This is a genomic window from Parafannyhessea umbonata, assembly GCF_012844235.1.
GTDB lineage: Bacteria > Actinomycetota > Coriobacteriia > Coriobacteriales > Atopobiaceae > Parafannyhessea.
The window spans coordinates 1-57,671 of the sequence record NZ_JABAGR010000002.1 but is presented as its reverse complement, the minus strand read 5'-3'; the positions used below and the strand labels follow the sequence as shown (position 1 = coordinate 57,671).

Genomic DNA, 57,671 nt, shown 5'->3' with positions numbered 1-57,671 from the left:
CGCCGCCGCGAGCGTGGGATAGTCCAGGTACTGCGGATAGCTCACGCTGAAGTCGCCATGCCCCTGGTCCTTGAGCATCTGCTGGATCTGGTTCATCGTGTCCGCGCCCTCGCCCACGCCGACGATGCGCCCGTCGAGATCGGCCACGGACTTGATGCCGGAGCTCCTCAGCACGAGCATGCCGATGGAATCCGTGTAGTACGCAGGCGAGAAGTTCCAGGACTTCTTGCGCTCTGGCGTGATCGTGTACGTGGCGCACACGAGGTCCACCTGGCCGGAGTCCACGAGGGGGCCGCGGGTCTTCGCCGTGACGCCCGTGAAGCTGGCAAGGCCGCGGCGCCGTGCCTCGGACGTCGACACGCCGAACACCTTCGCCGCGATGGCGTAGCAGATGTCGATCTCCATGCCCTGGAACTTGCCGGTGGCCGTGTCCTGGTAGCCGTAGCCTATGACGTCGGTCTTGACGCCGCAGTTGAGGTGCCCTCTGCTACGGATCGCGTCGACGCTCGCGGCAGAGGGCGCGTCTGAAGACGAGCAGCCGGCAAGCCCCACGACGGACGCCCCGGCAACGCCGATCATTGCGGCGCCGGCAAGCGAGACGAAGCCCCGACGTGTCAGCTGGGGACGGGCCGACTGCCAGGAATCGTACGTTCTTCTCATTGTGCCTCCTAGAGAATCTTGTCCAGGAAGGCCTGGCAGCGCGGGTTGTCGGGGTGCGTGAAGAAGTGCTCGGGCGTGCCCTCCTCCAGGATCTGGCCGTCCTCCATGAAGACGATGCGGTCGGCCACCTGGCGCGCAAAGCCCATCTCGTGCGTGACGCAGATCATGGTGATGTTCTCCTGCGCGAGCTCGACCATTACGTTCAGGACCTCGTTCACCATCTCTGGGTCGAGGGCGGAGGTGGGCTCGTCCAGCAGCATGATGGGCTGCTTGGTGCAGAGCGCACGCGCGATGGCGACGCGCTGCTGCTGGCCGCCCGAGAGGTTTTGCGGGTACTCGTCAGCCTTGTGCGCGAGGCCAACCCTCTTCAGGCTGCGCATGGCCTCCGCCTCGGCCTCCTCGCGGGTCTTCTTCTGCAGCTTTATGGGGGCCAGCGTCAGGTTGCCCATGACCGTCATGTTGGGATAGAGGTTGAACTGCTGGAACACCATGGACGTGTACTTGCGCGTGATCTCGAGGTGGTTCTTCTTGGTCATGAGCTCGCCGTTGATGCGCACCTCGCCGCTCGAGGGCTCCTCGAGCCAGTTGATCGATCGGATGAGCGTGGACTTGCCGGAGCCGGACGGCCCGATGAGCACGACCTTCTCGCCCTCGCGCACGGAGAGGCTCACGTCCTTGAGTACGTGCAGGTCGCCGAAGTACTTGTTCAAGTGAACGATGTCGATCATGTTGTTGGGCATGTGCGGACTCCTCTCACCGCGCTTCGCGGCATGTGTCATGCGGCGACGCGCGGCCGTCGCGGACCTTGCGATGAGGCTCCCGTGCGCTCGCGTCACGGGGCCGCTGCGATTGAGCTGCGTTTGATGAACGTGGCAACGCTGGATGTAGGCACATGCGCAGGTACGAGCCACGAAATCGTATGTAATTCTGAACGAACGATGACAAGTTCGGTAAAAACTCTACAAGTACGACACCTGCCTGACACGCAGGCGCGGCACATGTTCCTAGACGCCGCCCTCCAGGTGCGACAACACGGTACGATAGCCGCCCACCTCGCCGTTGAGGCATTTCGAGACGCGACTCACGGTCGTTGAGGACGCGCCGGTCTTGCGTGACACGTCCACGTAAGAGCAGCCGTCCGAGAGCAGCGTGGCCACCTGAAGCCTCTGGGCCAGGTCCTCGATCTCCTTCGGACTGCACACGTCCAACAGGAAGGCACGCGCCTCGTTCGCATCGCGTAGCGACCCGAACGCTGCGAACAGCCTGTCCTCCTCCTCGCGCAGCCTCTGCGTCTGTTCCTCTGTCATGTGCGCTCCTCGCGACAGTCGTTGCGTGGAGAATACTTTATCGCAATAAAGCATGCCGTGTGTTACGGCAACGTTTATTCAGCATGCGACTGGCGGCGCGGAAGCGACACCGCAAGGCCGCTCGCCGCATTGCGCGCGCTCTGGACGACCCCCTCGTACGCCCTGCGGACGACGTCTGACGTTCTTTCCGCCTGCTTTGCCACCACGCACTCCACGAGCTTCCATACCAGGCGCTTCGTCTGGTCGCTTGCGCCGTTTGCCGCGGTCATCACCTTCGGCAGCCCCTCGCGAGACGTCACGTCGGTAAGCTCCGGGCCACCGGCGGACAGGATGTCGAAGAACTCGTTCGTGAATCGCTCGCGCTCGCCCATGTCCACGGGCCCCATCCACTCGTCGAGGGCGGCATCGAACGCAGCGGCGTCTGGGTCGAGCCCGCCGGTAAGCACAAATCCAGAGGGAAGAACCCTCCACGTGAGCGGATCGTGTTGGAGCATGCCCGAGCCCGTACTTGCGACATACGTCCTTGGCTCGTCTGCCCGGTCGAACAATTGCCCTATGACGCTATACGCGGGCTGGTAGCGCACGAACCTGTCGCCGATGGCATCGCGCGCGTCGCGCTCGACAACGCGCCCATCAAGCCCGGGCCCATCGAAGCTGTAGCACCGAAGCAGGTGGTCCGCAAGCGTCTTCGGCATAGCCGCGACCGCATACGAGACCAGGTTTCCGCCCTTGGAGTGCCCGCCCGCCATAAGCGGCTCCCCCGCTGTCGCAGAGGCCTCCAAGGCCCTGCTCAGGTAGTTCGCCGCAAGCCTCTGGGCACCGGTCACCTCGAAGCTCAGCATGAAGTCCTCTCGCCAGCCGGCAAGCGTTAGGTCCGTGCCGCGAAACGACACGTAGCGAACGCCTCCCTCGCAACCCATCACGGACCCAGGCGGCAACAGTACCTCGACCGCGGCAAACTGGACGGCTCGATCGTGGTCCATCACGTCCACGTACCGTCCGATTCTCAGACGCCCGAAGCGACGACTTTCCGCAACCGCCTTGAGGTATCCCGCATCGATCGTTGCAAGTGACCGCACGTACGGCGTGACGTCGCCCCCTGAGCGCTCCAGGAGCTCGCCCAGGGCAGCGCCTACCCCGACCGTCCCGCCAGCCGCCTCGTTCGGGACGATGCCGACGAGGTCGATGTAGCTCAACGTCGCTAGCACCAGGGCGTCCACGTCGTTGAAGGGTCGCTCGGCAAAGTCAAGGTCGCCGCGCCACCTTGCGTAGTCAATCAGATTATCGGCCACGGTCACCTCCCACGCGTTGCATCGTCCTGCCGTCGGGTCGATCGAGAAAAGCCGCGTCGCTCCTCGAGAGGAGCATCGGGGCGGCGCCCGCATGGGCACCGCCCCGTAAAGTCCTCTTCTCGACAGTCTACGCCATGATCTGGCGGAACATGTCCTTCACCTGTTCGGGGGTCGCCTCACGCGGATTGCCGGGGTAGCAGGCATCGGCAAGAGCGTCTGCCGCCAGCTGGTCGAGATCCTCTTCGACGAGGCCCTTGCACGTCTTGGGAATGCCGACATCCTCGCCCAGCTTGCGAACGGCGGCGATTGCGGCATCCGCAGCCTGCTCGTCCGTCATGCCCTCCTCGTACACGCCCATGGCGCGTGCGACGCCAGCCTGCTTGTGCGCGGCGACCGGCTTGTTGAACTCCATCGAGATGGGCAGCAGCATGGCGCAGGCGACGCCGTGCGGCGTGTCATAGTGCGCAGACAGCGTGTGCGCCATGGAGTGGTCGATGCCCAGGCCGACGTTCGAGAAGCCCATGCCCGCGATGTACTGGCCAAGCGCCATCTGCTCGCGACCGTGGCCAGGCTTCTTGTCCTTGGCCTCCTGGACGGCGTCGCGCAGGTTGTGGCTGATGATCTCGATGGCCTTGTAGTGGAACATGTCGGACATCTCCCACGCGCCCTTCGTGGTGTAGCCCTCGATGGCGTGCGTGAGCGCATCCATGCCCGTGGATGCGGTAAGCCCAACCGGCATGGATGCCATCATGTCGGGGTCGACAACCGCCACGTCGGGGATGTCGTTGGTGTCTACGCAGACAAACTTGCGCTCCTTCTCCGGGTCGGTGATCACGTAGTTGATGGTGACCTCGGCGGCCGTGCCGGCCGTCGTCGGGACCGCAATGGTGAAGACGGCGTGCTTCTTCGTGTCGGCAACGCCCTCGAGGCTCTTGACGTCCGCAAACTCGGGATTGTTGGCGATGATGCCGATGGCCTTCGCCGTGTCCATCGCGGAGCCGCCACCAATGGTCACGATCGCGCTCGCGCCGCTCTTCTTGAACGCCTCGACGCCATCCTGAACGTTCTTGATCGTGGGATTGGGCTTCACCTCGTCGTAGAGGTCCCACTTGATGCCCGCCTCGTCCAGCAAGTCCGTCACCTTGGACGTCACGCCAAACTTCACGAGGTCAGGATCAGAGCTCACGAAGACGTGGTCGTAGCCGCGACGCTTGAGCTCGCCCGGAATCTCCTTGATGGCCCCTGAACCGTGATAAGAGATGCCATTGAGAACGAACCTGTTCGCCATGTTTCCTCCTCGGACGTTGAGATTTTGTCATCACGCTCTGTTGCGGATGGTTTCAGCTATACCCCAACGCCCGGTATGCGAACACATGTCCGTATCGCCATCCGCGAATGGTAGGTTGTCGCCCGCGAACGCAATTCTACACGCGTAGGAAAAAGGGCACGCCCCTTGGACGCGCCCTTCTCAAACAAGTTTTTCTAATGCCGACCCACAGCCTACACGGGCGAGCCGCACCTGGAGAAGCTGCTCACGCTGCCGTAGCCGATGCCCTGGCTGGGCGAGAACGCCTCAATCGTGGCACCTCCACCAATGTAGATGCCCACGTGGCCGGGACGCCAGACGACGTCGCCAGGCACCGCCTGGGAGATCGGCTTCGTGCAGAACGAGGACTGCGACGCGGAGCTGTGGCTGATGCCGATGCCCGCGACGCCGTACGCATAGCTCGTAAGTCCCGAGCAGTCGAACGTCTTGGAACCGGGGTCAGAGGCACCCCAGACGTAGGTGCCGCCGACCATGCGCGTCGCCGCCGCGATGACGGTGTTGCGCCATGCGCCGGAGACGCTGGAGCTGCCCTTGTTCGAGCTGCCTCCCGCATTGGAGCTCGAGCCACCGTTGCCCTTGTTCGAGCTGGCGCCCGCGTTGCCGTTGCCCTTGTTCGAGCTGGCGCCCGCGTTGGAGCCCGAGCCACCGTTGCCCTTGTTCGAGTTCGTGCCGGAATTGGTGTTCCCCTTGCTCGAGTTCGAACCGGAGTTGTTGCTCTTGCCGGAATCGGAGTTGCCCTTGTTGGAGTTTGCGTTGCCTTGGGTGCTCGCGTTGTTATCGGGCGTGTAGTACGCGCCGCCGTTGGCCTGGGCCTTCGCGGCAGCCTCCTCGGCAGCCTTCTTCGCCGCGGCCTCACGCGCCGCCTGCTCCTCGGCAAGCGCCTTCTGCACCTCGGAGCTCAGGCTGTTCACGTAGTCCTGCGCCTTCTGGGACTGCGCGTTCAAGGCCTCGCTCTGGGCCTTCTTGTCGGCCACGAGCTTCTCCTGGGAGGCCTTCTGCTCCTCGAGCTCGGACTTCTGGGACGACAGCTGGCTCTCGAGCGTCTTGACGTCGTTGATGGCGTTGGAGTCCTTCTCGCTCACCTTGTTCGCGTACACGATGTTGCTCGTAAGCGTGTCGAACGAGTCGGAGCCAAGCAGGATGCTCAGCAGGTCGGTGTCGCCATACTTGTAGTTCGCGGCAACGCGCTTGCTCAGGACGGCCTGCTTCTCCTTCAGCTCCGCCTGCGTCTTCTCGATGTCGGAGTTAAGGGAGTTGATCTTGGAGTTCGTCTGGTCGAGCTCTACCTTCGTCTGGTTCAGGTCCTCGGAGGCCTGCTCCGCCTTAGCGTATAGGCTGTTCAGCTTCGCCTGGGCGTCACTCAGCTGTGACTTCAGCTCGGAGCTGGAGGGAGTTGCGAGCGCAGGAACGGCTGCGCCGGAGAAGACTAGCGTCGCGGAGAGTGCGGCAGCTATAGCTTTTTGGGCCTTATTTCGCTTCAAAACCCGCCTCTTTCGTATTGCATCGTCGTTTGTAAGGTCCCGAAGATTCTATCATTTTGAGGACGTCGCTTCCCAAAATCCGCCGCGCGCACGTCGTCATGACCCTGGCTCACCCGTTTTGGACCGCATGTCCCTCGAATGCGAGAAGGGAGCCTTTTACCAGATGGCACGCAGGTTTTTAGGTATCCCCAAGCCGTCCCGAAGCAGGCGTTAAGCGTCGTGGGGGCTTCGTGAATGTGCAGACAATTTGGAGCAGTTATGAACAAACGCCCAGCTAAACCCTCAAGCCACCCTCAAGCGTCCTCGCATGGGGCACGCGGGGCTGTCGCCGTGCGCCCTGCGCGAGCCTCCACGCTCGAAGGCTCCGAGCGCCGCTGGCGACCTGTGGTCTACGCCGTTTGCGCGGCCTCGCTTGCGCTTGGCGTCGCGTTTCTCGCGATGGCGCTTCCCGCCGGGGCGCCGCGCCCGAGCACGTTCCTTTGGGTTGCCTGCGCGCTCGCCTTCGCGGCTTCGTGCGCCTCGAACGCAGCCTACCTCGCACGGCATCCCGGCCGTCCCACCATCGGCATGGCGCCCGTCGCCGTCGCGTCCGCCGGCGCGGCGGCAGCTCCCCTCGCGACGTCCGCGACGGTCACGTCCCCGCCGCTGCGCGTGCTTGCGGTTGCGGCGCTTGCGCTGGGCATCGCCTGCACCGCCGTGTTTGGGTACGTGTTCGCCAGGATGCGCGCAGCGTACGCAAACGCGCCCGCGCCGGGCGAGAAGAGCGTGCTCATAGTGCTTGGCGCCGCCGTGCGCGACGGCAGGCCCTGCCAGACGCTGGCCCGAAGGCTCGACGTGGCCGCGAGCCTTCTGCTTGGACATCCCGGCCGCGTGGCCGTGCTTTCGGGCGGTGTCTCGGCCACACGGCCCGGCGAGCCGACTGAGGCGGAGGCCATGGCCCGCTACCTGCGGGATCGAGGCGTGCCGGCAACACAGCTCCTGTTGGAGCCACGTGCCGCGAACACCAGGCAGAACGTGTCCTTCTCGCTCGAGGCGCTACGCGACGCAGGGCTTGCGGGGCGGCAGCTGTGCGTGGTGTCGAACGACTACCACCTGTGGCGCGCGCTTCGGTGCGCGCGGCGCCAGGGCGTGACGCTTGTGCCCGTGGCCGCGCGCACGCCGCGCGCGAGCGCCCCCCAGCAGTGGTGCCGGGAGGCGCTCACGATCCTTGCGGGACGCTAGGTGGCCGCTGCGATGGTCCCCTCGTCGATCACGCCTCGAGCCGCGCGGTTAGCAGCTTGTTGAACAGCTTGGGGTTGCCGGTGCCATGGCTCGCCTTCATGCACTGCCCCACCAGGTAGCCCACGACCTTCTTGTTGCCGTCATGGTACTGCTGGACCTGGTCGGTGCAGCGTGCGAGAACCTCGTCCACGATGGGCTCGAGCGCCGCCGTGTCCGTCACCTGGCGCATGCCGCGCTCGTCCACCACGCGCTCCGGGTCCTCGTCGGTGCCGTTGACCGCCTCGAGCACCTCGCGCGCCTGGGCGAAGGTGATGGCGTCCTCGGCGAGAAGCCCGGCGACCCCCCTCACCTGCGCGGGAGTCAGTGCATCGAAGCTCGGCGCCAGGTTCACCATCACGTTGGCGATGGTTGCCACGACCTTCGCCGGCGCGCCCTCGAGCGCCTCCTCGAAAAAGGACGCGACGGCGGGGTCGCCGGCGATCTGGCGGGCGTCGGCGCGCTTCAGTCCCAGCTCCGCCACGTAGCGGGCCGCCTTGGCGTCCGGAAGCTCCGGGATGCGAGCGCGGGCCTCCTCGATGAAGTCGTCCGTCAGGTCGAACGGCGCGAGGTCGGGGTCCGGGAACAGGCGGTAATCGTCCGCGGTCTCCTTGACGCGCATGACGACGGTGCGGCGGCGACTGGGTTCCCAGTGGCGGGTCTCCTGGTAGATGATGCCACCTTCCTCCAGCACCTCCGCCTGGCGGCAGATTTCATACTCGAGCGCGTCGTGCAGGCTCTTGAACGAGTTGATGTTCTTCATCTCGGCCTTGGTGCCAAGGCGGGTCTCGCCGCGGCGGCGCAGGCTGATGTTGCCGTCGCAGCGCATGGAGCCGTTCTCGAGCGAGCAGTCGCTGATGCCGAGCGTCTTGAACGTCTGCTGCAGCTTCTCCATGAACAGGCGCGCCTCCTCCGGCGTGCGGAGGTCGGGCTCCGTCACGAGCTCGATGAGTGGCGTGCCGCAGCGGTTGTAGTCGATGAACGACTCGGACGCGCCGGTGATGCGGCCCTCCTCGCCACCGGAGTGGACCATCTTCGCGGCGTCCTCCTCCATGTGGATGCGCAGGATGCGGATGGGCACCGTGTACGAGCCGTCTTCCGCGCGCGCGATGGGGGTCTCGCCGTCCGCGGCGACGTCCTCCCACAGGGGGCGCTCCGCGGCGCCGGCGCCCTCGACCTCGAGGTCCAGGTGACCGTGCATGCAGAACGCGACCGGGCCCTGCGTGGTCTGGAAGTTCTTAGCCATGTCCGGATAGAAGTAGTGCTTGCGATAGAACATGGAATGCTTCATGATCTGGCAGTTGGTGGCAAGGCCGGCCATCACGATGGACTGGATGGCCTTGCGGTTTGGCACCGGCAGCGCGCCGGGCATGCCCAGGCAGACGGGGCACACGTTCGTGTTGGGCGGGTCGTCGTGCGAAAGCCGGCAGTTGCAGAACATCTTAGTGTCGAGCGCGGTGAGCTCCGTGTGCACCTCGAGGCCGATCACGGCCTCCCAGTCCTTGAGGACGTCCTCGAGCTTCCTCATCACAGGTCACCTCCCCTTCCGGCGAACGCGGGCGCGACGGGGGCGCCGCCCCCCAGGCCTAGGCCCTGGTCAACCCCGCGCTCGATCGCACGGGCGAACCGGAGCAGTCTGCGGTCGCTGAACGCGGGGCCCTGCAGCTGCGCCGAGACGGGCATGTGCGTCTGGGCGGAAAGACCCAGCGGAACCGAGACGCCGCCGTTGCCGCAGATGTTGTTGGAGATCGTGAACATGTCGGACGCGTACATCTGCGTGGGGTCGCTCACGTCGCCGAAGCGCCACGCCGTCGTGGGGGCGCTTGGCAGCAGGATGACGTCGCAGCTTTGGTACGCGCGGGCGTAGTCCTGCGTGATGAGGGTGCGGACCTGCTGCGCGGGATAGTAGTACTTCTCGTACACGCCACTGGAGAGCAGGTACGCGCCGAGCATCTGGCGGCGCTTCGCCTCCTCGCCGAAGCCGTGGGCGCGCGAGAGCGACGTCTGCTGCGCGAGCGTGGCGCAGTCGGGCTCCTGGTAGCCATAGCGCACGCCGTCGAAGCGCGCGAGGTTGCTGAACGCCTCGCACGGGGCGATGACGTAGTACGCGGCGATGGCGGACGCGATGTTGGGGAGGTCGACCTCCACGACGCGGGCGCCCTGGTCCCGCAGGGAGTCGAGCGCGGCCGCGAGTGCGTCGCGCACCTCCTGCGAGAGGCCCTTCGCCTCCATGAGCTGCGGCACCACGCCGACCGAAAGGCCCTCGACCGGATCGTCGAGGTGCTCGAGGAAGTCGACGGCGCAGTCCTGGCTGGTGGAGTCCAGCGGGTCGCGGCCGGGCGCGGTGAGCGCGTTCATGGCGAGGGCGACGTCCTCCACGCGACGGCCGAACGGGCCCACCTGGTCGAGCGAGGAGCCAAACGCGACGACGCCGTAGCGGCTGACGGCGCCGTACGTGGGCTTCATGCCCACGACGCCGCAGAAGCTGGCCGGCTGGCGGATGGAGCCGCCCGTATCGGAGCCAAGCGCGAGCGTGGCCTCGCCCGCGGCGACGGCCGCGGCAGATCCGCCCGACGACCCGCCCGGCACGCGCGAGGTGTCCCACGGGTTGTTGGTGCGGTGGAACGCGGATGACTCCGTGGTGCTTCCGAACGCGAACTCGTCCATGTTGGCCTTGCCGACGGGCGTGGCGCCCGCGTCGAGCATGCGCCGCACGCACGTGGCCGTGAACACGGACTCGTAGTTCTCGAGCATCCTGGACGCGCAGGTGGTGCGCGTCCCGACCAGGTGCATGTTGTCCTTGAAGGCCACGGGCACGCCGGCAAGGGGGCCGATCTTCTCGCCCGCGGCGCGACGCGCATCCGTCTGCGCGGCAGCCTTCAGCGCGAGGTCCGCGGAGACCTGCAGAAACGCCTGGACGTCCTTCTCGCGGCCGTCTATGGCGTCCAGCGCGGCCTGTGCCACCTCCGTGGCCGTGAAGTCTCCGTTGCGGACGCCAGCCGCGATCTGCGCGGCGGAAAGTGAGTCGAGGCTCGCCATCAGAAGTCCTCCTCTGAGTCGCCCAGGATGGAGGGCACGCGGAAGTAGCGGCCGTGCGCGGACGGCGCGTTCTCGAGCGCCCGGTCGATGGGCAGCGCGCGGACGGAATCGTCCACAACGTCTGCCCCCATGACGTTGGAGAGGTCCCCGATTGGGTGAAACGTTGGCTCGACGCCCTCGAGGTCGTACTCGCGAATGGGCTCGAGCAGCTCGACGGCCTCGTTCATGTACGTGGTCATCTGCTCGAGCTCGTCCGGCGTGAGCGCGATGCGCGCGTAGTCCGCGATGCCCGCCACGTCGTCTTGGGACAGTGCCATGTCTGCCCTCCTTGCAGGTTGGGTCTGCGGCACGGCGTGCCGCACGTGTGTCACGACCATGATACGCAAAGCCGGCCGGGCGGGCGCCGCGCCGGCGCGGGGCGCAACCGCACCGTTACGTTGCAGTCACGCCGGCGACGCGGCCGGCGCAAGACGCTAGCCCAGGAGCTCGCGGCGCGAGCGGGTGCGCGCCACGAACAGCGCCGCCACGGCAGCGACCATGGCCGACGCCGCGAACAGCGTGGCCTGCACGCCAAGGGCGTCCGCCACGAACGGTGCCACCAGCAGCGGCAGCACGCCCGCGCTGTTCATGCCGACGCGCATGACGGACGTGACGCGCCCGACGTGGGCGACGTCGCAGCGCGCCTGCGCGAGCGTGGTGCGCGTTGGCCCCATGGCGCCAAAGCCCAGCCCGCTGACCAGCTGGCCCACGCACGCCCACGCGACGGACGCCGTGCCGACGTATAGCATGGACCCCACCCCCGTGACGAGGAGCATCGCGGACAGCGCCGTCATGTCGAGCCTGCGCGAGGGGATCCGCAGGACCGCAAGCGAGCCCAGCGTGCCGCCGACGCCCGCTATCGCGGAGAGCCATCCCATCCACTGCGCGCCGGCGCGCAGCACGTCGCGGTAGAACAGCGACTCGAGCGAGTCGAACGCGCCGTACGCGAAGAACCCCAGGAACCCGATGAGGAAGAGCGTGCGCAGGCCCTCGCTCTGCCAGGTGATGCGCACGCCCTCGGCAAGGTCGCCGAGAAACCCGCGCGCGCCGGTCGCGGGGCGCGCCTTAAGGTCGGGGTCGCCGTCGCCCGTGCCCGCGGTGCCGGCCTCCCCGGACGCCGGCCGCTGCCGAGAGGGCGCGATCTTCTCGACCGTTGCCCAGACGAGCGCGAGCGCCGGAAGCGACGCGAACGCCATGATCGCGAAGTCGCACTTTGTGGGAAGCGCGCTCACGATGAGGCCGCCGAGCGCTGGCCCCGCGATGACGGCCACGCTGGTGGCGGTGTAGACGAGGCTGTTGACCCTCTGCAGGTAGCGCGGGTCGTCAGACACGAAGCGCGGATAGGCGTCCATGGAGGTGCTCCCGACGCCGAACGCCGCGCCCTGCACGGCGGCAAGGGCGTAGAGAAGCGCGTAGCTCAGCGGCAGGAGCCAGCCGGCGAGACCCGCCACCGCCATGACGGAAAGCGTGGCCGCGAGCGTGCGCCTGGGACCCACGGCGTCGACCAGGGGGCCTGCCACGAAGCTCATGACCACGAGCATGACGTTGAGCACCAGAACGAGCGAGGAGACGACGAGCGCATCGGCACCCAGGTCGTAGGTGGCGCATCCGATGATGCCCACGAAGTATATGGCCTGAAGTCCCAGCTGCATGAGGAAGTTTGACGCCACGGTGCGGGCTTCCGGCTTTGAGAGGAGGTTGGACGAGAAGATCTTGGATGCGAAATCTTGCAAACGCATGCGTGCGGCCTTTCTGCATGGGGTGGAGGGACGAGGTGGGGACCGCCGTGCCGACGGAGAGGAGCGGCGCACGGGCCGCTCCGGAAGGTGAGGCCGGCCGGGGGTCGAGAAGGCCGTCAGTGCGCCGCCGGTGCTGTTGGCGCGGACGTTGCGTCGCCAGGGGCGGGCGCATCGGGCCGGACGCCGAGGACCCTGCCCATGACCTTGCCGTACGTTGCGGCAAGCACCTGCTGGAACAGTGTGCCCGCCACGACGGGGAACATGACCGCCGGCGGGAAGAACTGCGCCGCGATGACCGCGCCGCACGAGATGTTGCGCATGCCGCACTGGAAGACCATGGACACCGTGCCGGGGACGTCCTGCCCGGCAACGCGCGCGAGGGCGAGCCCCGCGAGATAGCCCGTGGACGCGAACAGCAGGATGAAGACCAGGACGCCCACGAGACGGGACGTGAGGTTGGTGAGGTACGGAGCCGCGGACGTTGCGTTGGAGGCGATGACCAGGACGATGGCGACCCGCGCCGCCGGCATGAGGTCCGGCGAGAGACGCCGGGCGGCCCATCCGCGCGTGGCGTCGTTCAGGACCATGCCGAGGACGGCGGGGAGCGCGACGGTGAGCACGACGTTGAGCACCATGGGTAAGGCGTCGACGCGCACGGCATGGCCGAGAAGGACCTGCAGCGTGGCGGGTATGGTCACCGGGGCGATGACGGACGAGACCATGAGCGTTGCCAGACCCCGCGCGACGTTGCCCCCGTACATCGATATCCACATGGTGGAGATTGCCGCGACGGGAACGCTGTATTCGAGCACGATGCCGGTAACCAGGTGCACGCTGCTGCCAAACAGGGCCCTGGCCAGCAGAAACGCGACGACCGGCATCACGCCGGACGCGAAGGCGATCGTGATCAGCATGGGGGCCGGCCGCCTTGCGGCCTCTGCCAGATTGCGAAGGCCGTTGGTGAGTGCACCCTGAAAGGACACGAGCGCGAAGAGCCACGGGACGGCGGGCGCGAGGTGGGACAGCTGCGCGGGAAACGCGCACGCCGCCACGACGCACGCGATGGCGATGGGCGCCATGTGGGCGCCGATGAACTTTCCGAACGAGTGCCAAGCGTCCAAGATGGCCTTCTCCCCCGCCGTGGCCGCGTTGGCCCCGAGCCGACGCCCCCGACACGAGAAATACTAGCAGACACGACGGCGGCAGGACGCGACCGGCAGGGGACGCGCCGCGGACGCCAGAGCGCTCGGGCGGCGGCAGGGTACGACCGGCAGGGGACGCGCCGCGGACGCATGCCTACGGGGCGCATCGTGTTGTTCCCATGGAGGACGGGCGGCTGGCAGTGGGCACAGAGGGTCGAGCGCGGATGGACGTTCTTCTCGCCCAGGGCGTTTACCTGCGAAAACGAAAGGTACGAGACGAAAGGCGCCAACGGGTGCAGCTAGCGGGAAGTCTGGCGCGAACCATCTGCGAGCGCCGCGTGCCATCATGCCCGCATGAGCATCTGCATCTCACATACGACGGCGCTGTGGCTTATGTGCAGCCCCAGCATTTGGCCGCTCGTCGCGGGCGGACGTGACGAGGCTGACCTTCAGCCAGATTTCGAGGCCAACCGCACCAACGTCATCAGAGAGACAGAGGCCATACTCCCAACGGTATGTGCACTCGCCGAATGGGACCAGGAGAGCGTCAAGCCCATAGACATTCTTGTTCCAAGGGGGGCCAGCCGGAGAAGGAACGGCATCTGCATACGACATTCTTGGGGACGCGCACTGCCAGCAAATGCCATCGTCAGGCTTGATGAGGGAATCTACCTGTCGACTCCGGAGTTCGCTTTCCTGCAGATGGCGAACAGCCTTGATGAAATAGAGCTCGCACTCCTGGGTTGCAGCTTATGCGGCAGGTACTACCCCTGCGAGTGCGAGGCTGGGTTCGTGAAAAGACCACGCCTGACGACGATTAGAAGGCTTGACAGCTTTCTCTCCCAGTTCAAGAACGTGAAGAACGCGGCGAAAGCGCGCAGAGCCTTGCGGTGGGTGTTCGAGGAATCCAGATCGCCCATGGAAACCTCCACTGCCATACTGCTGTCTGCAAGCAGGAGGATGGGAGGGTATGGGCTTCCGAAGCCCATGCTCAACCAGACGGTTGAGCTCTCGGCACAATCATCCGCAGTCGCAGGAACCCCCTACTATGTGGTCGACCTCTATTACCCAAAACCCAATGTGGCGATCGAATACCTCGGAAAGCCCTACCACGAAGACGTCAATCGAGACGTTACGAGGGAGTATGTCCTTAAGAGCGAAGGTTGCACCCTATTCAACGTAACCATTACGCAAGTGATAACCAGCTCGCTCAGAAACCGCCTCGTGATGGACATCGCGCAGGCAATTGGATACCGTCTGCGAAAGAGCACCCCGGCAATAAGTGGGAAGAGGAACGCCCTCTTAAACAGGATTCTTCCCCACCCGTCCCAAGTCTTAAAGTCGGGAGAGGTCGTGTGGAAAAGCGCCTCATGGGCGTTGCCTCTGAGACTGCCGCGCTAAGCGCTTCCAACGCAAGCGAGGCACCACATAACGCCATCCGAAATCACTTCTCAATCTGCCGCGGCACCCATTCGAGGATTCCTCACGCCCGCAGTTGATCTTGATGCACGGGTCTTTTCGCATACGAAACAAGTTGTTGCACCCAGTCGACCACCGACGGCGAGGCGGCAGGCCATCGCTACCGAGTTCAGGTACATGCCCACATCCAAAAAGTCTCTGCACGCACCGCGGCTAATCTTACAGGGTTTCGCAAACTCGCAGCCGGTGCGTACCCGTTGGCTTCACGCCACTGCACACACCCGGGTCGACCTTGCAGAGTCGTGCGAACTCGGCGCGGGTGCGTGCCCGGGACCTCGGTCGCGCCGCACACACCCGACCCGACATTGCGGAATCGTGCGAACTCGGGCCGGGTGCGTTGCGCCCCTGGGGCCGCCGTGGCAGGAACCCCGTGGTGTGTGACCCCGTGATGGTTAAGCGTTTTATGGCTCGGGCAACCTACCTGCGATCATGCGGAATCGAACCAAGCGCGGGCGTAGCACACCCGTGGGATTCTTGCATTTCGCGAAGCACACCCGCGACTTCGTGGCACGGGGTCCCTCTTTGCGCAACGCACCGGGGTCGAGATTGCGGGGTCGCGCAAACTGGGGCCGGGTGTGTGCGGCGGCAGGTACGCACCCGCCACGACATTGCAGGATCCCGCGAACTGGGGCCGGGTGCGTGCCCGAGGCGCCGGCGCCCACACTCAAATTCCCACCTCTGCACCATGAATTAGCTGTGACCAAAGAAAAACATGCCCCAAACGATTGAAAACACCGCGCACGTCGGGGTAAAATCCCCCTTCGTAAGTAGGATTTACGCCGAGACCGCCACGACAGACACGCGACCGCCCCGGCACAGACAATTCGGAACTTCCCGAAGCAGAGAGAGGCGTCATGTCACAGCTACTCACCATCTCAGGGCTTTCCGCAGGTACGGACGAGAAGCCCATCCTCCATGGCATCGACCTTTCCGTGGGCGCGGGCGAGACCCACGTCCTCATGGGGCCAAACGGCGCAGGCAAGTCCACGCTCGGCCACGTGATCATGGGCGACCCCGTCTACAAGGTGACCGGCGGCACCATCTCCTTCGACGGCGAGGACATCACGGACAAGACCCCCGACAAGCGCTCGCTCGCCGGCATCTTCCTCAGCTACCAAGCTCCCGTCGAGGTCCCCGGCGTCCCCCTGTACAGCTTCCTGCGCACCATCACTCAGATGCGCCCGGAGCTCAAGACCACCGCGCGCAAGTTCCGTCAGCGCGTCGGCGAGATCTGCGACCAGCTCGACATGGACCAGGGCTTCCTCACGCGCGAGCTTAACGTCGGCTTCTCCGGCGGCGAGAAGAAGAAGGTCGAGATGCTCCAGCTCCTTCTCCTCCAGCCGAAGCTCGCCATCCTCGACGAGACCGACTCCGGACTGGACGTCGACGCCCTCTCCGTGGTCAGCCGCGGCATCGAGGCCTACCGTAAGGAGTGCGACGGCGCCCTGCTCATGATCACGCACAACACCCGCATCCTCGAGAAGCTCGACGTCGACAAGACCCACGTCATGGTCAAGGGCCACCTCGTCGCCGAGGGTCCCGCATCGCTCATCGACGACATCGACCAGAACGGCTTCGCCCGCTTCGAGCAGGCGCCCGCTGGCCAGAAGGTCGAGGCGTAGCAATGGCCGAGAAGAGCAAGAGGACCGAGGTCGAGGACGTCGACCGCTCCCTCTACGACTTCGTGAAGTCGGAGGAGGGATACGAGCGCTACGCCGACGGCCTCACGCCCGACATCGTGCGCTCCATCAGCGCCAAGAAGGACGAGCCCCAGTGGATGCTCGACATGCGCCTGAAGGCGCTCGAGATCTACCAGGACAAGCAGATGGCCCCCAACTGGGGACCCAGCATCGCCGGGCTCGACATGGACCACATCTCCACGTACGTCAGCCCCAAGACGAAGCAGGCCAAGGACTGGAACGACGTCCCCGCCGACATCAAGGACACGTTCGAGCGCCTCGGCATCCCCGAGGCCGAGCGCGAGTCCCTCGCGGGCGTCGGTGCCCAGTACGACTCCGAGATCGTGTACCACAACATGCGCGAGGAGGTCGCGAAGCAGGGCGTCGTCTACACCACGATCGAGGACGCGCTCCACGACCCCAAGTGGGAGCCCGTCGTGCACGAGTACTTCGGCACGCTCATCCCGCCCACCGACCACAAGTTCGCGGCGCTGCACTACGCCGTGTGGTCCGGCGGCTCGTTCGTGTACGTCCCCAAGGACGTGCACCTGGACTACCCGCTCCAGAGCTACTTCCGCCTCAACGCCCAGGGCGCCGGCCAGTTCGAGCACACGCTCATCATCGTCGAGCCCGGTGCGGACCTCCACTTCATCGAGGGCTGCTCCGCACCCAAGTACTACGAGGCGAACCTCCACGCCGGCGCGGTCGAGCTCTTCGTGAAGGACCACGCGCGCCTGCGCTACTCCACGATCGAGAACTGGTCCAAGAACATGTACAACCTCAACACCAAGCGCGCCACCGTCGGCGCCGACTCCAAGATGGAGTGGGTGTCGGGGTCGTTCGGCAGCCACGTCAGCTACCTCTACCCCACCACGATCCTCAAGGGCGACCGCGGCAGCTGCGAGTACACGGGCATCACGTTCTCCGGCGCCACGCAGGACCTCGACACCGGCTGCAAGTTCATCCTGCTTGGCAAGGACACTAACGTCTCCGCGGACGCGAAGTCCATCTCAAAGGACGGCGGCGTCAACACGTTCCGCTCGTCCGTCTTCGTCGGCAAGGACGCCCAGAACGCCCGCGCCACGGTCAGCTGCTCGTCGCTCATGCTCGACGACATCAGCCGGTCCGACACCATCCCGCAGATGGACATCCGCAACAACACCGCCCAGGTCGGCCACGAGGCCACCATCGGGCGCATCTCCGACGACACGGTCCTCTACCTCATGAGCCGCGGCTGCTCCGAGGCCGAGGCCAGGACCATGGTCGTCAACGGCTTCGCCGACCCGGTCTCCAAGGAGCTCCCGCTCGAGTACGCCGTCGAGATGAACAACCTGATCAAGATAGAGATGGAAGGGGCGATCGGCTAATGGCAGACAACACCAAGACGGAGCCCATGGTCACCCTCGAGCGCGTCAACACGCCGCCCGCGCAGACCTGGAACTACCTCAAGACCAACGACATCACCCTCACCGTCCCCAAGCTGTCCCGCAAGGGTGACGTCTACTTCGCGCTCCCCCGCCTGTTCGACAAGGTCGAGACCGGCATGGGCCCCAAGGTGACCGACTGGGTTACCTCCCAGGCCGCCGACGCCACCTACGTCGAGGTCAGGGCGGGCGAGAAGAACCATGCCCCCATCGTCGTGGACGTGGACTCCAACGCGTGCGTCGTCAGCGACTGCGGCGTCATGGTCCGCCACGACGCCGACGCCACCGTCGTCGTGGTCTCCCACGGCGCGGACGACGTCAAGCGCACCTCCGCCGCCCTCGTCAGGATCGTCGTCGAGTCCGGCGCGCGCCTCAGGCTCGTCGAGGTCGTCGCCGAGGGCGACGCCCACCAGCACCTCGAGTCCGTTGGCATCTCCGCGGACGAGGGCGCCACGGTCGAGGTCCGCCAGTTCTTCCTCGGGGCGGGCACCACGGCCGCGGGCATCTGCTGTGCGCTCAGGGGCGACGACGCCCGCGTCGACCTCCAGAGCCACTACCTCGGCCAGGGCACCCAGGTACTCGACATCAACCACGTCGTGCGCATGGCCGGCAAGAACGGCCGCGCGGACGTGCGCGAGTCCGGCATCCTCAACGACGCCGCGCACAAGTCGCTGCGCGCCACAATCGACCTCATCCACGGCGGCTCCGGCTCCAAGGGCAACGAGATCGAGTCCGTGCTCGTGAACGGAGACGACGTCGTCAACAAGACCATGCCCGTCATCCTGTGCGACGAGGACGACGTCCAGGGCAACCACGGCGCCACGATCGGCTCCGTCGACCCCCAGCAGATGGACTACCTCATGGGCCGCGGCCTCTCGCGCGAGCAGGCGCAGGACCTCTTCGTCCGTGCCCTGTTCGACGACGCCCTCATCGAGGCCGCCCATCCGCTCGCCCGCAAGGCCGTCTTCGAGCGCGCCGCGGCCACCCTCGGCCAGGAGGTCGCTTGCGACCTCATCGACACCCTCGGCATCGAGCTTCCCGCTAATGCCGAACCCACCGCACCCACTAGCAGGGAGGATGCAAGCAATGCTTAGCGAGCAGCAGCTCAAGGACATCGAGAAGAGCCCCTACAAGGCAGACTTCCCGCTCCTCTCCCAGAACCCGGACCTCACGTTCCTCGACAGCGCGGCCACGGCGCAGCGCCCCGGGGTCGTGCTCGACGCCATGCGCGAGTTCTACACCACCATGAACGCGAACCCGCTGCGCGGCCTGTACCGCCTCTCCGTCGAGGCGACGTCCGCAATCGACGAGGCCCGCAACAAAATCGCCCGCTTCATCGGCGCGGTGGACGAGAAGGGCAACCCCCAGGGCAGTCAGATCGTCTTCACGCGCAACGCGTCCGAGTCGCTGAACCTCGTCGCGAGGACCCTTGGTCCGAAGGTCGTGCTCGGCCCGGACGACGAGGTCGTCATCAGCATCATGGAGCACCACTCCAACCTGATCCCGTGGCAGCAGCTGTGCAGGCGCACGGGCGCAAAGCTCACCTACCTGCGCCCGAACGAGGACTTCCGCATCACGCCGGAGGAGGTCGCCGCCAAGATCGGTCCGCACACCAAGATCGTCTCCGTCACGCAGGTCTCCAACGTCCTCGGCGTCCAGAACGACGTCAAGGCCATCGCGCGCCGTGCGCACGAGGTCGGCGCGTACATGGTGGTCGACGGCGCGCAGTCCGTCCCCCACATCGCGGTCGACGTGAAAGACCTCGACTGCGACCTCCTGGCCTTCTCGGCACACAAGCTCGGCGGCCCCATGGGCATCGGCGTGCTGTGGGGAAAGCCCGAGGTGCTCGACGCCATGCCGCCGTTCCTCACGGGCGGCGAGATGATCGACGCCGTGACCGAGACGGATGCCGTATGGGCGCCGGTGCCCCAGAAGTTCGAGGCCGGCACGCAGGACGCGGCCGGCTCGTTCGCGACGGGCGTCGCGATCGACTACCTCACCGGCCACGGCATGGACGCGCTGGAGCGCCGCGAGCGCGAGCTCGCGACCTACCTGTGCGACTCGCTGGCGGCGCTGCCCTACGTCGACCTCATCGGCCCGGCGGACGGCAGCCGCCACGTGGGCGCGGTGGCGTTCAACGTGCGCGGCGTGCACCCGCACGACGTTGCGTCCATCCTGGACATGTCGCAGGTGTGCATCCGCGCCGGCCACCACTGCGCGCAGCCGCTGCTCAGCTACCTCAAGGTGGAGAACGGCGCCACGTGCCGCGCCAGCGTGGCCTTCTATAACGACAAGCAGGACGTCGACAGGCTCGTCGAGGGGCTGGACAGGGTCTGGTCTCTCTTCGGCGGTGCCGTCACGGGAAAGGCGTAACATGGACCGCTCTACTCCGGCGAGCCTCTACAACGCCCAGTTCATGGACCACGTGGCTCACCCAGACTACAAGTACCAGATGGACGACCCCACCCTCACGCACCACGGCGTGAACCCCTCCTGCGGGGACGAGCTCACGTTCTCCGTGCGCATCGGGGACGACGGCCGCATCGAGGAGGCCGCGTACCAGGGCCACGGCTGTGCCGTGAGCCAGGCCTCGGCCGACATGATGAGCGACCTCATGGTCGACAAGACTCCCCAGGAGGCCATCGAGCTCTGCCGGCTCTTCGGCCGCATGGTCCGCGGCGAGGAGACGGACGACTCCAAGCTCGCCGCCCTGGACGAGGCGGCCTCCCTCAAGGACGTGAGTCACATGCCTGCGCGCGTGAAGTGCGCGGAGCTCGCGTGGCGCACGCTCGAGGAGATGCTCCAGAACGGATCGGACAAGCCCGGCTCCACCGCCACGGCAAGCTGTGTCATGCCGCCCCACACCCACGACGGGCAGGAGTAGTCGCCATGGCCTCCATGTTCTCCACAAAGGGACGCTATGCCCTGCGCATCATGGGCGACCTCGCGACGCACCCCGGCTGGGTCTCGCTCGGCGACGTCGCCAAGCGCCAGGGCATATCGCGCAAGTACCTCGAGCAGGTGGTCTCGCTCATGCACAAGGCGGGCTTCGTGGAGAGCCTGCGCGGCAAGGGCGGCGGATATCGCCTCACGCGCGACCCCAGCCAGTACACGCTCGGCGCCATCCTGCGCGCCGCGGAGGGCTCGCTCGCGCCCGTCGACTGCCTGGACTGCACGAACGACCGCATCTGCCCGCAGTTCGAGACGTGCCCCACGGTCACCATGTGGCGCGACCTAGGCAAGGTCACGGCATCCTACCTCGACAGCAAGACGCTGCAGGACATCGTGGACCAGATGCGCGAGCGAGGCACCACGGGCGAGGAGCCCCACGGGCCCGGCCCCACGTCCTAGGCGCCCGCGCCCACGGCCTTTATGTCCCAGGGCACGGCCGAAAGGTAGTTGTGCGCCCCCATGCCCACGAGGTCATCTCCCTCGCCGCGCCTCACCGCATCGTCATAGGTGAGCGAGCCGCCGGTGGACAGGTCCACGAGCGCACGAAGCTCGCTGGTGCTCGAGACCCCGGTGTCGCCGGCGTTGCCGCTCGCCACGAGCCACGGCCAGTTCGTGGCCCACACCTCTACGTGCTGGCCGCCCAGGGTCTGGCTGAACACCAGGAAGTTGCCGATGTCGCCGGCGACGTCGGGCTCAGTCCCGTCCTCAAGCTCTAGCGACGCCAGCGCCCCCTTGTCGTGGTCGTCTCCCGCGGCCGGCGCGTATCCCTTGGGATAGACCTCCACCTCGTCCTCGTCCACGACCACGTCCACCTTGCCACGCCAATAGCTCGGCAGTGCAAACTGATAGCCTTCCGCACGGACCACGTAGGACGCGTCGCCCGTGGCGGCGTTGCCGCCGGCACCGCCGTCCTTCTCGTCCGCGCCAGAGTTCGCGCCAGAGCCCGCGTTGTCCGCGCCAGACGTGTCGGAGGCGTCGGACTTCCCCGCATCAGCCTTCGCTCCGCCCGTGGGCTTTGCGGACTTCTTGCCGTCGTCGGCCTTCTTCCGCACCGTCTGCGACGCGTCCGCGCCCGGCTCCGTGGCCGCGCGCGTCAGCGCGTATGAGCCAACGCCCACCACGGCAACAGCAAGCACGGCCACGAGCGCAATGAGCCACCTTGGCGTCGGCCTCTTCGCCGGCGTGGGCGTGGGTGCCGCCGGCGCATCCGGTGCGGGCGCCGTCAGGTCGCGGCCGCAGTTCGTGCAGAACTTCGCTCCGTCGGGAACGCTCTTCCCGCAGCTTGGACAGAACATCGCATCCTCCCAGGTCGTGGCCGTGAGGCGGCCTCCCGCCACGGTGCGGCGCACGGGCGCGGGGGCTTCCCCGCCTTCAGTATGGAAGAGGGAGGGCCCCCGGGCGGACGCGATTCGGCGTGCGGCGCGGCCGGCGCCTACACGCGCGAGCCAAACTCGTAGTAGAACATGGTGCGCAGGTCCGCAAGGTCCTTCTCCTGGGAGCCCTGGGCGTCGGACATCGCATGCCACGTGCCGTCGGGCGCCTGGTAGCCCAGCGAACTGACCTGCGGAACGACGGTGGTCGAGAAGAGCTCGGCCTTCTGGTAGCGGCTGAGCGGCGCGCCGATGGCGTTCATCAGGGTCGCGCCGAGGTTGGACGCGGAGACCGTCGCGTCGGCCGCAAACTGGTCGCGTCCCGCGACGTCGTAGTTTGCCCAGATCACGTAGCGCGTCTGGTACGTGTGCGCCGAGTGGCCGGGCTCCTCCTCGCCCGGGTACGACGCGTCGTTGTACGCCGGCGAGATGCCGGGCTGGTGGTCGCCAAAGAACACGAGCACGACGGGCTTGCCAATGTTGCGCAGGCGCTCCACGAACGCGCGCAGGTCCTCGTCGGACGCGCCAATGACCGAGAGGTACTCGTTCAGGTCGTCGTTGTTGCCCGCGCCCTCCACGTTGTAGCCCGTCAGGATGTCCGCCGGCGTGTTGCGCAGGTTGTAGCCGCCGTGGTTCTGCATGGTGACGTCGAGTATGAACTGCGGGCCGTCGCCCTTCTCCACAAGGTCGAGCACCTTGTCGTACGTGACGGAGTCGCGCACCCCCGCGTGGAGCGTGGGCGCGTCCCTCGGGAAGGAGTCGATGTCCAGGAAGCGGTCGAAGCCCAGCTCGCGGTAGGCCATGTTGCGGTTCCAGTTCGTGCCCAGGTTGGGATGGAGCGCGGTCGTCTTGTAGCCCAGCGCTTTGAACTGCCGCGCTAGGTTATCCACGCGGCCGAGGCTGTACGTCTGGTACGGGAAGACGTTTGCCGGCACGAAGCCCATGGATATGCCCGTCAGGAACTCGAACTCGCTGTTGCACGTACCGCCGCCGCGCACGGACACGTCGAGCGCGCCCTGCTGCAGCGAGTCCGTGAGACCGTATTTAAGGTACTGCGGCCCGTCGTAGCCGGCGGCCTTTATGTCCTCGAACACGGACATGTCCGAGAAGGACTCGTTCATCACGGCTATGACCGTGGGCTTGGCCTGGGCAAACTGCTGTTCCGCGGCCTTGCGGGCGTCCGTGTTGTTCTGGGCATCGAACTTGGCGGCGTAGCTCTTCTCGAGCCTCTTCGCGCGGGACTCGCGATAGTCCGCGGGGCGCCTGATCTGGGCCTCGCGCACGCCCATCACGAACGAGGGCAGGAAGCCGTACTGCTTGTAGCTGGCCACGCTGTCCCAGTAGCTTATGTTCACGCCAAACGCGGTGCGGTAGTTGGGCACGAGCACCAGCGCGAGCGTGGCGGCGCACGCCACGGCGCCGGCCGCCAGGTTCGTGGCGCAGCGCCGGCGCCACCACGGCACGTCGCGACGCGCGGGCGCCCATGGCACCAGGTAGCCGGCGAGCACGTACGCGACCATGGCGTACGTCGCCGCGACCGCCACGTCGTCCGTGAGGGTGAACGTGTAGCCGGAGCTCACCTCCGCCGCGGTGCCGAGCGCGTGAAGGTCGGAAAACGTGATGGCGGAGTTCCTGAACAGGATGACGAAGTACTCGGCTATGCCGATGACCAGGCACGCGACCGCAACGATCGCAGGGCCCGCACCATGGCCGAGCGAGAGGAAGTACGCCGTCACCACCACAAGCAGGACGATGGCGGCCTCCAGCAGGAAGTAGCGCGCCGCAAGGGATTCGATGGCATCGTTCGACGGGATCTCGATGGCAAGCGCGCTCAGGATGGAGATGGCGACCAGGATGACGACGGTGGCGCCGGCGTGCAGCGCCCTCAGGTTAGAGCGCAGAAACCGCGCGGCGCCGGCACCGTCGAGCCGCCGCAGCGAGTCTTCGTCCGAGGCGTCCGCGTCCTTCTCGCCCGCGGAGCGCGCGTCCGTACGCGCCCCCCAGGCCGAGGCGAGCGCCGCGAGCCGGTTTCGCACGAGCAGGAGCGCGATGCCCGCAAACGTGACGGCAGACAGCCGGTCGACGGAGTTCCCGCCCGTGAACAGGCCCTGGCTCACCATGGACTGCAGCGTGGCCAGAAGCGCGATGGGGACGACGGTCCACGCCACGACGCTGGGCTCGAGCACGCTCACGAGCGTGCGGACGTAGCCGCGCTGGCCGTCGTGACGTGCCGCCTCGCCCATGAGGCGACGCCTCCGGTTTGTGCGCACGAGCACGTCCGCGACGGAGTAGGCAACGACGAGCAGCACGCTCGAGAAGACGGTGGCGGAGAGGCTGGTTGGAAGGGAGGAGGTTCCGGGGTCGTTTGCGATCAAGGGTGGTTCCTAACGCGTGGACCGCCCGGGCAGCATCGCCCAGGCGGCAAGTCAGACGAAAAAGGGGCCAGCCCGGAGACTGACCCCTTAGAAGTGTAAAGGAATCTTAAGGAACGCAAAGACTCTTTACAAACGCGCTCCCGGCGAGGCGGAAGCCGCGCTATGCCCAGCCCTTGCCGTCGGAGCCGAAGTCCCTGATGAGGCCCTCGGCGGTCTCGACGATGGCGTCGAAGCCCGGCTTCAGGAACTTGCGCGGGTCGTAGTTCTTGCCCTCGAGGTCCTTGCCGCTCTCAACGTACTTGCGCATCGCAGAGTGGAAGGAGAGCTGGAGCTCGGTGTTGATGTTGATCTTGGCGACGCCCAGGGAGACGGCCTTCAGCACCTGCTCCTTGGGGATGCCGGAGCCACCGTGCAGGACGAGCGGCAGGTCGCCGGTCTTCTCCTGGATGGCGGCGAGCTGGTCGAAGTTCAGGCCCTTCCAGTCCGCGGGGTACGGGCCGTGGATGTTGCCGATGCCGCAGGCCAGGAAGTCGACGCCCAGGTTGGCGATGGCCTCGCACTGCGCGGGGTCGGCAAGCTCGCCCTCGGCCGTGACGCCGTCCTCGGTGCCGCCGATGCCGCCGACCTCGGCCTCGATGGAGAGACCCTTCTGGTGGGCAAGCTTCACGAGCTCCTTGGTGCGCTCGATGTTGGTCTCGAACTCGGGCTCGTGCGAGCCGTCGTACATGATGGAGGTGAAGCCGGCGTCGATGCACTTGAAGCAGTCCTCGTAGGAGCCATGGTCAAGGTGCAGGGCGACGGGGACGGTAATGTTCATGGACTCGACCATGTCGTGCACGACGTCGGACACGACCTTGAAACCCTTCTGCCACTTGGCAGCGCCCGAGGTGCACTGGATGATGACGGGGGACTGGGTCTCCTCCGCCGCGGTGAGGATGGAGCGGGTCCACTCGAGGTCGTTGGTGTTGAATGCCGCGATTCCGTAGTGACCGGCCTTTGCGGCCTTGAGCATGGGTGCAGCGTTGACGAGCATGTGTACCTCCATATGACGTGATGGACGTTCCCACTTAGGACATATTACAGCGAAATTACGGCCCCGTGTCGCAGGGCATGGCACCGTATGCAGATTTTGGTGGTAGACGCGCCCGGTTGACGCTAATTCGAATGCATTTCGTGAAGTTTGGCCCGCGGCGCGGGCGATGCCTATAGTCGGGTATCCAAGAGCTAGGCGGGCACCCGTTGCCGAGCCCGCCCGCGCTCCACGCAACGCGGTCGGCAACAAGAAGGAGACTTCCTAAGTGGCATTCGATCAGCAGGGTCGACAGGTCGACCAGACCATGTCCCAGGGCAGGACCTCCGTCTTTGGGACGCAGCGCTACCAGCAGCCCCAGGGCGTAACGCAGGGCCAAGGCACGCAGCGGTACCAGCCGTACGGGCAGGGCCAGGCGCAGCAGGGCCAGGCGCAGCCAGACGCGGGCGAGCCGCAGAAGAAGGGCGTCCTGAGCGAGTTCTCGGGGTCGGCCGTGATCGCGAGCGCGCTCGCGGCGGTCACGTCGTTTGCGCTGCAGTCCAAGATCGGACTCGCGGGCTCCATCATCGGCGTGGGCGTCGCCGCGGCGGCGACCACCATCGCGTCGCAGGTGTACAAGGGCATGCTCAGCGCGTCCGCGCAGAAGCTGAAGGACCTTTCGGACCAGGAACCCGCGACGGACGACGCATACGGCGTCACGCGCGACCTGCGCGCGAGCTCCGGCACCACGCAGGCGTGGGCGACGCCCGTGAGCCTGGATGACGCCGCGAGCGAGGCCGGCGTCGCGGACTCCGGCACGCCCATCGCGCCCCAGAGCGTGCGCGACGCGGCGCAGAGCCGCAAGGGCGCCCTCATGCGCAAGCGCATGGCCATCGTGATGGTGGTCGCGGCCGTCGCCGCGGTCCTGGTGTACGCGCTCATCGTGAACCTCGCGACCGCGGGCCAGGGCATCGGCAGCACGGAGCCCATCGTGGCGACGAGCAGCCAGGGCCAGGACGACCAGCAGTCGCAGGACGCAGACGCCAAGAAGGACAAGGACACGCAGTCGCAGCAGACGAAGGGCACGGCGGACGGCGCAGAGCAGGACGGCAAATCGTCCGGCACCACGTCCGGCTCGAAGGACTCCTCCGGCACCACCACGGGTGGCACCTCCGGCTCGAAGGACTCCTCCGGCACGAGCGGCACCTCGGGTGACAACGCCAATGGCACCTCCAATTCTGGCACGGGCGACTCCGGCACCGGCACGAGCGACGGCACCTCGGGCAACTCCGGAACGAGTGGCGACTCCGGCACAACGGGAGACTCCAACACGGGAACGACGGACTCCAAGGGCACGTCCGGCACCACCACGTCCGGAACGTCCGGCACAAGCGGCGCCACGACGACCACGAGCGGAAACTAGCGACGCGACCAAAGGCCAGCCGGCCGGCCGCACTTTCGATATAGTTAAATATATATAAGCGACCGACGGCACGCATGGGCAGCCGCCGGCATCGGGCGCCCGAGGGGGCGCCCGACGTATGGAAGGGAACCACATGGAACGACCGAACGCCTGGCTCGACTACACGGAGAAGCAGCTGCAAGACCTCGACCGCGTGTGCGAGGGCTACAAGCGCTTCATATCTGACAACAAGATAGAGCGCGAGGTGTGCGCCGCCTCCATCGAGCAGGCCCGCGCCGCCGGCTACCGCGACCTCGGGGAGCTCGTGGCCCAGGGCGTCGCCCTCAGGCCCGGCGACAAGGTGTACGCCTCGAACCACGGCAAGGGCGTGCTCCTGGTGCATCTTGGCACCGAGCCTCTGGAGAGCGGCCTCAACATCCTGGGCGCCCACATCGACTCGCCGCGCCTGGACGTGAAGCAGAACCCGCTGGACGAGAAGAACGAGCTCGTCACGCTCGACACCCACTACTACGGTGGCATCAAGAAGTACCAGTGGGTGGCCATCCCCCTCGCCATCCACGGCGTCGTGTGCAAGAAGGACGGCTCCACGGTGAGCGTGTGCGTGGGCGAGTCCGCGGACGACCCGGTGTTCTGCGTGTCCGACCTGCTCATCCACCTGTCGAAGGACCAGCTCTCCAAGACGGCGTCCGACGTGATCGAGGGCGAGCTGCTGGACGTGATCGTCGGCAACCGCCCCGTGAAGGTCGAGGGCGACGCGGGCGAGAAGGGCGAGGGAGGCGCCGCGAAGTCTGCCGTCAAGGCCGCGGTGCTCGAACTTCTCGCCCGCGAGCTGGGTATCGACGAGGAGGACCTCCTCTCCGCCGAGCTCGAGGTCGTGCCGGCGGGCCCGGCGCGCGACCTTGGCCTCGACCGCTCGCTCATCCTGGGCTACGGGCAGGACGACAGCTCGTGCGCCTACCCCAGCCTCGTTGCGCAGCTCGAGTGCGAGGCGCCGGAGCGCACCGCCGTCACAATCCTGGTTGACAAGGAGGAGATCGGGTCCGTCGGCGCGACGGGCATGACCAGCCGCTTCTTCGAGGACGCCATGGCCGAGGTCCTGGAGCTTGCCGGCGAGCGCGGCCCGCTTGCGCTTAGGCGCTGCCTGCGCAGGTCGCGCATGCTGAGCTCCGACGTGAGCGCCGCGTATGACCCGAGCTACGCGTCAGTGTTCGAGCCGAAGAACTCCTGCTACCTGGGACACGGCCTCACCTTCAACAAGTACACCGGCAGCCGCGGCAAGTCTGGCTCCAACGACGCGGACGCGGAGTACGTCGCGCTCATCCGCCGCTGCATGGACGATGCCGGCGTGCACTTCCAGACGGCGGAGCTCGGCAAGGTGGACGCGGGCGGTGGCGGCACGATCGCCTACATCCTGGCCAAGTACGGCATGGACGTGATCGACTGCGGCGTGCCGGTGCTGAGCATGCACGCGCCCTGGGAGGCCACGAGCAAGGCCGACGTGTACGAGGCCTACCGCGGCTACAAGGCGTTCCTGGGCCTCAGGTAGGGCCCGGCCGGGCGGCCGGGGCGCGACCCTGGCCGCCCGCGGGCGCCCACCCGTCAAGTTTCCTATCAATTGTCTGTTTATCCTGCTAGGCGCACATTCGCCACACGCTGCCCACCTATACTCGGGCCTATCTGTTTACTTGACGTCTACGGAGAATTATGTCTGCACTGAACATCCTGTTTGCCGCCGTGGCGTTCGCGACAGCCGCGGTGGTGGTCTGGCTTTGCGTGCGCTGGCACCGCCTGAGCAAGACCGAGGGCTACAAGAGGCTGTCCGCCCGCACGTACGCGTGGTGCCTCTCGTTCGCCATCATTCCCGTCGCGTTTGGCGTGCTGTGCCTGATGGACTACTACAAGGGCAGCCCGCTCGCGCCGTTTCTGCTTGCCGCGGCCACCATCATCTGCGCCATGGCGACGCTCCACCGCGAGAACGGCAAGACGTTCTTACGCACCGCGCGCGACTTCGTGAGTGCGTACGCGCCGTGGGACTCCCGCCCGCGCAAGATGCGCGCACCGCGCTTCCTGAGCGCGCCCGCCGCCCGCATCCGCAAGGCACACGCCGCCCGCAAGGCGCGCCGCGACGAGCGCCTCTCCGCGCGCGAGGCCTCCGACGGCAAGCCGTCCGCCGCACGCGCCTGGCTGCACGGCACGTTCGCGCCGTGGGCGAAGACCGACCTCGTGCGTCTGGCCGTCGCCGCCCTCTTCGCGTTCGTCTCGCTCGAGATCTGCTGGCACGTCAACCTGGTGTGGATGAACTTCCTCAGCCGCCTGATCGACTGGGCCATGGTCCTTCTTGCCATGGGCGCGATGTACTTCCTGTTCCAGCGTCGCAGCTGGGGCGCCATCGCCGTGGCCGTCGCGCTGTACGTCCTCGGCATCGTGGAGTACTTCGTCGTGGTGCTCAAGGGCTCCGTCATCCAGGCCGGTGACATCTACGCGCTCGGCACCGCGGCGGCCGTGTCCGACGGCCTCAAGTTCGACTTCGGTGGCACGGTGCTTCTAGGCGCCATCGCCCTCGACCTGTGCTTCCTCGCGCTCCAGCGCATCAGCCCCGTCGTGAGGCGCTCCGCCGTCGGCCTGGACTCCCCCGCCGATGCCAGCGAGGCAGCCGCTGCCGCACCCACCGACCCCTCCGCCACGGGCGAGAAGGACGCGGCCCCCTCCACCGCGACCGCGCCCTCGCGCCGCACCGGGCACAGGGTCCTCGGCGTCGTTCTGAACGTCCTTCTCGCCTGCGCCTGCGCCTTTGGCGCGTGGGGCACCACCCACGCCGCGTACGCGTGGACGCAGTTCTTGGGCACGAAGTTCTGGCAGCCGGTCGTGGCGTACTCCGACCACGGCTTCCTCACCAGCTTCTTCAGCATGTGGTACGGCATGCCCATCGAGGTGCCGCGCGGCTACTCGCAGCAGAAGGCCAAGACGATCGAGAAGAAGCTCGCCAAGCAGTACGACTCCTCCGACTCCGCAAAGACGTACGCGCGCGCGAAAGCGCAGTTTGACCAGGTAAAGCCCAGCGTCATCTTCGTGCAGAACGAGACGTTCTCGGACCTCTCCAAGTTCTACGACATCGCATACACCGGCTACACCGGACCGGAGTACTTCAACTCCATGAGCGACACCCTCTCGCGCGGCGTGCTGAACGTCTCCGTCGTGGGCGGAGGCACGTGCAACTCAGAGTTCGAGTTCCTCACAGGCAACTCCATGGCGTACGTGGGCACGGGCAAGTACCCGTACAACCTGTACAACTTCTCCAAGGTCAACAGCCTGGCCAAGCAGTTCAAGAGCATCGGCTACGGCACGGCCGCCATCCACCCCAACATCGCGTCCAACTGGAACCGCGACAAGGTGTACCCGCAGCTGGGCTTCGACCAGTTCCTGGACATCAACGACTTCCAGGGCGCGCCCGTGTTCCACAACGGCGTGACCGACCTCGCCACGTACCAGAAGATCCTGGAGCTGATCCAGAACTCCGACAAGCCCATGTTCATCGCGGACATCACCATGCAGAACCACACGGGCTACGACAAGAACAACATCCCGGCGGACCGCCTTACCAACTACCAGCTCAAGAACGTGAGCGCGTACGAAAACGCGGAGTTCAACGAGTACGTCTCGTGCATCAAGGCGTCCGACGAGGACCTGAAGGTGTTCATCCAGGCCCTGCGCCAGCTGAACAAGCCCGTGGTGCTCGTGTTCTACGGCGACCACCAGCCCAACATCAGCTCCAACTACCTCAACGACTCCGTGTACCCCAACGAGGACAAGAGCTCGCTCGCGCACCAGCTGCGCGCCTTCAAGACGCAGTACTTCATCTGGGCAAACTACGACGTGGCCGGCACGCCCGCAAAGAGCACCAACAAGGAGATGAGCATCGGCTACCTCAGCAGCTACATGATGGAGCTCATCGGCGCGCCGCTGAGCAACCACCAGAAGGCGAACCTCCAGACCATGCTCAAGATGCCGTTCCTCACCCTGATGGGCTACTCCGACACCAACGGCACGTGGCGCGAGTCCTCCACCGAGCTCACGGACCCGTCCATCAGCGGCGACTCCGCGGCGACGAAGGCCTACCGCAACCTCGACATGGTGCAGTACCTGGAGTTTGGCTCCAAGGTCAAGCACTAGCGAGAAGAGCGCGGGCCCGGTGCGGACACACGCCCGGCACCGGGGCACCCCGCACGCCCCACACGCCTCGCGCGCCTCGCGCTCTCGTGCACGACACGCAGCACACCCCGCATTCACGCACCCCGCACGCCACATGGCATGCGGGGTGCATCTTTGTGCAGCCGCTTTTCTCGGCGGCCGCCTGCATCCAGCCCTCCACGCCCTCGCTCTACCGCGCGGGGGCGTCCAGCCACCTCTTGCGACTCGCGAAGTTCCACACCATCACGACGGCGGTCGCAACCGCCTTCGACGCAGTCACCGCAAAAGCGGACTCGCCCAGAGCGGCCGTGCACGCCGCCATCACCACCTGATTGATGCCCAGGCCGATGACGGAGAGCACCACGAACAGCGCAAACTCCCGCCCACGGGACATTCCCTCCCGGTGCGTGAACACGTAGCGCATTGACGCCGCGTAGTTGAACACGAGCGACACCACATAGCTTGCAGCAGACGCGTACAGCACGGGAACGCCAGCCAGCTGCGACAGCGCCATGAGCACCGCGTAGTCCAGAAGCGTGGCAGCAACCCCCACGACGCCAAACCTTCCCACCTGCCTCGCGAGCCCCATGGCCCCTCCCCTCTTGGTGCCCCCCCCACTAAGAACGCGGGCGTTACGGCAACGGTAGCGCCCGCGGCTTATGCTGGCTTGAAGCGCCCAAGAGTGCGACAACGCTTGAGCGTATCTGAAGGCCGAGTGACCCTCAGCCCAGGAGCGAGAGCACTTCTCGCTTGCAGTCCAGAAACGCCGGGGTGAGGGCGAACTCCGCGGCAGAGACGTTGCCCGCGGGCCGCGGCACCGCGACCTCCGCCGCGATGGCGCTCGGCACGCCGGAGCGCGGGTCGCCGCGCAGCACGTAGATGCGGTCCGCCATGGTCGCGGCCTCGTCCACGTCGTGCGTGATCGCAAGCGACGCCATGCCCAGCTCGCGCGACATGCCGCAGTACCAGCTGCGCATGTCCGCGCGCGTCAGGGCGTCCAGCGCGCTGAACGGCTCGTCTAGAAGCGTCACGTCGTTTCCCATCAGGTACGTGCGAAGGAACGCCGCGCGCTGGCGCATGCCACCGGAAAGCTCGCTCGGCCACATGCGCTCCGTGCCAGAGAGGCCAAAGCGCTCGAACAGCGGCTCCGCCTTCGCGCGGGCCTCATGCACCGGCGTGCCCGCGATCACCAGCGGCAGGCACACGTTGTCCAGGATCCGCTTGCTTGGCAGCAGCAGGTCCTTCTGCAGCATGTAGCTCACGCGGCCCGGGCGGCCGGTCACGTCCTCGCCGTGCAGAAGGACGCGCCCCTCCAGCGGCTGGGTGAGGCCGGAAAGCGCGTGCAGGATCGTGGTCTTGCCGCAGCCGGAGCGGCCCACCAGGCAGACCACCTCGCCGGCGCCCACCGCAAGGCAGACGTCGCGCGCCACCACGTGCTCGCCCTCGTCCCAGCTCAGCGTCAGGTGGCGCGCCTCCAGCGCTGGCGCACCGTTGTCCGAAGACGTGGCCACTATGCCTCCAGGTAGTCCATGGTCCAGCCGGAGTTCACGTCCAGCTTGTTCTCGACCAGGTTCTTGTCGTTCAGCCACTCGAAGTACGCGTCCCAGCGCGACTTGTCGATCACGCCCCAGCTCTTCGCGTCGGCCTGGTACTGGTCTGCCAGGTACTTCGCGGATGCCTGCACCAGGTCGGCGGAAAGCTCCGGCGCGGCGTCCAGCAGGATGTCGCCCGCAGCCTTCGGGTGCTTGATGGCGTACTCGTAGCCGCGCTTCGCCGCGCGCACGAACGCCTTCACCACGTCGGGATACTTCTTCGCAAAGTCGTCGTTTGCCGCGATGACCGGGGTATAGAAGTCGAAAACCTTGTCCATGCTCACGAAGCTGAAGTAGTTGACGTCGTAGTGCTGGACCTTCGCGTTCTGCACCGCCCAGCCCTCGTACACCCACACGCAGTCGAACATGTTGGCCTTCAGGCCCGCGACCTCGTCGTCCACCTCGTACGGCACCATCTTCAGCTTGCTGAAGTCGCCGCCGTCGGACTCCATCACCTGCTTGATGGTCGCCTGCTCAACGGGCATGCTCCACGTGGCGTACGTGTGACCCTCCATCTTCTTGGCAGACGTGATGCCGTCGGCTTTGCGGCTCATGATGCCGGACGTGTTGTGCTGGATGATGGCGGCTACCGCCTCGATGGCCACGGGGTTCTTGGAGCTCAGGGCGTTTGCGATGTAGTCCTGGTAGCTCACGCCCATCTGCGCCTGGCCAGAGCCGATCATGGCCTCCGCCGTGCCGTCCGCCGGCTGCACCACCTTGACGGTGAGTCCCTCGTCCTTGAAGTAGCCCTTCGCCTGTGCCACGTAGATGCCCGTGTGGTTGGTGTTGGGGGTGTAGTCCAGGCAGAACGTGATCTTGCGCGCAGACTTCGGCGCGGACTTCGCGCTGGCGCCCTCCCCCGCGCTCGCGGACGCGTCGCCGGATTTGCCCTGGTACGCGCCGCAGCCGGCAAGCGTCGCCGCGGCGGCAAGGGCACCCGCCCCCTTGATGAAGCCGCGACGGCTCATGTCGCGCTCGAACGCCGCCTTGTGCTCCACAAACGTGTACGGGCGAGAAGAGCCGCGCATCTGGGCGGCATGCTGCTTGTTGAACATCAGTCTTCCTTTCTTTCGGCGCGCTTCCAGGGCATCGCGATGCGCTGGAGCCAGTCGACCAGCCCCATGAGTGCCAGCGACAGAACCGAGATCAGTATGATGACCGCGAACATGCGGTCGTATGCAAACGACTTGCGGACGCGCGTCATGTAGACGCCCAGCCCGCTGAACCCACCGAGCCACTCCGCGATGACCGCGCCCACGATGGCGTAGGTGGCGCTGATGCGGAGCCCGCTGAAGAACTGGTCCAGCGCGGCCGGCATCTTCACCTTCCAGAAGATCTGCCAGCGCGATGCCCGCATGGTGCGCATGAGGTCGATCAGGTCCGGGTCGACGGAGCGAAACCCTCCCACCAGGCTCACCGTGATGGGAAAGAACGTGGAGATGACCACCAGCACCACCTTCGGCGCAAGGCCGTATCCAAACCACAGCACCAGAAGCGGAGCGATGGCCACGGTCGGGATGGTCTGGCTCACGGTCACGATGGGGTCGAGCGCCAGGCTCACGGTCTGGAAGCGGTCCATCAAAACCGCGACCACAAAGCCCACGGCCGTGCCGATGACCAGGCCAAGCGCGGCCTCCGTCAGCGTCGCCGCGGAGTGCATCGCCAGAAGCGACGCATCGGCCGCCAACGCGTACACCACCTGCACGGGGCTGGGCAGCAGGAAGTTTGGCACGATGCCAAGCGCCACCACCGCCTGCCACACCGCAAGGATGCACGCCACCGTCAGCGTGGGCACCGCCACCCTGCGCCTGCGCGCGCGCCGCTCCCGGCGCTCGCGGGCACGGGCGCGCTCGCCTCCCGCCACGCCTTCCTGCCGAGAAGCGCCGTCCTTCTCGCCCGCCGACGTTGCCGTAGGCTCCGCCTTGGGCTCGCTGGAGTGGGAATCCACCTATGCCACCTCGGACTTCGCGTGCGAGAACTCGCTGTCCGTGGGATGGTACTTGCCGATCTTGTGGTCGGTCGACATCACGTCGCCGTCGGGGCGGTAGTCGATCTTCACGTACGTGGCCATCTTCTTGCAACCCGCCTTGGCACCCACGAGCTGGCAGTTCTTGACGATCTCCATGCAGGTGTCGTAGTCGGCCTCGATGGCGGTCTCGAACGGCCCCACAAAGTAGTCCACGCCCGTGGAGTCGATGTAGGCGATCACCGCGTCGACCACGCGGCAGACCTCGTCGTCGGTCGTGGCGTCCATGGGCAGAAACTGGATTGCGACGGAGCAGTTCATGTGCTCTCCCTTCCGGGCACCAAAAAGGCACCCACGTATCCGTAGGTGCCCGAACATGCGGTGCTCTGGTCCCTACGCCGGCATTACCCGGATCAGGTTATTGGGTCAGGGCCGCGTTGGGCCCATTCTCAGCCAGCGTGCGCCAGCTCCCCTGTCGTGTAGCTATGGTAGCACTCATCCCCCTCCGCCGCGACACCACGTCGCGTCATCATCACGGCTCGTGGCGCTCGGGAAAACGGCAGGTGTCGCGCAGCACGCACATGAACTCTTTCGTCATCGGCATGTACGTGGCCTCGAAGCGGCCCTGGGCAAAGCCGCAGGTATCCTCCAGATAACCCGTGACGCTTGCATACTCCCTCAAACTGGCGCACGGACTTGCCCTCGCGGGAATCAATAAGGTCGCCCACCAGGTGGAGGACGTCCTCTGGCGAGGCAGTCTCGACGTCAGAGACGGCTCCCCCTATAACGTTGGAGAACTTCTTGAACTCCCCAACAGACATGACAGGATTCGCGGCATACGCGGTGCCGCTCTTCAGAATGCGATGCATTGCGCGCAGATAGTCTGGGCTCAATGGCTCGTCCCAGGTATCCAGAACATGGTCGAACGCTCGAAAGTGGTTTCGCGCCTCCACGATGTCGTCCACCGCCGCAGTGCCCGAGAACGTTGCCCTGTCAAAAATCTGAACCGTCTGGTCATGAGTCAGGGTCGAGCCCTCGATATGGTTCGAGTTATAGGCAAAATCGCACTGGCAGGCCTTATAGACATTGCCGTCTATATGGTGGTCACGTTGGAAAACAAGCGCCTCAAGCAGCGTCCGGTCCATCCCGCTCCTCATCACGATTCGCACAAGCAGAGTAGCAACAGACAACTCTGATAAGTCTAACGAAACACGCAAGGCAGCCATCCCACTACGCGAGAAGAACAGCCGCCTCGACCGCCGCTGCATCCCAACCGCACCTACCTGACGTGCAGCACGGCGTCGCCCTCGCCCGCGCGCTCCACCTCCCAGCGGGTGCCCGTCGCCGCGTCCAGCAGTGCCGCGTCGTGCGACACAAGCAGCAGCGCCCCCGGGAATCCCGCGAGCAGTTCCTGAAGCGCCTGCGTGGAGTGCAGGTCCAGGTGGTTCGTGGGCTCGTCCATCACGATGAGCGCCGGCTTGCCAAGCATGCCAAGCGCGAGCATCAGCTTGCGCAGCTCGCCGGGGCTCGGCTCTCCGCCCTCGAGCAGGCGCGCCGGGTCGGAGTTCAGCCGCGCCACGATGCCAAGCACGAAGCCACGCTCGTCTGGCAAGAGCTCGCCCAGTCGCACCAGCGCGCCACGGCGCTCCGCCTCCGTCGGCTCCTGCGGCACGTAGCAGCACGGCACGTCAGGATCGAGCCTCGCCATCACATGGCGCACGAGCGTCGTCTTGCCGCTGCCGTTTGCGCCCACAAGGGCCACGTGCTCCGTGTTGCCAATGGTCAGAGCGGGTACGCGCAGCACGGGTCCTGCCTCGCCAGTCGTCGCGCCGTCTTCCCGCACGCCGCCGGAGGACTCGTCGCCAGCGGACGCACCGGCAGCGGACACAGCACCGCCGTCAAGCGGAAGCGCACCCGCCGCAGCGCGAAACAGCACCTTGCGCGCGCTGGGCTGCACGTCCATCCACACGCTGCCGTCGTAGCGTCGCTCCACAAACGTCGCCTCCGCCGCACGCTCCGCGCGCTCCAGGCGCGCAGCCGCCACGGCGCGGGACCGTCCCGCAATCCCGTCCTTGCCGGTAACCACGGCGCGCCCGATCTTCTCGCGCGTGTCATGGTCACGGGGGTCCACACCGCGAAGGCTCCGCCGCGACGCAGACTGCTCCGCCCGCTGGCGCCGGCGCTCCGCCTCTCGACGGATGCGCGCGGCCTCCGCCCGTGCGACGTCGCGGGCATGGGAGGCCTCGGCGCGCTCGCGCTCCTCCTGGGCGGCGCCCTCGCTCCACGTGCCCGGGCGCATGACGGCGCCGCGCGGCCCCATGAACAGGCAGCGCCGACACAGCCCGTCCAGCAGCTCGCGGTCGTGCGAAATCAGGAGCCCGATGCCGCGAAACTCCGCGAGCGCGCCCATGATCGCGCGACGCGTGGGAGCGTCCACGTGGTTGGTGGGCTCGTCCATCACCAGCAGGTCCGGGCGCTCCCACAGCGCCACGGCAACCTGCAGGCGCTTTCGCTGGCCGCCGGAAAGCTCGTCAAAGCGCCACGGCCAATCGTCCTGCACGCCCAGGCGCGCACGCAGGCGCACGGCGTCCGCGGCATAGTCGCACGCGAACTCCGTCAGGCGCGCGGGCGCCACGTTCGCGTCCTGCTCGCACATCGCGCACACCGGCCCGTGCGTGAGCGTGCCCTCGCTCGGCGCAAGCTGCCCGCACACCACGCGCGCGAGCGTGGTCTTGCCGCAGCCGTTGTCGCCCACGATGCCACACCACCCCGGCGCCAGCGCAAGGGTAATGCCAGAGAGCACGGGCTGTGCCGCACCGGGATACGTATAGCCAATGTTGGTGAGATTCATCTGCAAGGTAGGCCTCCTCACGAGGCCGACCGCCGGGTGCAAGCGCGTCATCTCGCCTACGCGGGCGAGAAGGACGTGCGTGCCAAGGAGAGCGGCTGTGCGCGATGCGCGGCACCCAGCGGACCGGCGTTGCCAATCCAATACGTGTTTGGGCGCCCGATGCGGGCATCGCTAGATGAGCAAGCTCTTCTCCCCTCCTGACCGGCGCTTGCCAAAGGCGCCGGCAACTTCACAAGCGACGCGATTCTAGCACATGTCTGCGCGGTATGCGGCGCTTCTGGGCTATAATCGTGGCGTCAATGAGCTGCCCCGCGGCGTAAGTCCAATTGATGGCCACGCCGCCCAGCCCTGACGTCCGCGCACGCCGCGCGCTGCCCCCTGCTGGACGGTCACCTCGATCCGTCTGGAGGGATTTTCTTGCACAAATCTGCAAACTCGCCAACCGTCGCACCCGCTAAGACAGCCGCCACGCCCGCACGGCTGTGGACGCGCGACCTGGTGCTCATCATCCTCGTGAACCTCTGCGTGTTCACCAACCACATCATGAGCCTCTCGACCTTCCCGTTCTACATCAAGAGCCTTGGCGGGACGGAGGCGGCCGCCGGCATGTGCGCCGCGGCGTTTTCGCTGGTAGCCGTGGTCGCGAGGCCGTTCGTGGGCTGGTGGCTGGACAACGGGGCCAGGCGCGTCGTCCTCGTGACCGGACTCGTGCTCATGGGACTGGCACCCTTGGGCTACGTGTTCGTGCCCGCGCTCAGCGCGGCCATCGCAATCCGCATGCTGCACGGCGTGGGGCTTTCGTTCTCGAACTCGACCACCGCGACCGTCGCGTCGGACGTGATCTGCCGCCCGCGCTTTGCCGAGGGCATGGGCTACTTTGGCATGGCGACGGCGCTGGCATCGGCCATCGCGCCGGCCCTGGGCCTCTCGCTCATGGAGGGACTTGGCTTCAAGGCGCTCTATGCGGCGGCCGCCGCAATCGCCGCAGCCGGCCTCGTGCTCTTCTCGCTCGTGCGCGCCCCAAGGCCAAGCGTCCCCAGAAAGCCGCTTGACCTGCGCACCATCATCAACCGGGACGCGCTTCCCGCCACGGTCACCATGCTCGTGTTCATGTTCACGTTTGGCGCGCTGGAGAACTTCGTCGCGATCTTCGCGGCGCAGAGGTCGCTGCCGTCCGGCTCGATCTACTTCCTGGTGATGTCCGCGATGCTGCTTCTGGTGCGCATTACGCTGGGCATGCTCGTGGACCGGCGCGGCGAGGCGTTCTTTGTGTACACGTGCAACGCGGCGATGCTCGTGGCGTTTCTGCTGCTTGCGATGGCGCCCAACGTCGTGACGTACGTGGCCTCCGCGGCGCTCGCCGGTTACGCGTTTGGCGGGCTGGAGCCGTCTCTGCAGTCCATGGCAGTACACACCGCAACAAGCCAGACGCGCGGCTCGGCCAACTCCACGTTTCTGTGCGGGTACGACATCGGCTACGGCCTGGGCGGAGGCGTCGCGGGCGCGCTCATCACGGGCGTGGGGTACTCCGCCATGTGGGCCACCATGTCACTTGCCTGCGTCGCAAGCGTCGCGGTGTACATCGCGTGGGCGAGAAAATCCGACACGTCGTTCTCGAAGGCGCTCTCTGGCAGGTAGTTGCAGTCGCAGGCGGCCGTGGCCGCAGGTAGTTTGCCGCCAGTCGTCGCAATCGGCTGGCCGGCGGCGGCGTGGCATGCCTGCGCCTGACGGCGCGAGCCTGCCCCAGCATCGTCGCGTCATCCCTCGAGCAGTCGCCTGCCGTCCGCGCTCAGCTCGAAACGCAAGGGGCGGCCACCTACCTGGCTCACCAGGCTCTTCTCCACCAGAGACCCAAGGTGTTTCCGCGTGGACTGGCGTCCCATGCGCATATACGCCGTCGCCTCATCCAACTGGATGGCTGGGAACGCGGCAAAGAGGTCGTGTTGGACCAGAAGATACAGAAGCTCGCTCTCCCTTTCGGTCAGGGCAAGGTCCGAGCCCGCGCGGCCCAGGAGGTCGTGGCACTCGCCAAGCCTCTGGCTCTTCTCCCCCAGGTCCGCGATCAGGCGGTCTTGGACACTCGAAACGTACTCGAGCATCTGGATCAGGAACGGTGTGAGCTCGCCGTGGTTCATGGGCGCCTCTACGTCCTGGAAGGCCTTGTAGTAGGGACTCCTGTTTTCCGCAATCTCGCGCGAAAGGGAAAGCGAAGTGAGCGCCGAAAGGGGCTCGCTCAGGTACAGCGCGAGCAGATAGCGGCCAGTCCGCCCGTTCCCGTCGTAGAACGGGTGGATGTACTCGAACATGAAGTGCGATGCGATGGCAGAGTACAGCTGCGGCACATCCGGTGAGGCCGTGAACGCAAGCATGGCGCCAAGACCCGCCACGATTTCGGCCTCGGTCTGGGCGCCCTCGTGAATCGGGTTTCCCCTCTTGCCTATGACCTCCACGCCGGACCGCCTGAAGAGCCTGCCGTCCGGCGCGTTCTTGCCAAGGTCCTCCCCCGCCATGACCTGGTCGTATATCGCACGGATGTCCTCGGGGGATTGCGGCGGCATGGCATTACCGTCCGAGAGCCCCAGATACAGCTTCGCAAGCTCGCGAAACCTCTTCTGGCCCATGTGTTCGGACGCGGGCGACGACTCCAGAAGCTCGTTTATCTGCTTGCGCGTGCTACGGATACCCTCCAAGTCGTTTGTGCCCACGACCTCGTCAATAACGAGGCTGCGCACCAGCGCGCCGCGCGCGATTGGGGGGATGGCCGTCTGCAGGCTTTGCACGACGCGCTCCTTGCGAAGCACCTGCTCGCTGAGGACGGAGAGCTCGTGCGGAAGCGCGATGAAGAGCTCGCCCGTGGCAGTGTGCATTCCCGTCCTGAACGTGGAATCCGCGCGCATGCGCTCCGCGGCCAGGCGCTCGTTGTTGGCAAACCTGTCGCTGCTCGCATCCATGTAGAGCAGCTTCATGAGTGATTTGTATGCCACGTCGCACCCCCTAAAGCATAGATATGTCCATAAACTATATCTTAGGAAGTCTCATCTGCATTCTTATTTGTACAAATCGGCATATTTTACAAATATGAGAAGAATGCTGACTCCGTATTTAACGTTTCTCTCGCTAAATGCAAACACGGAGCCAGCACCCCGAGAATCACCCATTCTAGATCTCCCGAAAAGCTCGTTCCTCAAATAGCGAACGGTTCGTTCCCTAAATTACGAACGACTCATTCCCTAAATTGCGGACACTACGCTCCTCAAACCCCAACCACGGCCCTCGGACATGGTGGCGTCACGGGAACCATGGCCGCGCGCGAAATCTCAGCCCTAAATCTTGTCCCTAAACCCCGGCAGCAACCTCAGTGCGCGGGTCAGCACGACGGAGCCCAGCACGCCCGCCACAAAGATGCCCGCCTGCAGCGCGGGGACGGAAAGCGCCCGGTAGTCAATAAACCAAATCGCCAGGTGGCCAAAGAGCGGGTGCATCAGGTAGATGCCAAAGCTGTCCCTCGCAAGCGCACGGGCCACGGGATGGCGCTCCATCGGCACGTCGAGCATCCTGCGCAGCAGCAGGAACACGAGCAGCGCGTACGGCATGACAACGCCATACTGGGGAAGCGACAGCACGCCCGCAAGGGAGCCCGCAGACAGCGCGTTTGGCAGGCACGCGAGCACGAGCGACGCAAGGCCGGCCGCCACGACGCGCCAGTCAAGCTCAAGGTAGTTGTAGGCATAGTAGCCCGCTAGGTAGTATGCGACGGACGCGTCCAGCGTCACAAAGCGGTACAGTCTCACGCCCAGCACAAGGTTCGCCGCAGGCACCAGCGCAAGCAGCGCCCACGCCAAGAGCACGACAAGTCCCAGCTCGCGCCGGCCGGCATCCCGCACAAACGGCCGCAGCACGGGCGTGAGCAGGTACAGCCCGATGAGCGCGTACAGGTACCACAGGTGGTCCCAGGACTTCCCCTCCAGAAGGTGCATGAGGGACGTCCCCACCATGGGCGGCGTCAGCGCATACGTACCCGCAGGGCCGGGATTCTTCGCGACGGTCTCCATAAGGCAGAACGCAAACCCAACCGTCAGCAGGACGAACGCCATCCGCCAGATGTAGCGCCCCACCTTGCGAAGGGGCATTTCTCGCCCAGGGTCCAGAATCAGCGCGCCGGACATCATGAAGAACACCGGCACCGCCCAGCGGGCAAGCGGAATCTGCACGATGCCCTCGACCCAAAAAAGCGTTGGATGCGCGGCGGCAAGCCCGGGCGCCAGCTCAGTCGCGCGCATCGCGTGCAATGCGACGATGGCGAGGGCCCCCAAGGCCCTCGCCCACTCAAACCAGTCGATTGTCCGCCTGCCCGTCAAGCCAAGACCGTCGCGTCCGCGCTAGAAGGGCGGCTACTCGCCCTTGTAAGCCTTCATGAACTTCTCCACCTCCGCGAACGTGGGCATCGCGGCCTGCGCGCCCACCTTCGTCACGCAGAGGGCCGCGGCGGCGGAGGCGTACACCATGCTCTCCTGGATGTCGCCGCCAAAGCAGAGGTGGGCCGCCAGTTCGCCCACGTACGCGTCGCCCGCGCCCGTGGTGTCCACGGTCTCGACGGAGAAGCATGGCACCTTGACCATCTTGTCGTCCACCAGCGTGACCGATCCGCGACGGCCGAGCGTGATGACGGCGTGCCCCACGCCGCGACGCTCGAAGAAGCGCAGCGCCTTCTCGCGCGAGGCGTCGTCCATGCAGCTGATGCCGCTCAGGAACTCGCACTCGCCCTCGTTGATGCACAGGACGTCCAGCGCCTGGTACACCTCCTCCGGGATGCTGCGCGCCGGCGTCGCGTTCAGGATGGTGAACAGCCCATTGCGCTTAGCGCACAGGATGGACTGCATCGTGGCCTCGAGATCGCAGCCCAGCTGGCACAAGAAGACGTTGTCCTTGCCCGCAAGGCCGTGGATGGCGGCGCGCACCTCCTTGTACGTGATGGTGGCGTTCGCGCCCGGGTCGTACACGGCACGGTTGTCGCCCTCGCCGCGCATCACCAGGCCGATTCCCGTGTGCTCGTCCGCAGAGAGGCTCACGTTCGAGCAGATCACGCCGTGCCGCGCGAGCGACGCCATGAGCTCGCGGCCATAGGCGTCGTCTCCCACCTTGCCCACCATGAACGTGTCCGCGCCCATCCTGGAGCACATCACGGCCTGGTTTCCGCCCATGCCGCCGGGCGTGGTCAGGAAGTCGCTGCCCACGGCGGTCTCTCCCCTGTGCGGAATGGCGCGACACTTAACGGACATGTCCATGCTCAAGCTACCGAAGACGATGACCTTCTCCATGCTCACTCCTCTACCTCGCCCGCCATCAGGCGGTCGTACATTACCTTGTTGGCCGCAAGCTCCTCCGCGTCGTCCAGGGGCTCCAGCTCACCACTACCATACTTCCTCTGCAGTGCGCGCGCTATCAGGTAATCCGCGACGCCCGGGTTCTTGGGCAGGAGCGGCCCGTGCACGTACGTGCCCACGACGTTCTTGTACAGGCAGCCCTCGTAGCCGGACTCGCCGTCGTTCCCGTGGCCGTACAGCACCTTGCCCATCGGCTCCACGCCCGGCCCCAGGTGCGTGCGGCCGCCGTGGTTCTCGTAGCCCACGATGGGCTGCGGGCTAATGCGGCTCTCCACCGCGATGTTGCCTATCAGCCGGGGCTCGCCCCGGTCCGTGTACAGGTCCACGAGCTCGAGCCCCGGGACCTTCTCGTCCCCCATGAGGTAACTCTCGCCCAGCAGCTGGTAGCCTCCGCAGACGGCGCCCAGCACGCCGCCGTCCTCCACGTACGCCTTCAGCTCCGCCTGCTCCGCCAGAAGCTTGTCGCACACGATCTTCTGCTCGCGGTCCGAGCCTCCGCCAATGAAGACGATGTCCACGCCCGAGAAGGACGGGCGGTCGTCCACGTGGACCTCCATCACCTGCGGCTCTATGCCGCGCCAGGCCATGCGGCTCTTGAGGACGAGTATGTTTCCCGAGTCGCCGTACAGGTTCAAGAGCTCCGGGTACAGGTGGGCGATTCGCAGGGTCCTGCCGCTAGTCATGACGCTCACCCATCCTCTCGAGCTCGGCCTTCGCCGGCCAGAGCGCGCTGTAGTTCGTGAGCACGTACAGCGGGCACGCCAGCCCCATGTCGCTGACGCGGCCCAGCGCGTCACCCACGCTGCCCGCGATGTCAGCCTTGATGCCGGCGTACTTCAGGCGCACCTGCACGTCGTTCGCACGGTGCCCGCCGCAGACCACGCGGATGTGCTCCGCCGCCAGCCGCTCGAAGTCAACGTCCCAGATCCAGCTGATGTCCTTGCCGTCGTTGAAATCGTCGTTTATCACGAAGTACGCCGCCTTCTCGCGGTCGTCCGCAAGCAGGAGCGAAATGTTCTGGTTGAAGCCGGTGGGGTTCTTCGCAAGGTTCAGCACCACCTCGCGACCGCCCACCTCAAAGTGCTGCAGGCGCCCGTTTTCCGGGTGGTAGCCGTCGAGCGTCCGCTGGAACTGCTCGCCCGTCACGCCCGCAAGCGATGCCGCGGCAAACGCGGCCAGCAGGTTGTACGCCATGTACACGCCGCCAAAGCCCGCCCTCAGGTGGACCTTGCCGTCCAGCCCCAGGCCCTCGACGTCAAACGACACGCCGGTGCGGTCAACGCGCACGCCCGTCGCCCTGAAGTCAAGCTCCGGGCGCTCGAAGTCGCCGTTCGGGCAGCGGAACTTGCCCAGCTGCGCGTACGAGCGCCACTCGTACTCAAGCTCGGCGCCGCACACCTGGCAGAAGCGCGCCTCCGGCACGCGGTCCGCCGGCAGGTGCAGGTCCTCGTCCACGCCAAACGCGAGCACCTTGGTGCCCGCCTGCGCCGCGCGCCGCGCCACGCCCATGCTCAGCGGGTCGTCGCCACACACAAGCAGCGTCGTCTCCGGGGACGACCCCAGCGCCCGCACGATCGTGTCCTGCACGTGGTCGATCTCTCCCGCACGGTCCAGCTGGTCGCGAAACAGGTTCAGCAGCACCAGGTAGCGCGGGCGCAGGTTCGGCAGTATGTGCACCGTGGAAAGCTCGTCCGCCTCCATCACGGCCCAGTCCGCACGCTTCCCGGGGAGAAGGGCAGACGTCACGCCCGCGGCCATGTTCGCGCCCGCGCGGTTGCACAGCACGGTGCTGCCGGCAGCCTCTATGGAGGACGCCAGCACGTTGTTCGTGGTGGTCTTGCCGTTCGTACCGCATACCACGATGGCGCCCTTGCGCAGCTTGTGCGAGAGCTCGCCCATCAGGCTGGGGTCGATGCCCAGGGCAATGCGCCCCGGCAGCTGCGATGCGCTGCGGTGCAGGACGCTGCTCAGTCCCCAGTGGAAAAGCCGCCCCGCACCCACGGCAACGGCCGACCTTGCCCCCACGGCTACTCCGCCGCCTCGTCGCCGGCGGCGGTCGCGGCCTCGGCAGCCTCCGCCAGGGCCTTGTCCTCGGCAACCTTCTCGGCCTTGTTGCGCGCGGCGACCTCGTCGGCCGTCAGCACGTCCTCGATGCGCAGGTTCACTCCTGCGACGGAAAGCCCCGTCATGCCCGTGACGTTCTTCACGACGGCCTTCTTCACGTCCTCGAACACCTGCGGGGCGTACGCACCGTACTCAATCAGCACGCTTATGTTCACGCGCACAGACGCGTCCGGCGTCACCTCCACGCTCACGCCCTTGCGCGAGTCGCTCACGCCGATCACGTCCTGCACGCGGTTGAGCCAGCCGCCCTTCATACCGATGACGCCCGGCACGTCGTGCATCGCGATGGCCACGATCTTCTCGATCACGCCGTTGCTGAACGTGAGCGAGTCCTCGCCGTCCAAGTCCTCCTCGGCCGCAGCCTCGGCCTGCTCCTGTGCGGCGTCCTGGCTCGCCTCCACGCTCGCAACTATGGTCTCGGGCTCCTCGCCGGCCTCCGGCGCCTCCCCTGCCGCAGAGTCATCGCCCGCGGTAGCGACATCCGCCGCCGAATCGTCACTCGTCTCGTAGTCGGCTACGGCGGCGTCCTCCGCAGGCTTCGCCTCGCCAAACTTCCTGGAATTCCTCTTGTTGGACATTGCCCTCTCCTCTCGGACGGGTCGTTCCGTATCGGTCGCCGGCGCGCGCCGGCCTCGGTCTTTACTACTCGCCGTCGTTGCCAAAGAACTTGCGGACGGCCTTCACCACGGTCGGGTTCCCGTCCAGGTACTGCCCAATGGCCACGCCCACCAGTACGCACAGCAGCACAAAGAGCGTCCGCAAGAAGCCGATGGCAAACACCAGCACCGCAACAATCAGCCCGCAGATGCCGCCGAACACCGCGTTCTCGTGCCCGGGAAAGTTGCCAGAAAGCCATGCCGCAGTCGCCTCGCGCGCATGCGAGAAGGGATTGCCCCCTTTGCCGCCGGCCCCGCCGTTGGCAGCGCTTCCGCCTGCGGTCGCTCCGTTGGCACGCTCGTCCTTCTCGCCCTCTATTGTGAGCCTGGGCTTGGTGTCCGTCATGCTCTACTCCTCCCCCGTGGTCTCGCTGTCCTTGCCGGCATAGCGGGCCATGGGAACCGTGATCTCGGATCCCTCGACTTCTGGCGCATCGTTGTTAGATTTCGCATCGCCCTCAGCCGGAGCTGACGCCGGCGTCGACGGCGTTGCGTCGGACGCAGCATCCGTACCGTCGCCCGCAGCCTCCGGCTCCTTCTCGGCAGCGCCATCCGCCGGCGAATCAGCCGCCGCCGTCGCAGCCTCGACAGGACCGTCGTCGCCACTTGAGTCGGCAGCCACGGTTGCAGCCGTGTAATCGACGGTGCTCGAGGAACTCGCACCCAGGTCGCTGGCCGCAAACGCGTAGTCGTCGGCCGGGGCCGAGGTCGGGGCGTACTCCGCAGCATTCAGGAACTCCAGGTCCACGCTGTCCACGTTGTCGCCGCACACGGTCGTGAGGCCGGCAACCAAGCGGTCGTGCAGGTCCTTGCCCGCTGCCACGGTGTCCACCGTCATCAGTGGCTGCACGCGGGCAGCCACGCGGACGTGCCCACGCTTCTTGGCCCAGACGCTCACGCGCTTGGCGGTGTAGACGCCGTCCTCCTCGATCACGTGCGTCGCCTGCGACGCGATGGCGTCGCGCGTCACGGTGATCTGGTCGCCGCCCTCCTTCGCCACGATGACGGTCTTGCGGTTGCGCTTGAAGACGGACCTCAGCAGGCAGATCAGGCACCCTAGTGCCGTGACCAGCACCAGCGCCTCCACGGCGATGTAGTACTCGTCCACCCCTAGAAGGGCCGTGGCCTCGCTGGTCCACGGGCCAAACCACGGCAGGACCAAGGCCGTCAGGGCCAGAAGTCCGGCCAGGCCAAACACAAACAGGCAGAGCCGCTTGAAGAACCCCATAAGACACCTTCCGCACGTACGCCACCCGGCCAATCGAGTCGCTTCCTAGTAGGATACCCCAATGCGACGCACGCAAGCATCCTCCGCATGATGCCAAGACGAATGCGGTACCCACCCACAGGAGCAGGCACCGCACAACGCGTCAGATTCCAAATCCTACCCAAAGATCCTGATGACGCCCCTCGGAGTGCCATACGCCCAGACACTCGATATTCTCACGCTCTGGCCAAACCCCGGCGCCTCGATGATACGGTCACCACCAATATAGATGGCGATATGCCCGTTCCAAGAAATGAGGTCGCCCTTTTGACGCGCACCGATACCAAGGTGCATGCCCTTCCCGCCGTTCCAGAAGTTGTTGGCGTCATGGCTGTGCCAACCATTGTTTCCCGTGGCATAGTGGGCGTACGGGTTGAAGTCGTACGCCCCGGTACCCAGTCCAAGGTTCATGCCGCAAGCATATGCGCACTGCATGACCAAGCCAACGCAGTCCACACCCACACCCGGAGCGCATGCATAGTTCCAGCGATACGGCGTACCCAGATAGTCGTATGCACGCCGTACGAAGGCGTTGATAACCTGGTCACGGGTGTCTTCGATACCCACCGACGACGGGGACATGTACCTGAAGATTCCGCTCGCATAGGGAGACGAGGGGACGTTGTACCAACTAACCTGATACATCCAACTGGGGTTTTGCCAGCCCATCTTCGCAGGGGCAGCCGCCTCGATCAGGACCCACGACTGTGCCGCGGTTCCGTTAGAGTGCCATATCTGCACGTTTGCCCCGTTAGATTTGGATGCGCCCGAAATGTCAAGAACGACGTCTCCGAGCACGGACCGAATCTCGAGGCCCGATTCGCCCATGGTAAAGCGGAACCTCTGCGCCGAGGACGAGGACCGGTAGTACTGCTGAACATTCGTGCCGTCTGCAGTGCCAGCCCCACTCACATCCAAGTTAAGGTCGGAGTTGCAGTTGGTAATCGTGAAGCTATCCCCTCCCGCAGACCTTATCCAGTACCTCTGCGCAAGTGAGCCGTTGCTTGCATACGACTGTACGTTTGAGCCCGCGCCTTTGCTGCCGCCCGCAACGTCGAGCCTCTTAGTCTGGTCCAGAGTGGATGCGATCTCATAGAACCCGGCCTTAATACCCGATGTCGTAGCCGAGAAGAGCCACGATACGACGTTGTCTGCTGCCATCTGGACGCCAGACAGAACGTTCTTGAGAACATATCCGCCCGTCTCGCCCCAATCGAGGTTCCACCTGCTGGAAGAGCCGGCATCCTTCTCCATCTTGGCACCGCCGGCCTCGGAAAGATAGAGACCGGAGTTGCTGGCCTGAAGAGTATACGAGCCATCCTTCTGCCTACGAGTCCACCAGCTTTGCGCCCTAGACCCGTTTGGCGTGTAGGTCTGCACGGCAACGCCCTCTTTGGTGGACCCACCGGGAACGTCCAACACCTTTCCAGTGCCAAATGCGGTAAGTGTCTTCCATCCATCCGCCAGTGCGGGAAGCGTCGCCTCCCCAAAATCAAAGAGCTGAGACTCGTCCCCAGGGTTCACCTTAGCCGTTGTAAGGCCCCCGTCTGGCTTGACCGATAATGCAAGACCGCTCACCTCGGATACAATTCTGAAGGCCTTGCCAGTAGGGTCGCCGACTATGTTCCACCTCTGTCCGCTCAATCCCCACTGCTGGATTGATGCACCGGGAATTACCACACGGTCAACAACATCCAAGCACCTTCCGCTTTGGGCGTTCCTAACCTCATAGAAACCGTCGGAATCGAGCTTAACGCGCCACGCCTGAGCACCCGTACCGTTTGCGGCATATGTGCCGACCGACGCGCAGTCAAATAGACTGCCGCCGCTTACATCCAACACCTTTCCGCTCTTCGCAGATCTCACCACATATACACCGTCTGAAACAGAGCGTCCTGCAGCCGTTACTTCGGGGCATGCTCTCCATACATGCCAGGACTGGGCCGTCGTATCGTTGGCATCCCACAGGGCGACGTTAGTGCCGTTAGTCATGTTCGCACCGCTCACGTCCAAGACAAGGCGATAGTCGAGAGCGGAGTGCAGGACGATTGCATCGTCTTTCTTTTCAGCAATCCATTTTTGCGCACCCGTGCCATTCGGGTCGTACTGGTCAACATTCTGCCCACGTCGCGCGTTGCCGCAGGAAACGTCTAGCGCCTTTTGCGATCGAACGTTAACGAATGTCACATAGCCAAGTTCGTCGACGCTTGCACGCCACATCTGCGCACTCGAACCATTCGCGCGCCACACGTTTGCGTTCGCGCCGTTCGCAGTCGATCCCCCACCTATTTCCAGCACCACACCGGAGTCTGAACCCTGTATCACATACGTGTCCGACGGTAGAATCTCGCCTCCTGCATTGAGAGCGGCAATATCCCCCACTTCCTGCCGCACAAACTCCCATGCTTGGGCCGCAGTTCCGTTTGCCGTGTACAGCTGAACATTTGCACCCTTCGCCGTTGAACCCGCCCACACGTCCAAAACGAGGTCGAATCCAAGTGCCGAGCGAAGACGGAGCGCCCCGTTGCACTTCTCAACCGCCCAGCGCTGTGCGGCAGTCCCGTTTGGAGAATATTGCTGCACGTTTGCGCCAGGCTTTCCCGAAGCGCCGCAAACATCTAGAGCCTTCCCCGACTTCAGATTCTTCAATGTGATGAAGCCATCGTCGTCGACGGTCACATTCCATTCCTGGGCAGCAGTGCCGTTCTCTTCCCACAGCTGTACATTGGCGCCATCTGCACCAGACCCGCCACTCACGTCAAGCGCCTTACCGCGATTCTTTATTGCATAGGTGCCCGCCGAGACGATGGCGCCACCTTTATTGTCAGCGGCTATTTCCGCCAGTGTTCTTGGCTCATTATGATTGTCACTTACAACGGAGGGCAGGGATTGATCCGCAGGTGCTCTTGAAGGCTTAGCGACTATTCCCCCGTCGTTTGATAACGTCGCCTTAGACTCTGCGCCAACCATATTCCTTTGTTTGCTCGAAACATTATTGGCACTCTCATTTTCGGGAGAAGCCTCACCACTTGCCAGCGCATTCGCTTCACTGTCGACGTCCTCAGCCGTGGCGGTTACCGAAAGCTCTGAATTGGCGTCACTCGACAGCGCATGCCCCATAGAAGAGGCGGAGGTATTGTCCATTTGGACAGCAGCCTGGTCCTCGGCAGGCTCCTTTGCGAGTGCAACTCCAGCGGGGGATATCGCAATGGACAGCGCAGCGGTTATTGCCGCTGCCGCGATATGGGAACCGTGCTGATAATTCTCCGTCACAATAATTCGTCTCCTGTCATGGGAAAGAAAGACTCATCCAGCCCAAATGAAAGTACTAAACAGTGGACTTCAGCAAGTCTAAATCACAAACGCGCCGCATAAGACGGTATTTGTTCTCTTCCGACATACTCCTTACGTCCGCACCTTCGGCAACGTCTTCCGCCGGACATCCGCTGTTGCCACCGCGGCCTCGTCAGAGTATTGATGTTCACCAAGAAGTGACGCAAATGGGATGGCGCCTCTTTTCCGCACCATCCCCTATTGCACAGTTTGCGTTGATAAAACACACCCAGGCTGCACGCGTGCGGCCACCCGCACGTGCCCGCGCTTCTTGGCCCAGACGCTCACGCGCTTGGCCGCGTAGGCGCCGTCCTCCTCGATCACGTGCGTTGCCTGCGACGCTATGGCGTCACGCGTCACGGTGATCTGGTCGCCGCCCTCCTTCGCCACGATGACGGTCTTGCGGTTGCGCTTGAAGATGGACCTCAGCAGCGTGAATCCACACTCCGAGTGCAACGGAATATCGTAAGGTAGGCGGCCCATCGCCGTCCTGACATGGTGCTTGCGAACAGTCACGAGGAGGCGGCGATGGACCGCTACGACCATCTTAGCATCACCGAGCGCGAGGATATCATGCTGCTCTGGCGCGACGGGGAGGGCGTCAGCCAGATCGCGCGCGAGATCGGCAGGGACAAGTCGACGGTGTCGAGGGAGATACGCCGCAACGGCTGGGCGAACCCCAGGACGGACAGGCCCTCCTACCGGGCCTCGACGGCTCAGAGGAGGGCGGACGAGAGGAGGGCGAGGTGCCGCAGGCCGCGCCTGCTGGACGACCCCGGGACCAGGGCGCTCGTGGCGCGCCTCGTGCGCGACGAGAGGTGGTCCCCCGAGCAGGTCGCCGGCAGGCTCGCCAGGGAGGACCCCGCGCGCTCGGTGAGCGACACGACGACATGCCGCGCGATCGCCAGGGGCGACCTCGACCGGGAGATGCCGGGCGGCCGGGCGGCACGGCGCTTCCTCAGGCACCGCGGCAGGAGGCGCCACGCGTCGGGCGAGCCCAGGGGCGCGTACGGGGTGCACGTCACGCACGAGATGTCCGAGCGCCCGCCCGTCGTGGCGCGCAGGTCCCGCATCGGGGACTGGGAGGGGGACACCGTCGCCGGCCGCGAGGGCGGGGCGTGCCTGGTGACGCAGGTCGACAGGAGGTCCGGCCACCTCGTGGGCGGCAAGGCGGCCCACAAGACGAGCACCGAGGTGGGAGGGGTCACCATGGGCTCCCTCGCCGGGATGGTGGTGCGCACCGTCACGGTCGACCGCGGGAGCGAGTTCGCGTGCGCCGCGAGCCTGCAGGAGGGCCTGGGCGCGCCCGTCTACTTCTGCGACTCCCACCAGCCGTGGCAGAAGGGCACCAACGAGAACACCAACGGGCTCCTGAGGGACTGGTTCCCGAAGGGGAGGAGCCTCGACGACGTCACCGACGAGGAGGTCCGGGAGGCGTACGACTCCCTCAACCACAGACCTCGCAAGCGCCTGGCTTGGAGGTGCCCCTGCGAAGTTTACTTTCACCGATCGTTGCACTTGCTGTGAGGATTCACAGCACAGTACCGCACACTAGTCCTACAGAAAGCAAGAGTATCTACCATAATGCACGCACGGAGCGGTAGCTCTCGTCAAACAAATAATCCCCTCATTGAGCAACGCGTTCAAGAGGAACTTGATCTAATTCTCCCCTAGAGTATTGCGTCGAATGTAATGCGATAGTTTGCCCTCAATTGTTTCAAGGCAAACCTGAACCCCCTTTAAGATCGTAGCATCAAATATTGAAGCAAGAATTAATGAAAGCCCGTACGACATAAACACTTGAAGCACCCACGCAACAATCGACAGGAATACGCCGCATCCATGAGAAGCGAAATACTGGAATAGGCCTATCTTCTTGCTAACAAAAGAAATCACTGTGTATTGTATCAAGTAGACAGTATAGGAGCGCTTTGCGGTCCACAAAAGGAAGCGACGAAACTTTTCGCGTCGTATTACCAGCCTATTAAATACGAAGAACGTGGCTATCGTTGAAAAAATCCACAACGGATTTGGATCATCACGATTAAAGCCAATAAGTGGCAAAATGAAACTTATAGCCGTCGCAATCATTCCTAACAGAAGAAAGGAATTGTATCTTTCTTGCTTCAAGCCTTCCATTCGTTTAACAAGATATCCAAGTATAAAGTAGATAAAGTATCTTGACCCCGGTATCACACTAACAGGAAGCATTCTCATCAAATTGCTAACTACGGAAGCTTTTGTAGTCATATGCATACGCATAAAAACCTGCATAGCTATCGTAGAGATAGCCCCCCAAGCCGCTGTGATAAAAAGTATCCTTATTGCAAGTCTAATATGCACATCGCTCAGTTGCTCCAGCATCACATACAGCAAGGGTGCAATTATTAAAAATGGTATTAACTCTGGTATAAACCACCATTCTGAGAACAAATACTCATGGTGAAAAGCCACAAATGATTTCAGCGACTCTTCTCTCCCGAGATAGACTTCATATATATAAATTGGAATAATGTATATAATTATCGGAACTAAAACGGTTCGGAATTTCTTAGAAAGATACTCTAAATAGGAGCCTTTCAATGGTTTAATAGAGAAATACCCTGAAAGACAGAAGAATACTGGATCGCAAAGGAGTAAAGCTTCATTTATCGCTATCGTAATAGCATGGCTCTTTACTACTGAATCCAACATTGATGTTGAGTGAATCACCAGCACAAGGAACATGGAAACTGTTCTCAATAAATCCCAGTTTGACAAGCGATTTGATTGATGCGGAGCGTATGTTTGCTTCAACATGTTCACATCCAATTACGAACAGCACGAACAAAAGACTGCATTAAGCCGTTAGGAATTAAGAGCCAGAGAGTACAGACGAGAATCAATGTAATGAAACTCTTATTCGGTTACTGGCGTCAATCCCCATCTCCAGATAATGAAAACACCATGAGCTTATCTAAGATTAATATTTAAGAATTAAGTGCGTCAGGGTGAAATGCATTTTCGTAACGCCAATTCCCACATGCCAGTGCGTGCTATTTGGCAACTACTAAAACCTCGGGAAAAACAGTACTAGCGAAGTATTTTGTATTATCTCCATCGGGCTTGATGGTGGAGTCGAAAAAGCTGAGGGGGGGGGTAACGAAAGTCCGTACCAAACGACAACGTTTGGAGGACGGGATGCATGAATACAACAGGGGATCAGGCCCGTCAGGCTCTACATCAAGTACGGCTTCAAGGCCACGGCAACAATACGGGAACTTTGATACCCCAGCCGAGTACAGCTGGTAAGCTAGTACTGAGAGTGGCGGGAAAACGTAGTGTTAGCGCCGGGCGACTTTAGCCACAAATATTCGGAACAATTTGCCAATCCCAGTCAACGAAAAACGGCCATCACGCCCCCTCACGACCCCTAAGCTGGTGTTGCCAATGCGCCGGCGCTAGGAGGACTATAGAGGTGAACGAGAGACGCGATGACCTACAGGAGATTATAGACAAGGCCTTGGAGGAGATGGCCGCCGAGGCGGGCGACGGGTTCGACCCCCAGGCGTGCAACCTGGCGGAGTTCTGCCGCAGGACGGGCCTCACGAGGTCGAAGGCCAGGACGATCAGGAAGCACGGCTTCAGGGCGCTCCCGCACGGTAACAGCGGCCGGAGGGCCGAGGTGACGGTGCTCACGGGGCGCACCGGGCCCGTCGACGACTAGCTCCGCAGGGGAGTCACCAACTCGCAGGTGATCTACGAGAGGCTGCTCGGCCAGGGCTACGAGGACGGCCTCACCGCCGTGAAAGTGTACGTATCCGGCCACAGGGACCTCGTCCCCGCAAGGCGGAGGACCGTGGCACCACAGGGGAGCCGCGGCCAGAGGTTCAGGACGGGGCCCGGCGAGGCGTATCAGATGGACTGGGGCTTCGTCACGGTCGTCCGTCGGCCCAGGCGGCACGGAGTACGGGATCGCGTGCTTCGCGATGGTCTGCCACCACTGCGGCAGCTTCTGCGTGGAGTTCTTCCCCAACGCGCGGCAGGAGAACCTGCTCATAGGGATGCTCCACGCCTTCATGGCCATGGGCGTCCCCGACGAGGTGCCCGCGGACAACATGAAGTCGGTCGTGACTGGGCGCGACCTCGACGGCAGGCCCGTCTGGCAGCGCGACTACGCCGCCTTCAGGGGGTGCGTCGGCTTCCGCACCAGGCTCTGCGGGCCGCGCCAATCCTTCACCAAGGGCAAGGTCGAGCGGCTGATCCGCTTCGTGAAGGGCAACTTCCTCGACGGCCGCGACTTCACCGACATCACCACGCTCAACGGGGAGGCGCTGCCGTGGTGCGCGGAGCAGGCCGACAGGCGGAGGCGCGCCGTGGCCTGCGTGCCGTCCGAGGAGCACGCGTCCGCCTGCCTCCCGGCGGCGCGCCCGCTCGAGGTGACCGACGAGGTCGCGCTCTGGCTGTGCCCCAGGCGCAGGATCACCTTCGACGGCTTCGCCGGCTACGAGGGCCGGAGGTTCGGGGTCCCATACTGGTGTGTTTTGTCAACACGATTTGAGCAGAATGGTCACCAATTTCCGGGCAGTTCGTCCACGCGTTCTGGGCATGCTTTCTGAGCAGCTCTCACTGCATCAGCGCGTGCCTGACGCGGTAGGACTCGCCGCGGAACCGCGGGAGCCTCCCGTGGTGTACGACGCGGCCTGTCACGGCCGCGGCCATCCGGTCGTCCCCGAAGACCGAGCCCCACCTGGAGAACTCGAGGTCGGTCGCGAACACGACCGACTGCGTCTCGTAGGCCTCGGAGACCACCTGGAAGAGCGGCCTCGCCCCGTCGGCGTCGAGCGGGAGGAGGCCCAGCTCGTCTATGACCAGGAGCTCGGCCCCGCCGGGCCGGGCGGGCTCGCGGCCGGGCCTCCCGTCGTCGCGGGCGCGGCGCAGGCGCATCACGAGCGAGGAGGCCGCGAGGAGCCTGGCGGGCCGTGCCCGCTGGCAGGCGAGCGCGCAGGGCGCCTCCGCCATGTGCGTCCTGCCCGTGCCGACGTCGCCCACGGGCACGAGGTCCTCGCGACCGCCCGGGAACGAGAGCGAGAGCAGGTCGTCCCTCCCGAAGCCGTCGGGCCACCCGGCCTGCCCCCACTCGTGGCCGTCGAAGTTCTTGGCCCGTGGCAGCGCGCAGCGCCTCAGGAGGTTCGCGCGCTTCGACGCCTCCCTGCTCGCGCACTCGGCCCCGGGGTAGCCCGCGAGGTACTCGACCTGCCTGGGCGTGCCCCTCCGCGCCCACTCGGCGAGCACGGACCTCGCGGGCGAGCACCTCCTGCCGGCGGCGACCACCCTTGCGGCGAGCCCGTCTGCCACGGCCACCTCAGGCCGCCCCCCTTCCGAGGAACCCGTCGCAGGCGGACGGGTCGGGGCCCGCCGCGCCCTCCTTGCCCCCCGCGGCGATGCGCCTCGCGAGAATGTCGCAGGAGGCCTCGTCCGGCACCCTCCCGCCGGCGAACACGCGCTCCCCGGCCTCGCAGGCCGCCCCGAAGCCCGCGACGCCGGCGACCCTGCCGAGCACCCGGGGGGCCCGCCCTCCGTCGGCCTTGCCGCAGCGGTCGATGGCCCCCGCCGGACCGTCCGGCACGTCCCTCCGAATCGTGGACTCCCCGAGGGCCCTGGGGCGGGCGACGAGGGCGGGCGTCGGCGAGACCGGGCTCCCCGCCGTCTCGCCCTCGCCGAAGCTGCGGGCGAGCGTGGCCACGTGCCTGCCGCGGTCGGCGGGCACCTCCACGGTGCGGGCGCGCACGCCCACCAGCAGCTCGCGGCCGTGCCATGCGGGGCCGGCGCGGCATGGGTTGCCGTCCGCTCGCACGTACGCGCTTGTCGGCGCGCGCGTGCGCCCACCCGGCCGCGTCGAACGGCGTGCCGGGCAGCGCCAGCATGCCCGCGAGGCCCTCCGGGAGCGCCTCCGCTGTCCCCCTGCCCTCCCTGTTCCTCGCTCCGGCGCTGGTGCGGCCGCAGCCGGTCGCGAGCCTCCCGTCGGGCCCGTCCGGCGAGTCCGCCACGGGGACCGGGACGAGGGGGTTGCGGCGCAGGAAGCCCACGGCGTTCCCCGCCGACCCCCTCTCGTTCCCGGAGCGGGGGTCGCGGCAGCGGCTCTCGCAGCGGTAGTGCGCCCGGAACCGGGAGAGGAGCCCCGACTCCGTGACCTTGCCGAACGCCATCCTGCCGGCCTCGGTGGCGTCGTCGGGCACGAGCAGGCGCGGCGCGCGCCCGATCCGCCCGAAGACCGCCCCCGGGCCCCGGCAGAAGACCTCGGCCCTCTCGCACGGCAGGGCGACGCAGAAGCGGGCGTCGGGGTGCGGCAGTGTCGCCGCCAGGGGCCTCGGGTCGACCGTGCGTCCCGCGACCGTCGCCCGGAAGTTCCCGAAGTCGACCTGCGCCGTGCCCGGCGCCCGCCCGGGCTCGAGGTACCCGTCCCTCGGCCCCTGCGCGTGCTCGCCCCTCCAGGCGGCCACGTACCTCCCGGTCGACGAGCGCGAGCCCTCGTAGCCCATCTCGTCCACGGCCCTGTCGCAGGCCCCCTTGGCCGCGTGCCTCTGCTTGCGCGGCACCGACAGGTCCGCCCCCGGGATCGCGTCGACCCGGCGCGAGAGGCCGTCCGTGGCCGGGCGGGCCCTCCTCCGGACCAGCGGGGGCTCGGGCGACATGTCCCGCATGTCCGCGTACTTGGCGACGGTGTTCCTGCCGGCCCCCAGCTCGCGGGCGATCCGCGACCTCGGCACCCCGTCCCCGTCCATCCTCCCGATGTCCCCTTGTCCGCCTGGGACACGGTCATCTCCCCTTCCTTCCCGGGGCGGCACTCGGCAAAGTCGGCGCCCCGGGAGAACACAGGCCTGGCCGTGTCCCTGACGCCCCGGGGCACGGCCAGAATCTGACCAGACTGCTCAACTTTTCCCGGCCACGGCGCTCGGTTCCCGATGGCCATTCGCGTCACTTCTTAGTGAACATCAACAACTGGTACGAGCGGCGGGGACTGCCGCGTGAGCCGCGAAGGTGGCTACCTGCACATATACAGCGACGACCTGGCCCTGGAGCTGGCCGTGCACGCCGTGACCTGGGACCGGCGCGACAGCTGGTGCGAGGGGCAGTGGGCCGACGCGCAGCCCGAGGAGCTTCCCAGCCAGCCCGTCACCACTTCGATCTCGCGGGTCGAGCTCGCGCCCGGCAAGCCCGCGTTCGCCAAGTTCGACTTCGGGAGGTGGGCGTGATGGGTGTGTTTGATAGCCTCCTAATTGCACAAAAAAGCAGAGCGGCTTTTCACTCGTGAGCATGAAAAAGTTTCACAGATA

The 57,671-nt window shown here is 65.4% G+C and carries 52 protein-coding genes and 1 riboswitch (1 of these 53 running past the window's edge); of the genes, 18 read left to right on the top strand and 34 right to left on the bottom strand.

Annotation, left to right across the window (positions count from 1 at the left end; genetic code table 11):
- From HF885_RS02135 to HF885_RS02110, 6 genes are all read right to left on the bottom strand, one after another.
- On the bottom strand, nucleotides 1-660 hold the 5' portion of the coding sequence (locus HF885_RS02135; RefSeq protein ID WP_170103333.1) for a transporter substrate-binding domain-containing protein. It extends 231 nt beyond the left edge of the window; 660 of the gene's 891 nt are visible here — the first part of the coding sequence; it begins with the start codon at nucleotides 658-660; its stop codon lies off the left edge, out of view.
- An 8-nt stretch (nucleotides 661-668) separates the two neighbouring features.
- Nucleotides 669-1,388, bottom strand: coding sequence for an amino acid ABC transporter ATP-binding protein (locus HF885_RS02130; protein ID WP_170103585.1), 720 nt, complete (start codon nucleotides 1,386-1,388; stop codon nucleotides 669-671).
- 276 nt (nucleotides 1,389-1,664) lie between these two features.
- Nucleotides 1,665-1,967: a YerC/YecD family TrpR-related protein gene (locus HF885_RS02125; RefSeq protein ID WP_170103332.1), complete on the bottom strand. Its 303-nt coding sequence runs from the start codon at nucleotides 1,965-1,967 to the stop codon at nucleotides 1,665-1,667.
- 74 nt (nucleotides 1,968-2,041) lie between these two features.
- On the bottom strand, nucleotides 2,042-3,259 hold the full coding sequence (locus tag HF885_RS02120) for an Mbeg1-like protein (RefSeq protein ID WP_170103331.1): 1,218 nt from the start codon (nucleotides 3,257-3,259) through the stop codon (nucleotides 2,042-2,044).
- A gap of 127 nt (nucleotides 3,260-3,386) precedes the next feature.
- Nucleotides 3,387-4,547 (bottom strand): lactaldehyde reductase, encoded by a 1,161-nt coding sequence (gene fucO, locus HF885_RS02115; protein WP_170103330.1) that lies wholly within the window; start codon nucleotides 4,545-4,547, stop codon nucleotides 3,387-3,389.
- A gap of 212 nt (nucleotides 4,548-4,759) precedes the next feature.
- Complete coding sequence (locus HF885_RS02110; protein ID WP_170103329.1) at nucleotides 4,760-6,067, bottom strand: NlpC/P60 family protein; 1,308 nt, start codon at nucleotides 6,065-6,067, stop codon at nucleotides 4,760-4,762.
- A gap of 384 nt (nucleotides 6,068-6,451) precedes the next feature.
- On the opposite strand from HF885_RS02110, the gene HF885_RS10620 reads away from it, so the two are divergent.
- Complete coding sequence (locus HF885_RS10620) at nucleotides 6,452-7,288, top strand: YdcF family protein (protein WP_170103328.1); 837 nt, start codon at nucleotides 6,452-6,454, stop codon at nucleotides 7,286-7,288.
- 28 nt (nucleotides 7,289-7,316) lie between these two features.
- On the opposite strand, the gene gatB is transcribed toward HF885_RS10620, so the two are convergent.
- The 5 genes from gatB to HF885_RS02080 form a co-directional block, all read right to left on the bottom strand.
- Complete coding sequence (gatB, locus tag HF885_RS02100) at nucleotides 7,317-8,852, bottom strand: Asp-tRNA(Asn)/Glu-tRNA(Gln) amidotransferase subunit GatB (protein ID WP_170103327.1); 1,536 nt, start codon at nucleotides 8,850-8,852, stop codon at nucleotides 7,317-7,319.
- Nucleotides 8,852-10,363, bottom strand: coding sequence for an Asp-tRNA(Asn)/Glu-tRNA(Gln) amidotransferase subunit GatA (gene gatA, locus HF885_RS02095; RefSeq protein WP_170103326.1), 1,512 nt, complete (start codon nucleotides 10,361-10,363; stop codon nucleotides 8,852-8,854). Before gatA ends, gatB begins: the two co-directional genes overlap by 1 nt.
- Entirely contained in the window at nucleotides 10,363-10,680 is a 318-nt protein-coding gene (gene gatC, locus HF885_RS02090; protein ID WP_170103325.1) for an Asp-tRNA(Asn)/Glu-tRNA(Gln) amidotransferase subunit GatC, read from the bottom strand. The genes gatA and gatC overlap by 1 nt, the downstream gene beginning before the upstream one ends.
- Nucleotides 10,681-10,836: 156 nt before the next feature.
- On the bottom strand, nucleotides 10,837-12,141 hold the full coding sequence (locus HF885_RS02085; protein ID WP_170103324.1) for an MFS transporter: 1,305 nt from the start codon (nucleotides 12,139-12,141) through the stop codon (nucleotides 10,837-10,839).
- 116 nt (nucleotides 12,142-12,257) lie between these two features.
- Complete coding sequence (locus HF885_RS02080; RefSeq protein WP_170103323.1) at nucleotides 12,258-13,262, bottom strand: bile acid:sodium symporter family protein; 1,005 nt, start codon at nucleotides 13,260-13,262, stop codon at nucleotides 12,258-12,260.
- Nucleotides 13,263-13,637: 375 nt separating this feature from the next.
- Between HF885_RS02080 and HF885_RS02075 the strand changes: the two genes are divergently transcribed.
- From HF885_RS02075 to HF885_RS02045, 7 genes are all read left to right on the top strand, one after another.
- The gene (locus HF885_RS02075) at nucleotides 13,638-14,684 is read left to right on the top strand and encodes a hypothetical protein (RefSeq protein ID WP_170103322.1); all 1,047 of its coding nucleotides are present in this window, start codon (nucleotides 13,638-13,640) and stop codon (nucleotides 14,682-14,684) included.
- A 932-nt stretch (nucleotides 14,685-15,616) separates the two neighbouring features.
- On the top strand, nucleotides 15,617-16,384 hold the full coding sequence (sufC, locus tag HF885_RS02070) for a Fe-S cluster assembly ATPase SufC (protein WP_170103321.1): 768 nt from the start codon (nucleotides 15,617-15,619) through the stop codon (nucleotides 16,382-16,384).
- Between the two features lie 2 nt (nucleotides 16,385-16,386).
- A complete protein-coding gene (sufB, locus tag HF885_RS02065; RefSeq protein ID WP_170103320.1) occupies nucleotides 16,387-17,808 on the top strand; it encodes a Fe-S cluster assembly protein SufB in 1,422 nt (473 codons plus the stop codon).
- The gene (locus HF885_RS02060) at nucleotides 17,808-18,959 is read left to right on the top strand and encodes a SufB/SufD family protein (protein ID WP_170103319.1); all 1,152 of its coding nucleotides are present in this window, start codon (nucleotides 17,808-17,810) and stop codon (nucleotides 18,957-18,959) included. Before sufB ends, HF885_RS02060 begins: the two co-directional genes overlap by 1 nt.
- Nucleotides 18,952-20,238 carry a SufS family cysteine desulfurase gene (locus HF885_RS02055; RefSeq protein ID WP_328804308.1) on the top strand — a complete coding sequence of 429 codons (1,287 nt, stop codon included), beginning with the start codon at nucleotides 18,952-18,954 and terminating at the stop codon, nucleotides 20,236-20,238. The genes HF885_RS02060 and HF885_RS02055 overlap by 8 nt, the downstream gene beginning before the upstream one ends.
- Before the next feature lies 1 nt (nucleotide 20,239).
- Nucleotides 20,240-20,749: a Fe-S cluster assembly sulfur transfer protein SufU gene (sufU, locus tag HF885_RS02050; RefSeq protein WP_090861429.1), complete on the top strand. Its 510-nt coding sequence runs from the start codon at nucleotides 20,240-20,242 to the stop codon at nucleotides 20,747-20,749.
- Nucleotides 20,750-20,754: 5 nt separating this feature from the next.
- Entirely contained in the window at nucleotides 20,755-21,216 is a 462-nt protein-coding gene (locus HF885_RS02045) for an RrF2 family transcriptional regulator (RefSeq protein ID WP_170103317.1), read from the top strand.
- Here HF885_RS02045 and HF885_RS02040 read toward each other — a convergent pair.
- From HF885_RS02040 to fba, 3 genes are all read right to left on the bottom strand, one after another.
- Nucleotides 21,213-22,112: a zinc ribbon domain-containing protein gene (locus HF885_RS02040; RefSeq protein WP_170103316.1), complete on the bottom strand. Its 900-nt coding sequence runs from the start codon at nucleotides 22,110-22,112 to the stop codon at nucleotides 21,213-21,215. The genes HF885_RS02045 and HF885_RS02040 overlap by 4 nt on opposite strands.
- A 137-nt stretch (nucleotides 22,113-22,249) precedes the next feature.
- Nucleotides 22,250-24,562 carry an LTA synthase family protein gene (locus tag HF885_RS02035; RefSeq protein ID WP_170103315.1) on the bottom strand — a complete coding sequence of 771 codons (2,313 nt, stop codon included), beginning with the start codon at nucleotides 24,560-24,562 and terminating at the stop codon, nucleotides 22,250-22,252.
- A gap of 160 nt (nucleotides 24,563-24,722) precedes the next feature.
- Entirely contained in the window at nucleotides 24,723-25,595 is an 873-nt protein-coding gene (gene fba / locus HF885_RS02030; RefSeq protein ID WP_170103314.1) for a class II fructose-1,6-bisphosphate aldolase, read from the bottom strand.
- A 265-nt stretch (nucleotides 25,596-25,860) separates the two neighbouring features.
- Here fba and HF885_RS02025 point away from each other — a divergent pair, with 265 nt between their 5' ends.
- From HF885_RS02025 to HF885_RS02015, 3 genes are all read left to right on the top strand, one after another.
- Nucleotides 25,861-26,994: a hypothetical protein gene (locus HF885_RS02025; RefSeq protein WP_170103313.1), complete on the top strand. Its 1,134-nt coding sequence runs from the start codon at nucleotides 25,861-25,863 to the stop codon at nucleotides 26,992-26,994.
- Nucleotides 26,995-27,127: 133 nt separating this feature from the next.
- Nucleotides 27,128-28,540: an aminopeptidase gene (locus tag HF885_RS02020; RefSeq protein WP_170103312.1), complete on the top strand. Its 1,413-nt coding sequence runs from the start codon at nucleotides 27,128-27,130 to the stop codon at nucleotides 28,538-28,540.
- A gap of 158 nt (nucleotides 28,541-28,698) precedes the next feature.
- Nucleotides 28,699-31,164, top strand: a complete 2,466-nt coding sequence (locus HF885_RS02015; protein ID WP_170103311.1) for an LTA synthase family protein — start codon at nucleotides 28,699-28,701, stop codon at nucleotides 31,162-31,164.
- 208 nt (nucleotides 31,165-31,372) lie between these two features.
- Here HF885_RS02015 and HF885_RS02010 read toward each other — a convergent pair whose 3' ends face one another.
- The 7 genes from HF885_RS02010 to HF885_RS01980 all read right to left on the bottom strand — a co-directional run bounded on the left by HF885_RS02010 (nucleotide 31,373) and on the right by HF885_RS01980 (nucleotide 37,591).
- Nucleotides 31,373-31,771, bottom strand: a complete 399-nt coding sequence (locus HF885_RS02010; protein ID WP_170103310.1) for a GtrA family protein — start codon at nucleotides 31,769-31,771, stop codon at nucleotides 31,373-31,375.
- Between the two features lie 133 nt (nucleotides 31,772-31,904).
- The gene (locus HF885_RS02005; protein ID WP_170103309.1) at nucleotides 31,905-32,693 is read right to left on the bottom strand and encodes an ABC transporter ATP-binding protein; all 789 of its coding nucleotides are present in this window, start codon (nucleotides 32,691-32,693) and stop codon (nucleotides 31,905-31,907) included.
- A complete protein-coding gene (locus tag HF885_RS02000) occupies nucleotides 32,693-33,742 on the bottom strand; it encodes an ABC transporter substrate-binding protein (RefSeq protein WP_170103584.1) in 1,050 nt (349 codons plus the stop codon). The genes HF885_RS02005 and HF885_RS02000 overlap by 1 nt, the downstream gene beginning before the upstream one ends.
- 86 nt (nucleotides 33,743-33,828) lie before the next feature.
- Nucleotides 33,829-34,560: an ABC transporter permease gene (locus HF885_RS01995; protein WP_170103583.1), complete on the bottom strand. Its 732-nt coding sequence runs from the start codon at nucleotides 34,558-34,560 to the stop codon at nucleotides 33,829-33,831.
- Nucleotides 34,561-34,722: 162 nt separating this feature from the next.
- A complete protein-coding gene (locus HF885_RS01990) occupies nucleotides 34,723-35,061 on the bottom strand; it encodes a thiamine-binding protein (RefSeq protein WP_170103308.1) in 339 nt (112 codons plus the stop codon).
- A gap of 52 nt (nucleotides 35,062-35,113) precedes the next feature.
- Nucleotides 35,114-35,224, bottom strand: a riboswitch (TPP riboswitch).
- Entirely contained in the window at nucleotides 35,190-35,885 is a 696-nt protein-coding gene (locus HF885_RS01985) for a hypothetical protein (RefSeq protein WP_170103307.1), read from the bottom strand. It overlaps the preceding riboswitch by 35 nt.
- Before the next feature lie 134 nt (nucleotides 35,886-36,019).
- Nucleotides 36,020-37,591, bottom strand: a complete 1,572-nt coding sequence (locus tag HF885_RS01980; RefSeq protein WP_235927277.1) for an ATP-binding cassette domain-containing protein — start codon at nucleotides 37,589-37,591, stop codon at nucleotides 36,020-36,022.
- Between the two features lie 417 nt (nucleotides 37,592-38,008).
- On the opposite strand from HF885_RS01980, the gene HF885_RS01975 reads away from it, so the two are divergent.
- Nucleotides 38,009-39,229, top strand: coding sequence for an MFS transporter (locus HF885_RS01975; protein ID WP_170103305.1), 1,221 nt, complete (start codon nucleotides 38,009-38,011; stop codon nucleotides 39,227-39,229).
- 119 nt (nucleotides 39,230-39,348) lie between these two features.
- Here HF885_RS01975 and HF885_RS10425 read toward each other — a convergent pair whose 3' ends face one another.
- The 10 genes from HF885_RS10425 to HF885_RS01925 form a co-directional block, all read right to left on the bottom strand.
- Nucleotides 39,349-40,575 (bottom strand): Fic family protein, encoded by a 1,227-nt coding sequence (locus HF885_RS10425; RefSeq protein WP_170103304.1) that lies wholly within the window; start codon nucleotides 40,573-40,575, stop codon nucleotides 39,349-39,351.
- A gap of 339 nt (nucleotides 40,576-40,914) precedes the next feature.
- Nucleotides 40,915-41,949: an acyltransferase gene (locus HF885_RS01965; RefSeq protein WP_170103303.1), complete on the bottom strand. Its 1,035-nt coding sequence runs from the start codon at nucleotides 41,947-41,949 to the stop codon at nucleotides 40,915-40,917.
- A 33-nt stretch (nucleotides 41,950-41,982) separates the two neighbouring features.
- Nucleotides 41,983-42,909: a ribokinase gene (locus HF885_RS01960; protein WP_170103302.1), complete on the bottom strand. Its 927-nt coding sequence runs from the start codon at nucleotides 42,907-42,909 to the stop codon at nucleotides 41,983-41,985.
- 2 nt (nucleotides 42,910-42,911) lie between these two features.
- On the bottom strand, nucleotides 42,912-43,658 hold the full coding sequence (locus HF885_RS01955) for a type 1 glutamine amidotransferase (RefSeq protein ID WP_090864110.1): 747 nt from the start codon (nucleotides 43,656-43,658) through the stop codon (nucleotides 42,912-42,914).
- On the bottom strand, nucleotides 43,651-45,000 hold the full coding sequence (locus tag HF885_RS01950) for a MurT ligase domain-containing protein (protein WP_328804307.1): 1,350 nt from the start codon (nucleotides 44,998-45,000) through the stop codon (nucleotides 43,651-43,653). Before HF885_RS01950 ends, HF885_RS01955 begins: the two co-directional genes overlap by 8 nt.
- Before the next feature lie 2 nt (nucleotides 45,001-45,002).
- On the bottom strand, nucleotides 45,003-45,677 hold the full coding sequence (locus HF885_RS01945) for an Asp23/Gls24 family envelope stress response protein (RefSeq protein ID WP_235927255.1): 675 nt from the start codon (nucleotides 45,675-45,677) through the stop codon (nucleotides 45,003-45,005).
- A 64-nt stretch (nucleotides 45,678-45,741) separates the two neighbouring features.
- On the bottom strand, nucleotides 45,742-46,101 hold the full coding sequence (locus HF885_RS01940) for a DUF2273 domain-containing protein (protein ID WP_170103301.1): 360 nt from the start codon (nucleotides 46,099-46,101) through the stop codon (nucleotides 45,742-45,744).
- Nucleotides 46,102-46,104: 3 nt separating this feature from the next.
- Nucleotides 46,105-46,983 carry an alkaline shock response membrane anchor protein AmaP gene (amaP, locus tag HF885_RS01935; protein WP_170103300.1) on the bottom strand — a complete coding sequence of 293 codons (879 nt, stop codon included), beginning with the start codon at nucleotides 46,981-46,983 and terminating at the stop codon, nucleotides 46,105-46,107.
- Nucleotides 46,984-47,139: 156 nt separating this feature from the next.
- The gene (locus HF885_RS01930; RefSeq protein ID WP_170103299.1) at nucleotides 47,140-50,295 is read right to left on the bottom strand and encodes an RICIN domain-containing protein; all 3,156 of its coding nucleotides are present in this window, start codon (nucleotides 50,293-50,295) and stop codon (nucleotides 47,140-47,142) included.
- Between the two features lie 258 nt (nucleotides 50,296-50,553).
- Nucleotides 50,554-50,811, bottom strand: a complete 258-nt coding sequence (locus HF885_RS01925) for a hypothetical protein (protein WP_170103298.1) — start codon at nucleotides 50,809-50,811, stop codon at nucleotides 50,554-50,556.
- Nucleotides 50,812-50,883: 72 nt separating this feature from the next.
- On the opposite strand from HF885_RS01925, the gene HF885_RS01920 reads away from it, so the two are divergent.
- Nucleotides 50,884-51,882, top strand: coding sequence for an IS30 family transposase (locus tag HF885_RS01920; protein ID WP_206109734.1), 999 nt, complete (start codon nucleotides 50,884-50,886; stop codon nucleotides 51,880-51,882).
- A gap of 132 nt (nucleotides 51,883-52,014) precedes the next feature.
- Here HF885_RS01920 and HF885_RS01915 read toward each other — a convergent pair whose 3' ends face one another.
- Nucleotides 52,015-53,154 (bottom strand): acyltransferase family protein, encoded by a 1,140-nt coding sequence (locus tag HF885_RS01915; RefSeq protein WP_170103296.1) that lies wholly within the window; start codon nucleotides 53,152-53,154, stop codon nucleotides 52,015-52,017.
- Between the two features lie 658 nt (nucleotides 53,155-53,812).
- Here HF885_RS01915 and HF885_RS10420 point away from each other — a divergent pair.
- Both HF885_RS10420 and HF885_RS10415 read left to right on the top strand, forming a co-directional pair.
- Complete coding sequence (locus HF885_RS10420; protein WP_235927254.1) at nucleotides 53,813-54,061, top strand: hypothetical protein; 249 nt, start codon at nucleotides 53,813-53,815, stop codon at nucleotides 54,059-54,061.
- Nucleotides 54,062-54,323: 262 nt separating this feature from the next.
- Nucleotides 54,324-54,953: a hypothetical protein gene (locus tag HF885_RS10415; RefSeq protein WP_235927253.1), complete on the top strand. Its 630-nt coding sequence runs from the start codon at nucleotides 54,324-54,326 to the stop codon at nucleotides 54,951-54,953.
- 7 nt (nucleotides 54,954-54,960) lie between these two features.
- On the opposite strand, the gene HF885_RS10410 is transcribed toward HF885_RS10415, so the two are convergent.
- Entirely contained in the window at nucleotides 54,961-55,692 is a 732-nt protein-coding gene (locus HF885_RS10410) for an ATP-binding protein (protein ID WP_328804306.1), read from the bottom strand.
- 7 nt (nucleotides 55,693-55,699) lie between these two features.
- Nucleotides 55,700-56,191: a hypothetical protein gene (locus HF885_RS10405; protein WP_170103294.1), complete on the bottom strand. Its 492-nt coding sequence runs from the start codon at nucleotides 56,189-56,191 to the stop codon at nucleotides 55,700-55,702.
- 68 nt (nucleotides 56,192-56,259) lie between these two features.
- Here HF885_RS10405 and HF885_RS01895 point away from each other — a divergent pair, with 68 nt between their 5' ends.
- From HF885_RS01895 to HF885_RS01885, 3 genes are all read left to right on the top strand, one after another.
- On the top strand, nucleotides 56,260-56,490 hold the full coding sequence (locus tag HF885_RS01895) for a hypothetical protein (RefSeq protein ID WP_170103293.1): 231 nt from the start codon (nucleotides 56,260-56,262) through the stop codon (nucleotides 56,488-56,490).
- A gap of 33 nt (nucleotides 56,491-56,523) precedes the next feature.
- A complete protein-coding gene (locus HF885_RS01890; protein ID WP_170103292.1) occupies nucleotides 56,524-56,871 on the top strand; it encodes a hypothetical protein in 348 nt (115 codons plus the stop codon).
- A gap of 491 nt (nucleotides 56,872-57,362) precedes the next feature.
- Complete coding sequence (locus HF885_RS01885; RefSeq protein ID WP_170103291.1) at nucleotides 57,363-57,590, top strand: hypothetical protein; 228 nt, start codon at nucleotides 57,363-57,365, stop codon at nucleotides 57,588-57,590.
- The last annotated feature ends 81 nt before the right edge of the window (nucleotides 57,591-57,671 follow it).

Excerpts from the sequence above, each read along its gene's own strand:
- fucO (WP_170103330.1), bottom strand. The coding sequence starts at position 4,547 with ATGGCGAACAGGTTCGTTCTCAATGGCATCTCTTATCACGGTTCAGGG.
- HF885_RS02060 (WP_170103319.1), top strand. The coding sequence starts at position 17,808 with ATGGCAGACAACACCAAGACGGAGCCCATGGTCACCCTCGAGCGCGTC.
- HF885_RS01915 (WP_170103296.1), bottom strand. The coding sequence starts at position 53,154 with ATGTTGAAGCAAACATACGCTCCGCATCAATCAAATCGCTTGTCAAAC.
- gatA (WP_170103326.1), bottom strand. The coding sequence starts at position 10,363 with ATGGCGAGCCTCGACTCACTTTCCGCCGCGCAGATCGCGGCTGGCGTC.
- gatC (WP_170103325.1), bottom strand. The coding sequence starts at position 10,680 with ATGGCACTGTCCCAAGACGACGTGGCGGGCATCGCGGACTACGCGCGC.
- HF885_RS02040 (WP_170103316.1), bottom strand. The coding sequence starts at position 22,112 with ATGTTCTGTCCAAGCTGCGGGAAGAGCGTTCCCGACGGAGCGAAGTTC.
- HF885_RS02000 (WP_170103584.1), bottom strand. The coding sequence starts at position 33,742 with ATGAGCCGTCGCGGCTTCATCAAGGGGGCGGGTGCCCTTGCCGCCGCG.
- HF885_RS01895 (WP_170103293.1), top strand. The coding sequence starts at position 56,260 with ATGCCCGCGAGGCCCTCCGGGAGCGCCTCCGCTGTCCCCCTGCCCTCC.
- HF885_RS02055 (WP_328804308.1), top strand. The coding sequence starts at position 18,952 with ATGCTTAGCGAGCAGCAGCTCAAGGACATCGAGAAGAGCCCCTACAAG.
- HF885_RS01980 (WP_235927277.1), bottom strand. The coding sequence starts at position 37,591 with ATGAATCTCACCAACATTGGCTATACGTATCCCGGTGCGGCACAGCCC.
- HF885_RS02010 (WP_170103310.1), bottom strand. The coding sequence starts at position 31,771 with ATGGGGCTCGCGAGGCAGGTGGGAAGGTTTGGCGTCGTGGGGGTTGCT.
- HF885_RS02125 (WP_170103332.1), bottom strand. The coding sequence starts at position 1,967 with ATGACAGAGGAACAGACGCAGAGGCTGCGCGAGGAGGAGGACAGGCTG.
- fba (WP_170103314.1), bottom strand. The coding sequence starts at position 25,595 with ATGCTCGTCAACGCTGCACCCATGCTCAAGGCCGCAAAGGCCGGTCAC.
- sufU (WP_090861429.1), top strand. The coding sequence starts at position 20,240 with ATGGACCGCTCTACTCCGGCGAGCCTCTACAACGCCCAGTTCATGGAC.
- HF885_RS02020 (WP_170103312.1), top strand. The coding sequence starts at position 27,128 with ATGGAACGACCGAACGCCTGGCTCGACTACACGGAGAAGCAGCTGCAA.
- sufB (WP_170103320.1), top strand. The coding sequence starts at position 16,387 with ATGGCCGAGAAGAGCAAGAGGACCGAGGTCGAGGACGTCGACCGCTCC.
- HF885_RS02045 (WP_170103317.1), top strand. The coding sequence starts at position 20,755 with ATGGCCTCCATGTTCTCCACAAAGGGACGCTATGCCCTGCGCATCATG.
- HF885_RS02085 (WP_170103324.1), bottom strand. The coding sequence starts at position 12,141 with ATGCGTTTGCAAGATTTCGCATCCAAGATCTTCTCGTCCAACCTCCTC.
- HF885_RS01940 (WP_170103301.1), bottom strand. The coding sequence starts at position 46,101 with ATGACGGACACCAAGCCCAGGCTCACAATAGAGGGCGAGAAGGACGAG.
- HF885_RS02015 (WP_170103311.1), top strand. The coding sequence starts at position 28,699 with ATGTCTGCACTGAACATCCTGTTTGCCGCCGTGGCGTTCGCGACAGCC.
- HF885_RS02130 (WP_170103585.1), bottom strand. The coding sequence starts at position 1,388 with ATGATCGACATCGTTCACTTGAACAAGTACTTCGGCGACCTGCACGTA.
- amaP (WP_170103300.1), bottom strand. The coding sequence starts at position 46,983 with ATGGGGTTCTTCAAGCGGCTCTGCCTGTTTGTGTTTGGCCTGGCCGGA.
- HF885_RS10415 (WP_235927253.1), top strand. The coding sequence starts at position 54,324 with ATGGTCTGCCACCACTGCGGCAGCTTCTGCGTGGAGTTCTTCCCCAAC.
- HF885_RS01945 (WP_235927255.1), bottom strand. The coding sequence starts at position 45,677 with ATGTCCAACAAGAGGAATTCCAGGAAGTTTGGCGAGGCGAAGCCTGCG.
- gatB (WP_170103327.1), bottom strand. The coding sequence starts at position 8,852 with ATGAGGAAGCTCGAGGACGTCCTCAAGGACTGGGAGGCCGTGATCGGC.
- HF885_RS01985 (WP_170103307.1), bottom strand. The coding sequence starts at position 35,885 with ATGGACCGGACGCTGCTTGAGGCGCTTGTTTTCCAACGTGACCACCAT.
- HF885_RS02075 (WP_170103322.1), top strand. The coding sequence starts at position 13,638 with ATGAGCATCTGCATCTCACATACGACGGCGCTGTGGCTTATGTGCAGC.
- HF885_RS01990 (WP_170103308.1), bottom strand. The coding sequence starts at position 35,061 with ATGAACTGCTCCGTCGCAATCCAGTTTCTGCCCATGGACGCCACGACC.
- HF885_RS01955 (WP_090864110.1), bottom strand. The coding sequence starts at position 43,658 with ATGACTAGCGGCAGGACCCTGCGAATCGCCCACCTGTACCCGGAGCTC.
- HF885_RS01920 (WP_206109734.1), top strand. The coding sequence starts at position 50,884 with ATGGACCGCTACGACCATCTTAGCATCACCGAGCGCGAGGATATCATG.
- sufC (WP_170103321.1), top strand. The coding sequence starts at position 15,617 with ATGTCACAGCTACTCACCATCTCAGGGCTTTCCGCAGGTACGGACGAG.
- HF885_RS01960 (WP_170103302.1), bottom strand. The coding sequence starts at position 42,909 with ATGGAGAAGGTCATCGTCTTCGGTAGCTTGAGCATGGACATGTCCGTT.